Raw genomic sequence first — 56,212 nt, 5'->3', positions numbered from 1 at the left:
GACTACGTGGCCGCCCCCGGCCGGATGGACGCCGGGCGCTCCTTCGTCCCACTGGACCTGGACCCGGAACTGCTCGGCGCGCTCCTGCCCCTGATCCGTCCGGCGGTCGACCGGGACCGTGCGGGCCGGGGCCACCCCGCCGGCGCCCCGCTGACGGCGGGCCGTGCGCTGATCGGTCGCCTCCTGCTGGCGGCCACCCGCACCGGCAACGCGCTCGTCCGCACCGAGCACCACGTCACCGCGCTCGTGACCGAGGACGGCCGGGTCACCGGCGTCGAGGCCCGCACCCCGCACGGCACGGTCCGGATTCGGGCCCGCCGCGGCGTGCTGCTGGCCGCCGGCGGCTTCGAGGGTGACGACGCCCTGCGCACCGAGCACAAAGTGCCCGGCGGTGCCGCCTGGAGCATGGCGCCCCGCGGCACCAACACGGGCGAGCTGCTGCGCGCCGCCCTCGCGGCCGGCGCCGCCACCGGTCTCATGGACGAGGCCTGGTGGTGCCCGGGGACCGAACTCCCGGACGGATCGGCCGCGTTCACCCTCGGCCTGCGCGGCGGCCTGATGGTGGACGGCTCGGGACGGCGGTTCGCCAACGAGTCACTGCCGTACGACCGCATGGGCCGCGCCATCGCCGCCAACGGCGGCCCGGTCCACCTGATCTTCGACTCCCGCGAGGGCGGCGCCCTGCCCGCCATCACGGTCCCTCCCGCCGACCCGGCGGACCACCTGGCGGCCGGTACCTGGGTCCGGGCGCAGTCGCCGGCGGAGCTCGCCGCGCTCATCGGCGTGCCGGCCGGCACCCTGGCGGACACCGTCGGCCGGTTCAACGCCTTCGCGGCGGCCGGGACCGACGAGGACCACCACCGCGGCGAGGACCCGTACGACGTGTTCTTCGCCGACAGGAAGAACGCCCCCGGACCCAACCCGTGCCTGGTCCCGCTCGACCGGCCGCCGTACTACGCGGCCCGGGTGGTCCTGGCCGACCTCGGCACCAAGGGCGGACTGCGCACGGATGCCGACGCCCGCGTCCTGGGCACCGACGGCCGTCCGCTGACCGGCCTGTACGCCGCCGGGAACACCAGCGCCTCGTTCACCGGTGGCGTCTATCCCGGTCCCGGCGTCCCCATCGGCACCGCAATGGTCTTCGCCTCCCTGGCCGTCCGGCACATGGCCGGGCAGTTCGCCGACGCCGGCTGAGCGGGCCGGACCCGGGCATCCCGGCCAGTGGGACGTCCGGGGCGCGCCCACGCAGGAGCGCTTTACCGTCGCGGCACCGCGGCGGCCAGGACAAGAGAGGTACTCGATGACCGACAAGAACGTGTACGGGCCCTGGGCGGTCGTCGCCGGCGGATCCGAGGGGGTCGGCGCCTCGTTCGCGGACCAGCTCGCCGACGCCGGGATCAACCTGGTGCTCATCGCCCGCAAACCGGGCCCCCTCGACGAGACCGCCGAGAAGGTGCGCGCCAAGGGCGTCGAGGTCCGCACACTCGAACTCGACCTGCTCGACCCCGGTGCCCTGGCCGCGGTCCGTGAGGTCACCGACGGTCTTGAGGTCGGTCTGCTGATCTTCAACGCGGGAGCCAACAGCTACGGCCACGAGTTCGTCACCGGCGACCTGGCCCGCGTCCAGGGCGTCCTCGACCTCAACATCACCGCGCAACTGGCTCTCACCCACCACTTCGGCGCGCTGATGAAGGAGCGCGGCCGGGGCGGCATCATGCTGGTCGGCTCGCTCTCCGGATACCTCGGCCAGGCGCAGATCAGCGTCTACTCCGCGGCCAAGGCCTTCAGCCGGGTCTTCGCCGAGGGACTCTGGCTGGAACTGCGGCCGTACGGTGTGCATGTCCTGGAACTCGTCCTCGGAGTGACCCGGACCCCCGCGATGCAGCGCGCCGGGCTGCGCATGGACCTGCCCGGTCTGCGGGTCGCGGAACCGGACGACGTCGCCCGGGAAGGGCTGGAACACCTCGCCGACGGCCCCGTTCTGGTCGCCGGCGGCAATGCGGCGGCCGCGGAGAAGCGCAGCGGGTTCCCGCGGGCCGATCTCGCACTCGCGGCACACGAGGCGTCCAAGAAGATGCTCCCGCCGTCCTCCTGACAACCCATCAGCACCTGACCGCGCTGGCCGTCCGTCCCCTCCCGGAGAGCAGATGAGCGAAACCGAGCACCCTCTCACCCTTCCCGGCGCACTCGACCTCGCCGCGCGGCGGCACCCCGGCAGGGAAGCGGTTGTGGACGGTGACGTACGGCTGACCTGGAGTCAGTTGCACGCGGCGGTGAGGGCGGCCGTCAAGTCACTCCTCGCGCTCGGCATCCGGCCCGGCGACCGGATCGCCGTCTGGGCGCCCAACAGCCACCACTGGATCGTCGCCGCACTCGCCACCACATCGGCCGGCGCGGTACTGGTCCCCGTCAACACCCGCTACAAGGGCGCCGAGGCACGTCTGCTCCTGCAACGCAGCGGCGCACGCCTGCTGTTCGTCGAGAACGGATTCCTCGGCAAGGACTACGTGTCCATGCTGACCACCGGGGACGAGGGTGCTCCGGAGCCCCCGCCGGCCGCGCTGGAACACGTGGTGACCCTCGATGCCACCACCGCGCCCGGCACCCTGCCCTGGGAGGAGTTCCTCGGGCGCGGCGCACACGTCCCGGACGCCGAGGCCACGGACCGTACCGCCGCCGTGCACCCGGACGCCCCCTCCGACCTGCTCTTCACCTCGGGTACGACGGGCCGCCCCAAGGGCGCTCTGACCACGCACCGGCAGAACCTCGCCACCTACTGGGCCTGGAGCGGCCGGACCGGAGTCACCGGGGCCGACCGCTATCTCGTCATCAACCCGATGTTCCACTGCTTCGGCTACAAGGCGGGCGTACTCGCGTGCCTGCTGCGCGGCGCCACGATGGTGCTGCAGCCGGTGTTCGACGTGGACCGTGCGCTGCGCGCCGTGGAGGCCGAGCGGATCACCGTACTGCCCGGCCCGCCCACGATCTACACGGAACTGCTGGACGTGCCCGGCCGGGACCGCTTCGACCTGTCGTCGCTGCGGCTGGCGGTGACCGGTGCCGCCGTCGTCCCGGTCGCGCTTGTGCGGCGGATGCGCGCCGAACTCTTCCCCGAGGTGCTCACCGCGTACGGACTGACCGAGACCTGCGGCACGGTCACCGTCTGCTCGGCGGACGACGACGCCGAGACCGTGGCCCTGACCGCCGGCCGTCCGATCGACGGCACCGAGGTGCTCGTCGCCGACGGCGACCGGTGCCCGCTGCCGTCCGGGCAGGACGGCCGGATCCTGGTACGCGGCTACCACGTGATGCACGGCTACCTCGACGATCCCGAAGCCACCGCCGCAGCCGTCGACGCCGAAGGCTGGCTGGACACCGGCGACATCGGCCACCTCGACCCCCGCGGCAATCTGGTGATCACCGGACGGTCCAAGGAGATGTTCGTGGTCGGCGGGTTCAACGTCTATCCGGCCGAGGTCGAGCAGGTGCTCACCGGCCACGACGACGTCGCAGAGGCCGCCGTGGTCGGTGTCCCGGACGCACGGCTCGGCGAGGTCGGCCGCGCGTACGTGACGGTGCGGCCGGGCACCGGGACGGGGCCGGACGAGCTGGTCGGCCACTGCCGCGAGCGGCTCGCCAACTTCAAGGTCCCCCGCGAGGTCGTCATCCTCGGGGCCCTTCCGCGCAATGCCACCGGAAAGGTGGACAAGACCGTCCTGCGGACGGTCTGACCGACACGCCTCACCGGGCGACAAGGGTATGGAGGACGGACTATGGGCAACGAGGTTCTGGAATCGGTACGCGCCCTGCTGCCGGCCATCGAGAAGCGGGCCGTCACGACGGACGAGGCACGGCGCATCCCGGCCGCCACGATCCGTGAGCTGTCCGGGGCCGGGGTGTTCCGGATGCTCCAGCCGTCCCGGTTCGGCGGTCTGGAGAGCGATCCGGTCGACTTCTACCAGGTGGTGCGGGAGATCTCCGCGGTGTGCTGCTCCACGGGCTGGGTGGCATCCGTCCTGGGCGTCCACCCGTGGCAGCTCGGTCTGTTCCCCGAACAGGCGCAGCAGGACGTGTGGGGCGAGGACCCGGACACCCGCATCTCCTCGTCGTACGCACCCGTGGGCCGGCTCACCCCCGTCGAAGGCGGATACGAACTGGCCGGCCGGTGGAGCTTCTCCTCGGGCTGCGAGCACGCCTCGTGGGCGCTGCTCGGCGCCCTCGTCGTCGGGGCCCAGGGGCGGCCGGTGGACTTCCTCACCGTGCTGGTGCCCCGGGCCGACTACCGCATCGAGGACATGTGGGACGTGGTGGGGCTCCGCGGCACCGCGAGCAACGACGTCGTCGTGGAGACGGCGTTCGTACCCGCGCACCGGGTACTCCGCAACTACGAGCAGGCGCAGTTGAAGGTGCCGGGACAGCAGGTCAACCCGGGACCGCTGTACCGGCTCCCGTTCGGCGCGATCTTCACCAGCGCCGTCACCGCACCGGTGCTCGGGGCCGTGTCCGGCGGATACGCCTCGTACGTGTCGCGGATGAAGGAGCGGGTGCGGCTCAGTCTGGGCGGCGGGAACTTCGCCGAGGACCCGTTCGCCCAGGTCGCCATCGCGCGCGCCGCGTCCGACATCGACGCGTCCGTGCTCCAGATGGACCGGAACATGAGCGAGCTGCTCGAACTCGCCTCCGCCGGACAGGAGATACCGATGGAGCTGAGGCTGCGCACCCGGCGCGACCAGGTCCGGGGCACCGAACGGGCCGTCGCCGCGATCGACCTGCTCTTCAAGACCGCCGGCGGCAACGCGCTGCGGCGCGGCAATCCTGTCGAACGGGCCTGGCGCGACGCCCACGCGGGCAGTGTCCACGTCGCCAACGACGTGGAACGCGCCCTCGCGATGTACGGGCGCGGAGCGTTCGGCCTGACGGTCGAGGACAACCTGGTCTGAACCGACCTGACCTGACCTGACCTGGTCTGCCGGGCCCTCCACAGGTTCACGGGCCTCGGGTCCTGTCGGGAGCGAGGGCCCGTGCGCGCTCGCCATCACTTGCCTCGCCCCGGGGATCCTGCTGCCCGTTCCGGTCTGCCGGTGGCGCAAGCACACGCGCAGGGGCGGGGCAGTCGGTGAAGTGCAGGTTGAGTGACCAAGGGGCAGGCACCGGCTGCTGAAGTACGCCGTGCTGAGCTTCGGTCGTGCACATGCTTTCAGGGAGGGAGGCCTGGCAGACTGAGGACGTGATGAGCGATGCGTTCTCCGGGCTGATTCAGGTTGCGGGTGTGGTTGATGCCGAGGACGTGCGAACCCTGACCGAGGCCGGGGTGGACTGGGTGGGGATCCCGTTGCGTCTGGGGTACCACCAGCCTGATGTGTCCGAGAGCGAGGCAGCGGTGCTCGCCCAGGCCGTGCGTCCTGCCCGTCCGGTGGTCATCACGTACTGCTGCGAGCCCCAAGAGGTCATCGAGCTGTGTGCCAAGGTCGGTGTCCGGACTGTGCAGTTGCATGGTGATGTGAGTCCAGGTCAGGTGCGGGAACTGCGCCGGCTGAAGCCCGACTTCACAGTGGTGTGCAGCCTCATTGTCCGTGAGGGTGGTGCGGATGCGCTGCTCGCGCGGGCCCATGCGCTGGCACCGTTCGTCGACGGGTTCCTCACCGACACGTTCGACCCCGCCACCGGGGCTTCGGGGGCGACGGGAAGGGTGCACAACTGGTCGGTGAGCGCCGCCATTGCCCGCCAGGTACCGCGTCCTCTGATCCTGGCCGGCGGGCTGCGGGCGGACACGGTGGCGGAGGCGATCCGTGTGGTACGTCCGGCCGGAGTGGATGTGCACACCGGAATCGAGGACCTCGGCGGCCGCAACGACCCCGATCTCACCGCCCGGTTCGTGGCAGCCGCGCGGCATGCCTTCCAGATGGTGGACGACAGCCCTTAGCCGTGGTGGTCCTCGGGGACGTACGCCGCCGGCCCGCGGTCGCCCCGCTGGTGCCGGAAAGCGGTCAGGCGCCCCCTGAGGTGGATCCGGCCCGGCTCGCGGCGGTGGGCGAGGCCGTCGGGAGATCACAGCGATCACGGACCCCGGCGGCTTCCGGCGGCTCCGGGGCGGGGGCCACCTGAGGCCGGGGCGGCCTCCGATGGCCAGAGGCCACCGGCGCCCCGGTGCTCATTCCGTCCCGCCGGCCGCCTTCGCGGCCAGATAGCGCGCGGGGAACTCCCCGCCCCCGTGCACCGCCAGGTCCGCTCCGTTGACGTACCCGGACAGGCCGCCCGCGAGGAACAGACAGGCGCGGGCTACGTCGTCGGGGACCGCCATCCGCCCCATCGGGATGACCCCCGCCACCGCCGCGCCGCCGTCCGTGCCGTAGACCGACGCGGCGCTCTCGGTGCGGATCAGCCCCGTGGTGATGTGGTTGACCCGGACCGCCGGCGCCCATTCCAGCGCCAGCGCCTTCGTGAGGGCCAGCAGCCCGGCCTTGGCGGCCGTGTAGGCCGCGGTGCCCGGCTGCGGGTCCTGGCCGGAGACGCTGCCGATGTTGATGACCGAACCCCCGCCGTCCTGGGCCCGCATGACGCGGTGGGCGGCCTGCGCCACATAGAACGGTGCGAGCAGATTGAGCGCGACGATCTTCTCCACGAAGCGCGGCGAGACGGTCGCCGCGTCGGCGTCCGGGGATCCGCCCGCGTTGTTGACGAGCACGTCGAGCCGGCCGAAGCGTTCCACCGCGGCGTCCACCAGCGAGGACGCCTCGGCCGGATCGCGTACGTCGGCCGGGACGAACACCGCCTCCCGGCCCCCGGCCGCGGGCAGGGTGTCCGGGGTGGTGCGGCCGCAGACCACCACGTCCGCCCCGGCACCGAGAAACGCCCCGGCGATGGCGGCACCGATTCCCTTGGTGCCGCCGGTGACCAGCACCACGTGCCTCGTGAAGTCCAACGGCAGGCCGATGTCCATGTGTTGCTCCCCTTCCTCTGTCTGCTGGGATCTGCTCAGTGGCCGGTCAGGCCGAGCCCGGCGGCGAGCCGTGCCCGGTGGCGGGCGGGCGGTCCGAACAGCTCGCCCGACCCGTGTGCCCGTTTGAAGTAGCGGTGCGCGTCGTGCTCCCAGGTGATCCCGATCCCGCCGTGCAGCTGGATCATCTCGCCGGCCACCGCCGAGAAGGCCTCGGAGCAGACGGACTTGGCGACGGCGGCTGCCCGCGGCAGGGCGCCCGGGTCCTCGTCGGCGGCGAACGCGGCACCGAGCGCCGCCGAACGCGCCGACTCCACCAGCACGTAGGCATCGGCCAACCGGTGCTTGACCGCCTGGAAGGAGCCGATGGGCCGTCCGAACTGGACCCGGTTCCTGGCGTATTCGACGGTGAGCTCCAAACAGCGCTCGGCCGCGCCCACCTGCTCCGCGGCCAGGGACGTGCAGGCCAGATCCCGCACGTGGTCCAGATACCGCCCGCCGTCGCCGTCGGCGCCCAGCAGTCGGCCTTCGGCCTCGTCCAGCACCCATCGGGCCTGGGCCCGGGTCCCGTCCATGGTCACCAAGGGCTCCCGCCGGACCCCGGCGGCACCGGGCGCCACCTCGAAGAGCGATACGCCGTGCGCGGTGCGGGCGGCGACGAGCAGGACGTCCACACCGGGCCAGTCCAGCACGTGCTCCTTGGTCCCGGTGATCAGCCAGGCGCCACCGGAGGGCCGTACCGCCTCGGCGCGTATCGCCTCGTGGTCCCAGGACCCCTGCTCGGCCCAGGCCAGGGCGCCCACCGAGGTTCCCCCGGCGAGCCCCGGCAGCAGCCGTCCGCACGCCTCCTTGTCGGCGGAGGCCAGCAGCGCTCCCACCGTGAGCACCGCGGAGCCCAGACACGGCAGTGGGCTCAGGGCCCGGCCCAGCTCCTCCATCACCACATGGACGTCGCGGGCGCCACCGCCCGCCCCGTCGTACTCCTGCGGCACGGTCAGACCGGCCGCACCGATCTGTGCGGTCAACGGCGTCCAGGCCGACTCGTCCTGATGCTGCGTCAACAGCGCTCGCACAGCGGTGCGCAGCTCTTCCTGTTCCTGCGTCGGTTTCATCGGTCCGCTCCCAGGACGCGGGCCCGGCAGGCGGCCGGGGTGCCCCACGCGTCACGCAGGGGGCGGGCCTTGCGGATCCACAGGGACAGGTCGAGTTCGTCGGTGTAGCCCACGGCACCGTGCAGTTGGAGGGCCGTGCGTGCCGCCGCGTACGCGGCCTCGCCCGCCGTGACCTTGGCCGCGGCGACATCGCGCCCCGCCCCGTCGTCGCCCGCGGCGAGCGCGAGCGCGGCGCCGTGCACCAGCGGCCCGGCGAACTCCAGGGCCACCAGGGTGTCGGCCAGCCGGTGCTTGACCGCCTGGAAGGAGCCGATGGCCACCCCGAACTGGGTGCGCTGGGTGACGTATTCGACGGTACGGGACAGCAGGGTCCGGCCGACGCCGAGTGCCTGGGCGGCCGTGGCGAGCGCGGCCACATCGGCGGCGTACCCGGCGGCGGCGGCCACCGCGGGGCCCTGGGCGAGGACCGTTCCCTCCGACGGCCGTGAGAGCCGCCGCGCGGGGTCCGCCGAGGGCTGAACGGCCCCGGTTCCGGTGGCGAGGCGCAGGGTGTCGCCGTCCACCACGAACACCGCGTCGGCCATGTCGGCGTCCAGGGCGTACGGGCCGAGCGAGGTCAGACAGAGGGAGACGGCCGACTTACCGGAGGCGAGGCCGGGCAGCCGGTCCGAGGCGATGCGGTCGTCGCCGAGCCGGTCCAGCAGGGCTGCCGCGGCCACCGTCTCGACCAGGGGGCCGGGCACGGCGTGGCGCCCCAGCGCCTCGAAGGCGAGGGAGAGTTCGAGCGGCAGAGGCCCGAATCCCTCGTGCCGCTCCGCAACCGCGAGCGCGAACACTCCGGCCTCGGCCAGCCGCGCCCAGAGGGCACGTCCCGGGCCGTGGTCGCCGACCGCCCAGGACCGTACGACGGCCGGAGTGTCGCAGGAGGTGAGCAGAGCGTCGAGGGAGCGGGCGAAGTCCCGCTGCTCGGCGTCCAGGAGGAAACGCATCAGCGGCGTCCCTTCGGCAGGCCGAGCAGCCGCTCGGCGATGATGTCGCGCTGGATCTCGTTGGTGCCCGCGTAGACGGGGCCGGCCAGTGAGAAGGTGTAGCCCTCCGCCCAGCCGCCCGAAGGCGATTCGTCCGCGTGGTCGGCGAGTTCGCCGTGCGGACCGAGCAGGTCGAGCGCCGTCTCGTGCAGGGCGATGTCCAGCTCGGACCAGTAGATCTTGTTGAGGCTGGAGGCGGCCCCGGCGGGCCCGCCGTCGCCGTGCAGGACCTGGGAGACGCCCGCGTAGGAGAACAGGCGGTAGGCGCGGGCCCCGATGACCGCGTCGGCGACCCTGTCGCGCAGCGCCGTGTCCGCCGGGTCGCCGTGCTCCCGCCACAGGGCGGTCAGTCGGTCCGCGGCCGCCGTGAACCGGCCGGGGCTGCGCAGGGTGAGCCCGCGCTCGTTGCCGGTGGTGCTCATCGCGACCCGCCAGCCCTGGCCGGGCTCGCCGATGACGTCCTCGTCGGGTACGAACACCTCGTCCAGGAAGAGTTCGGCGAACGCGGGCTTCCCGTCGAGCCGCCCGATGGGCCGTACGGTCACGCCCTCGGCGTCCAGCGGGAACATCAGGTAGGTGAGCCCCCGGTGCGGCCGGTCCGCGTCGGGGTCGCTGCGGAACAGGCCGAAGGCCCGGTCGGCGAAGGCAGCCCGGGAGGACCAGGTCTTCTGACCGCTGATCAGCCAGCCGCCCTCGGTCCGTACGGCCGTCGACTTGAGGGAGGCCAGGTCGGAGCCGGACTCCGGCTCGGACCAGGCCTGCGCCCAGATGACCTCGCCGCGCGCCATGGCGGGCAGGATCCTGGCCCGCTGCCCGGCGGTGCCGTTCTCGAAGAGGGTCGGCGCCAGCAGGCTGATGCCGTTCTGGCTGACCCGGCCGGGAGCGCCGGCGGCGTAGTACTCCTCCTCGAAGACCATCCAGTGCAGCAGGGAACTGCCGCGGCCGCCGAACTCCTCGGGCCAGGAGACCACCGACCAGCGGTCCGCGGCCAGGGTCGCCTCCCACTCCCGGTGCGCGGCGAAACCCTCCGCGGTTTCCAGGGACGGCAGGGGAGCGGCCGGGACATGGGTGGCCAGCCAGTCGCGCACCTCGGTGCGGAACGCCTCGTCGGCCGCGTCGAAATCGAGGTCCATCAGGCGCCCGCCTTCTTCATCGCCCGGATGTCCATGCCGCCGAGCGCGTCCGGTGCGGTCTCGGCGTTGTGCGCGTGCGCCAGGTGGTGCAGGCCGAACACCGAGTCCATTCCGGTGTGCATTCCCTGGAGGTCCTCGGCCTGGTTGACCGCGCGCTTGGTCAGGGCCAGGCCCATGCGCGGCATCTCCGCGATGCGCAGCGCCAACTCCTCCGTACGAGCGGCAAGTTCGTCCCGGAAGACGACCCGGTTCACCATGCCGACCTCGTACGCGCGCTGCGCGCTCATCCGGTCACCGGTGAAGAGGAACTCCTTGGCGATCCGTGGCGGCATCACCCAGGGGTGGGCGAAGTACTCGACGCCGGGGATGCCCATCCGGACCACGGGATCGGCGAAGAACGCGTCCTCCGAGGCCACGATCAGGTCGCACACCCAGGCGAGCATCAGACCGCCGGCCACACACGCCCCCTGCACGGAGGCGATGACCGGTTTGGGGAGCTCCCGCCAGCGGCGGCACATTCCCAGATACACCTCGGACTCGCGGGCGAAGCGGCTCTCCGCGCCCGCCTTGTCCGAGTGGTCCCACCAGAGTCCCGCCCGGCGCTCGAACGGCAGGTGCGCGTCCCGCTCCGGGGTTCCGATGTCATGGCCGGCGGAGAAGTGCTTGCCCGCCCCGGCCAGGACGACGGTCTTCACCTCGCTGTCGTCGGCCGCGCGGTAGAACGCCCGGTCCAGGGCGTAGGTCATCGCGGAGTTCTGCGCGTTGCGGTAGTCGGGCCGGTTCATGGTGACCGTCGCGACAGGGCCCCGCTTCTCGTAGCGCACCGGTTCGTCGTGGGCAGCGGACATCGGCCCCTCCTTCCCTAACAAGTGTTTGGTAGATTAACGTACCCCCATGAGCAGCGTCGAGGAGTTCCGCACCGAGATCCGCGGCTGGCTGGCCGCCAACCTCACCGGGGCCTTCGCGGGCCTTCGTGGCCGCGGAGGACCCGGTCGTGAGCACGAGGCATTCGCCGAACGGCTCGCCTGGGAACGGCACATGGCCGCCGAGGGCTGGACCTGCGTGGGCTGGCCCGTGGAGCACGGAGGGCGGGGCGCGACCATCGAGCAGCAGGTCGCCTTCCACGAGGAGTACGCCCTGGCCGACGCTCCCGCGCGGGTCAACCACATCGGGGAGCAGCTGCTCGGGCCGACCCTGGTGGCCTTCGGCACACCCGAGCAGCAGGCCCGCTTCCTGCCGCCGATCGTCGCCGTCGAGGAGCTGTGGTGCCAGGGCTACAGCGAGCCGGACGCCGGGTCCGACCTGGCGAACGTACGGACCAGGGCCGAGCGGGACGGCGGGGAATGGGTCGTCACCGGGCAGAAGACCTGGACGTCACTGGCCCACGACGCCCAGTGGTGCTTCGTCGTCGCCCGCACCGAAGCGGGCTCCACCCGCCATGCGGGCCTGTCCTACCTCCTGGTCCCGCTCGACCAGCCGGGCGTGGAGATCCGGCCCATCCAGCAGCTGACCGGCACCTCCGAGTTCAACGAGGTCTTCTTCGACGGCGCCCGCACCCCCGCCTCGCACATCGTCGGCGAACCCGGAGACGGCTGGCGGGTCGCCATGGCCACCCTCGGATTCGAACGCGGCGTCTCCACCCTCGGCCAGCAGGTCGGCTTCCGGCGCGAACTCGAAACGCTCATCGACCTGGCCCGCCGCAACGGCGCCGCGGACGACCCGCTGATCCGCGACCGGATCGCCCGCGCCTGGACGGGCCTGGAGACCATCCGGTTCAACGCCCTGCGCATGCTCGACGGCGTGGCGGCGGGCGCCCCCGGTCCCGAGGCGTCCATCGGGAAGATCTTCTGGGCCACCTGGCACCGGGAACTGGGCGAGCTCGCCATGAGCGTCCTGGGCGCCGGCGGCATGACCGCCCCCGGGGAGCCGTACGAACTCGACGACTGGCAGCGGCTGTTCCTCTTCTCCCGCTCCGACACCATCTACGCCGGATCGAACGAGATCCAGCGCAACATCATCGCCGAGCGCGTCCTCGGCCTGCCCAAGGAGATCCGCCCGTGACCCCGCAGCCGCCCTATGTACCGGGCCACTCCCTCCTGACCGGACGTACTGCGGTGATCACCGCCGCCGCGGGCGCCGGCATCGGCGGAGCGACGGCCCGCAAGTTCCTGGAGGAGGGCGCCCGGATCGTCATCGGCGACGCCCATGAACGCCGGCTGAAGGAGAGCGCCGCCGCCCTCGCCGAGGAGTTCGGCGCGGACCACGTCGCCGCCCTGCCCTGCGACGTCACCGACCAGCAGCAGGTCGACGCCCTGTTCGCCCTCGCGGCCGATCGCCACGACGGTCTCGACATCGTCGTCAACAACGCCGGTCTCGGCGGCACCGCCGACCTCGTCGACATGACGGACGACCAGTGGGCCAAGGTCCTCGACGTCACCCTCAACGGCACCTTCCGCTGCACCCGCACCGCCCTGCGCCACTTCAAGGAGAGCGATGCCGGCGGCATCGTCGTCAACAACGCCTCCGTCATCGGCTGGCGGGCCCAGCGCGGCCAGGCCCACTACGCGGCCGCGAAGGCCGGAGTGATGGCCCTCACCCGGTGCGCCGCCCTGGAGGCGGCCGACTTCGGCGTTCGCGTCAATGCCGTCGCACCGAGCCTGGCGATGCACCCGCACCTGGTGAAGGTCACCACCCCGGAACTCCTCGCCGAACTCACCGAACGCGAAGCCTTCGGCCGGTACGCCGAGCCCTGGGAGATCGCCAACGTCATCGTCTTCCTGGCCAGCGGTTACTCCTCGTACATGACGGGGGAGACCGTCTCCGTCAGCAGCCAGAGGGCGTGAAGGCGATCACCGGGACCGCCAACGCCGAACGGCGCGCCGAACTCCTGGCGACCGCCGCCGAGGTGTTCGCCGCCCAGGGCTACAACGCCACCACCGTCCGCCGGATCGCGGACGAGGCGGGGATGCTCGCGGGCAGCCTCTACTACCACTTCGACTCCAAGGAGTCGATGCTCGACGAGATCCTCTCGGCCTTCCTGGACGAACTGTGGACCGGTTACGACACGGTGCTCGCCGCCGGACTGGGGCCGCGCGAGGCCATCGGGGCGCTCGTCACCCAGTCCTTCCGGCAGATCGACCGGCACGGCCCGGCGGTGGCGATCTACCAGCGGGAGTCCAGGCACCTGTCCGCCCAGCCGCGCTTCGCCTATCTCGCCGACTCCCAGCTGAAGTTCGAGAACGCCTGGCTGCGCACGCTGGAACGCGGAGTGGCCGAAGACGCCTTCCGCAGTGACCTGGACGTCCGGCTGGTCTACCGGTTCGTCCGCGACACCGTCTGGGTGGCCGCCTCCTGGTACCGCCCCGGTGGCACCCACAGTCCGGAGGAGATCGCCCGCCAATACCTGTCGATGGTCCTCGCGGGCATCACCACCAAGACCTGATACACCCTCATCTCTCTTACGAAGGAGCAGTCATGGCCGAGGCCTACATCGTCGAAGCGGTACGCACCCCGGTCGGCCGGCGCAAGGGCGGCCTGTCCGCCGTCCACCCCGCCGACCTCGGCGCCCATGTCATCAAGGCGCTGGTCGAGCGCAGCGGGATCGACCCGGCCGCGGTGGAGGACGTCGTCTTCGGCTGCCTGGACACCGTCGGTCCCCAGGCCGGGGACATCGCCCGCACCGCCTGGCTCGCGGCGGGTCTCCCCGAGGAGGTGCCCGGCACCACCGTCGACCGGCAGTGCGGCTCCTCCCAGCAGGCCGTCCACTTCGCCGCCCAGGGTGTCATGTCCGGCACCCAGGACCTGGTCGTCGCGGGCGGCACCCAGAACATGTCGATGATCCCCATCGCCTACGCCAGCCGCCAGGCCGCCGAGCCCCTCGGTCTGACCGACGGCCCGTACGCCGGCTCCGAGGGCTGGCGCGCCCGCTACGGGGACGCGCCCGTCAACCAGTTCCACGGCGCCGAACTCATCGCGGAGAAGTGGGGCATCTCCCGTGAGGACATGGAGCACTTCGCGCTCCGCTCGCACCAGCGGGCCGCCCGCGCCATCGACGAGGGCCGGTTCGCCCGGGAGACCGTGGCGTACGGCGACGTGACGGTGGACGAGGGACCGCGCCGGGACACCTCGCTGGAGAAGATGGCCGGCCTCAAGCCGGTCGTCGAGGGCGGCCGGCTGACGGCGGGCGTCTCCTCGCAGGTCTCCGACGGCGCCTCGGCGCTGCTCATCGCCTCCGAGCGGGCCGTCGCCGAGCACGGCCTCACCCCGCGCGCCCGCATCCACCACCTCTCGGTGCGCGGCGAGGACCCGATCCGGATGCTGTCGGCGCCCATTCCGGCGACGGCGTACGCGCTGAAGAAGGCCGGGATGACGATCGGCGACATGGACCTCGTGGAGATCAACGAGGCGTTCGCACCGGTCGTCCTCGCCTGGCTGAAGGAGACCGGTGCCGACCCCGACAAGGTCAACGTCAACGGCGGCGCCATCGCGCTCGGCCACCCGCTGGGTGCCACCGGTGCCAAGCTGATGACGACCCTGCTGCACGAACTGGAGCGCACCGGCGGCCGATACGGCCTGCAGACCATGTGCGAGGGCGGCGGCCAGGCCAACGTGACCATCATCGAACGGCTCTGACGAGTCCGGCGGCCGTCCGGGCCGGCTCCCGCTCCGTGGGGACGGGGCGTGAGCGGTGACGCGTACCCGCTGGCCTGCCCAGAAGTGCCGTGGGGGAGGGGATCCGGGCCCCGAAGTACCGGTGGTGCTGCGAGACTTGGGTACGGGCAGGCCCGCCGTGGGTGACCGGCATGTGCGGGCCGCCCCGGCACACAGGCCGTCAGTTCCTCCCTGGCCCCCGGAAAGGACACGATGCACGCGAACGAGACAGCCAAGACCCCCGAGGCCGGCAAACGCTCCTCGGGCACGTCGAGAACCCCGGCGCCGCGTACAGGGATACCCGCCGGGCTGTCCGTGCTGCAGAGCACGGTGGGCAACGCCGCCGTCCTCCAGAGACTGCGACAGGCGGGCCACTCCTGGGCGCAGGAGCACCACCGGCACGACGCCGGCTGCGGTCACCAGCAGGCCGAACAGCCTGCCGTGCAGCGGTCGGCCGTCCACGGCGTCCTGCGCACGCCCGGGCGTCCTCTCGACGACGCCACCCGCACCGAGATGGAAGCACGGCTCGGGGCCGACTTCTCCGCCGTGCGCATGCACACCGACAGCGCGGCCAGGGCCTCGGCCGCCGAGGTAGGCGCGCGCGCCTACACCTCGGGCAGCCATGTCGTCATCGGCGAGGGCGGCGCCGACAAGCAGACCCTGGCCCACGAGCTCACGCACGTGATCCAGCAGAGCAAGGGCGCGGTCGCGGGTTCCGACAACGGCGCGGGGCTGAGGGTCTCCGATCCCTCCGACCGCTACGAACGCGAAGCCGTGACCAACGCCCGGCGGGTGATGAGCGGACCCAGCCCTCTCCAGCGCTCGGCATCCGTCCGCCCGGACAGAACGGCCCGGCGTCCGGATGCGGTCACCACCGCTGTGCAGCGCGTCCACTACGAGGAGGGAGAAGAGGTCAGGGCCCATCCGGGCTTCAGCGTGACCTTGCAGGCGACGCTCAACGGGACGCGTATCGGAACGTTCAGCAGCGAGACCACCAAGTATTCACCCATGGACCACGCGGAAGACCAACTGCTCGACGAACTCGACGCGACCATTGACGGTCTCTACGGAAACGCCCAGGTCGCGACAGCGTTGGCGGTCGGCGGGCAGGCACACACGCTCACGATCGATCTCACGGCGAGTCCATGCTCGAGCACCCATGCGACCACGACCAAGACGGACGCGGTCGGCTGCGCCGAGAGGCTCAGCGAACTCGCCAGAAACGGCTACGGGGGCCACACGTTCGCCATCACGGTGATCGCCGACCACCTGTACGGCAGGAGCAATGCGTCCCAGGAGGCTTCCGCCCGGGCCATCGGAGACATGAGGGCGGCGGGCATCACCGTGCGGTGTCCGGGTTCCTGAGCCAGGATGCGCCGACGTGATCCCGGCGTGATCCCTTCGCGGTCGCCCCGGCGCCCGACAAGGTGCTCCGGCGTGTCCGGACGGGTCGTCTTTGCTGATCTGTCCGGGCTTCCACGTGCCCAGCGGCCCGGGCCTTCGCTTACGGGGTGGTCAGGGCCGCGACGAGGGGCGCCCCCTTGTCGCGGCCGCGAACTCCGCGGCCCCGGACATCACCCTAGACATCTGACGTCCGACCTTGGGTAGGATGCGGCGCCATGGACATCGAACCGCCCGCCGCTCTCGTGGGTGCCTACGCGGCCCTGCCCTCCGCGCGAGCCGACCGGGAGCGCTTCTACGAGGGGCTCGCCGACAGGGGTATCGCCGACGGGCTGGAGATCCCGTACCGCGATGACCTCGGTGACGACACCGACTGGCTGGCCGCACAGGTGCGCGGGCGTTTCACGCGTTCCGTGGTCACGCTGATTCCCGGCACGATGGCGCGCGTGTGCGCCTCGGGCACCTTCGGGCTCGCCTCCGCGGACCCCGACGGGCGGCAGGCGGCGCTCGGGTTCCTCCGGGAGGCCCGCACCGCCGCCGAGGAGTTGAACCAGCTCACCGGCGAGCAGTCGGTCTCCGTCCTCCACATCCACACCGCGCCCTCGACGACCGCGGTCGCGGAGATGTTCGCCCGGTCCCTCGACGAGATCACGGCGAGCGGACCCGCCGCGGGCGCCTGGTCCACCCGGCTCGTCCTGGAGCACTGCGACGCCTACGCGCCCGGCGTCGCGGGGGAGAAGCGGTTCCTGCCGCTGGAGGCCGAGATCCCTCTCGCACGCGAAAGCGGGATCGGTATCGCCGTCAACTGGGGCCGTTCGGCGATCGAGGCGCAGGACCCCGGCCGGCCGCTCGCCCAGATCACCCGGCTCGCCTCCGAAGGCCTGTTGGAGGGTGTCATGTTCTCCGGCGCCGGCCCGGCCGCGAACGCGTACGGCGGGCCGTGGGCGGACGCCCATCTGCCTCTCGCCGAGGACGAGCCCACGTCCCTCATGGACGCGGACGAGGTACGCCGCTGCCTCCGCGCCGCGGAGGGCGCGCTCTCGTACGCGGGGGCGAAGATCCAGGTTCCCGGCGATGCCACGGTCGACGAGAGGCTCACGATGGTGGGCCGCGTCATGCGGCTCCTGCCCGCGCGCGCCGGGCGTTTCTGACAGGGCGGCGGGCCCGCCGGGCCGGGCCGGGACCTCGCGTCCCGGCCCGGCCCGACAGCTGTGTGCGTGGCCGCCGCACGGCCGTTCGTCAGTGCTGGTGGCTTCCGTGCCCGGACGCCTTGACCGTCCAGGTCAGCTTCTCGGTGGCCTCGGCACGGACCTCGGGGTCGCGGACCGAAGCGGTCCGGTCCACGGAGGTGACCGTGACCGTGTGCGTCCTGCCGTCCGCCGGGACGCCCAGTGCTGCGGGGACGACGGAGGAGTAGCCCTGCGCCCGCTTCACGGGGCGGCCGTCCACGTACCAGCGCAGCTCCGGCGCGGCGAGGCCGGTGAGCTCCGCCCGGGAGACCTTGATGCGGCTGGTCCGCAGGATCGCGGAGTCCGTGGCGACCGCGCTGCTCAGCGCGTTGGCCTCGCGGTAGAAGCCGGCGATCATGGCCTCGCGTCCTGGGAGGTTGAACTCACTGATGTTCAGGGCCCGCATGATCGAGTTGCCGGTCGGGCGGTAGATCCCGAAGGGGTAGTAGCTGCTGCCCTCGTACGTGCCGACGGTGCCGCCCGTGGGGTCGCTCTCGCCGAGCCAGCGGTACCACTTGGTCCGGTTGGCGGCCATCTGCTCCGCCGTGAAGGTGCTGGAGTTGATGTCGGGGAGCTCGCCGCCCGTCCAGGTGCCGTAACTGTCGTACGTGTACTCGTCCGCCAGGAGTCCCACCGAGTGGGCGATCTCGTGGGCGGCGATCATGCTCGACTGCACGTTGTCGGAGGAGAGCGTGGAGACGCCGTCGAACGGGTAGCCCTCCGCCTCCAGGCCGGAGTAGCCGGCGCCGCCGTACTTGGTGGAGTTGGAGATGACGATGACCAGGTCGGCCTCGGGGGCCTTCGCGGCGTAGGAGGCGACCTTGTCGATGTCGGCGCAGATCAGCCGCTCGGTCTCCGAGCACCAGAAGTAGCTGCCGAGCGCGGTGTCCTTCGCGACGTCGGCGGTGGGGTCACCCGTGATGCCGGATTCGGCGGACACCGCGTCGACGGTCCACACGTTCATCAGGCCCTGGTAGCTGGAGTAGGGCTCGATATCCGTGATGGCCGCCCACTTCGTGGCCGCTGCGGAGTGGAAGGCCTCCTGCTGGTCGGCGGTGTAGCCGTCGCCTACGATCACCACGTCGAGCCGGTCGGCCGAGGAGCCGGTCACCGACAGCTTCCCCACCTCCCCGTCGGTCGTCTCCGCGGCGGGGGCCAGGCTCCGGGCAGCCGGACGGCCGCTGACCGTATCCGTGTTGACCGGGACCTCGGTCCGGCGGCCCTCGCCACCGGGCTCGGGGAAGTACTCGACGGAGACACGTGGCTTCTGGGCGGGCTCCGGGTCCAGGGCGGCCGCGGGGGTGGCGAGGGCGGCCCCGATGATCGCCGTGAACGCGACGCCCACGGATATGGCGGTGGATCTGTTCGTGCGCATGCCGATCCTCACTCCGGTGCCCGGTTCGTCGGCGGCCGACGCCCTCCAACACCCGGGCTGAATTAAGTCGTTGGTTCAGTCGGTTTGAGTCGCGGTTTAACTTAGGCTTCGGCGGGGAGGCGCACAACGGGTGCGAGGGCGGGAATGATGTTGCTTTTGGATAACTGGGCTCTTCGCCAACGGGAGAATCCGGGCACGGGCACAGGAAGAAGGACGGTCATGGCGCACACCAGCACGGCGAAGGCGGACGGCGGCGAGGCGTCCGGGCGGCCCGTCCCGGCACAGGAGGAGGCGCCGGACGCACCGGCCGCGATCGGCCGCCGCGTCAAGCGGCTCCGCAAGGAACGCGGACTGACCCAGCGACAGCTCGCCGAGCCCGCGTACACCGCCGCGTACGTCTCCACCCTGGAAGCCGGCAAGGTGCGGCCCTCCGAAGCGGGCCTGCGCCACCTCGCCGAGCGGCTCGGCGTGGCCCACGAGGAACTCGCCACGGGCAAACCCACCCACATCGCGACGGCTCTGCGGATGGGGCTGGCCGACGCCCAGCGGACACTGGCCGTCGAGGACGCCGCCGACGCACGGGCCGCCTACGAGCAGATCCTCGGCCGCGCCGAGGAGTACGGACTCACCCAGGAACGGGCGGCGGCGCTCGTCGGCCTCGGGGAATGCGCGTTGGAGACCGGCGAACTGACCGAGGCCCTCGCCCGGTTCGAGGCGGCCGAGCACGCACTGGCCGACGATCCGCTCCCCGCCCGGGCGAGGGCGGTCCGGGGCAGGTCGGTCGCCCACTACCTGGCCGGTGAGCTGCGCTACGCGTGCTACCTGCTGGAGAGCGCCATCGACGGACTGAACACGTCCGGGCTGCACGACCCCGGCGCGTTGCTCCAGCTCTACACCGCCTCGATCGCCCCGTACATGGACATGGGCGCCCACGCCCGTGCCGCGCAGGCGGCCGAACTCGCCCTCGCCCTGGTACCGCAGGTGTCCGACCCCGGCCTGGTCGCCACCATGCACCGGACGGTGGCGCGCACGCTGCTGGCCGAGGGCAGGGTCGACGCCGCACAGGCGTCGCTGGCACGGGCCACCGAGCTCTACGAGCAGCTCCAGATCCGTACCGAACTGGCCCACTGCCACTGGATGCGGGGCTACGTCTGTGCCCAGCACGACGACCTCGTCCAGGCGGAGAGGGAGCTGCGCATCGCGCACTCGATGCTGGTGTCCAAGCGGGCCGCCCTGTACGTCTCACAGGTGGAGGTCGAACTCGCCGACGTCCTGCGCAGGGGCGGGAAGTCGGCGGAGGCCGCGGAGCTCCTGGAGAGCCTGCTGGCCGGACTCAAGCCCGGCCGCGGTGCGTTGCATGCCGGCGGCGCCCACCGGCTGCTCGGGCTGATCGCCGAGGAGGCCGGTGACGCCGAGGCGGCGGAACTGCACTACGCGACCGCGCTCTCCCTGCTCGAACAGACGGGAGCCGCCGGGGACCTCGCCGACATCTGCCGGCTGCTGGGCGACCTGCTGCGCAGCGAGGGCCGGACGGAAGCGGCGCTGAACGCCTACCGGACCGGCCTCGGACACCGCGCCGAACCGGGTACCACCACCCTCGGCCCCGCCCCCGCCCGGCCACCGTTCGGCCGCTGGGCCTGACGGTGCGGGCGGGCCGTACCCGACGGTCCCCGCCACGACGACATTTGTACAAGACCGACGGCGGACCGCCCCGGCACCATCCCGGCATGAGTGAATTCGACGCCGTTCTCCCGCACGGCATGCACGTGGTCCACGACGGCCCGGGACAGGGACCGCCGCTGTTGCTCATCCATGGATCGGGGGCATCGGGCTCCACCTGGAGCCCGATGATCCAGGCGCTCGCAGCCCGCCACCATGTCATCCGGATCGACCTCCCCGGCTGCGGCCAGTCCCCGCCCGCGGCGTCGTACGACGTGCCCGTGCAGGCGGGACGGGTGGCGGCGCTGCTCGACGAACTCGGCCTCCGTCAGGTCGCCGTGGCCGGGCACTCCAGTGGCGGCTACGTCGCCACCGCGCTCGCGGAAGCGCGCCCGGACCTGGTGAGCTCCCTCGCGCTGATCAGCACCGGACCGGGTCTCGACGCGCTCCTTCCGCAGCCGGCCGTCCTCCGCCTCCTGCTGGGCCCGCCGTTCGGCGCGCTCCTCTGGTCGCTCCGCTCGGACGCGGCGATCCGCAGCGGGATCAGGGCGACGACCGTTCGGCCGGTGGACATCCCGGACGACCTCGTCGCCGGTGTACGGGGCACCACGTACCGCACGTTCCGGGCGGTGTCCCGGTGCAACATCGCCTACATCGACGAGCGGAACGTGCCCGAGCGGCTCGCCGTTCTCAAGGTTCCGCTGCTGGTGGTCTTCGGCGATGCGGACCCGCGCTGGGAGCCGTCGTCGGCGCACCGGTACGAGGCGGTGCCGAACAGCAGGGTCGAGCTGCTGTCCGGCATCGGGCACATCCCGCTGCTCGAAGCGCCGGAGGCGACCAGCGATCTGCTCCTGCGCTTCACTGAGCGGTCCTAGGCGGGCAGGCGCATCAACCCGGTCCCGGCAGCGCCTTCAGCGTCGCCCGCGCCTCGTCCATGATCCGCTCGACCAGTTCCGAACAGGACGGCAGATCCTCGATCAGGCCCGCCACCTGCCCCGAGGCCATCACCCCGATGTCCGTGCGCCCCTCGACCAGTGAGGCCTTCAGGAGCATCGGGGTGTTGGCGGCCAGCAGCACCTGGCTCCAGGTCAGTTCCTTGCCGTGTTTCATGGCCATGCCGTCGCGAACCAGTTGGGGCCAGCTCGCACCGGACTCCTTACGGAAGGCAGAGGCGTGCCGTAGCGCCCGCAGCAGTGAGGTGGTGCGGCCCGAACGCTCCAGGGAGTCGACCATCGCGGTGCGGAGCATGCGGTGCGGCAGGCCGTCCACCTGTGTGGTGACCGTGACGTCCTTGACGGTGGCGGCCAGGTACTTCGCCTTCACCGTGTCCGGGACGGTGCTGTCGGAGGTGAGCAGGAAGCGGGTGCCCATGCCGATCCCGGCCGCGCCGTAGGCCAGTGCGGCGACCAGGCCACGGCCGTCGTGGAAGCCGCCTGCCGCGATCACGGGGATGCCGACGGCGTCCACCACCTGGGGCAGCAGCACGGTGGTGGCCACCTCGCCCGTGTGGCCGCCGCCCTCGCCGCCTTGCACCATCACCGCGTCGGCTCCCCACGCGGCGACCTTCTCCGCGTGCCGGCGGGCACCGATGGACGGAATGACGACGACGCCGGCGTCCTTGAGCCGGGCGATCAGGTCCTTGGAGGGGGCGAGCGCGAAGGACGCCACCTTGACCCCCTCGTCGATGATGATCCGGACCCGCTCGCCCGCGTCGCCCGCATCCGCCCGCAGATTGACGCCGAACGGCGCGTCCGTACGGGACTTGACCTCGCGGACCGCCGCGCGGAGCTGCTCGACGGTCATCGTCGCGGAGGCCAGGATGCCGAGCGCCCCCGCGTTCGCGGAGGCCGACACCAGACGGGGGCCGGCCACCCATCCCATTCCGGTCTGCACGATCGGGTACCGCACCCCGGTCAGCTCGGTGAGCGCGGTGGGAAACGGCACGGGCCCGCTCACGCCGGGACCTCGCGATCGCGCAGCCCCTTGGGGTCGATGACCTCGCGGATCAGCCGGAGTTCGGCCGCCGTGGGCTCCCGCGTGAACGGGACGTCGTCGGGGACCGTGAGGGCGAACCCGGTGGCCCCGGTGACCTGTTCGAGGCTCACACCGGGGTGCAGGGAGCGCAGGCGCATCGTCCGGTCGGGGGTCTCGAAGTCGAAGACGCCCAGGTTGCTGACGACTTCGGGGATGCGGTGGAAGCGCGTCGCGGAGGGGCCCGCCGCGGCCGCACGGTCGTAGCCGACTCCGCTGACCATGTCGACACGCTCCACGAACACCCGCGCCGAGTGCTTGGGCACCCAGTAACTCGTCGGGTTGTTCAGGGTGTTGACAGGGGCGCCGCGCACCCCGAGCAGCTGGCGCGCGGGCCTGGCCCAGTCGCCGATGCAGGAGATGTTCTGGTTGCCGTGCCGGTCGATCTGGCTGGCGCCCATCATCACGTGCCGGCGGCCCGTGGCGGTCAGCGTCAGGTGCTGGCGGAACGGCAGCCACCCCTCGATGCTCCCCGCCTTGGCACCCACCGCGGGCGTGTCGGCGATCAGCAGTGCCTCCCCGTCCGTCAGCAGGAGTTCGGGGGAGAAGGTCAGCCGCGCCAGGCGTGCTCCGATGGCCGGGACGGTGCCCATGGGGCTGGCGAGGATCTCGCCCGCGTCCCGCCACGCCTCGGCGCAGGCCACCACGCAGTACTCGGCGCGGCTCGGCGCCTGGATGCCGGTGGTCTCGGTGCCGCTCATGCTTCCTCCTGGTGGAACGCGGTGACGGCGGCCTGGTAGGCGGCTTCGTCCCCGGACAGGAACCGTTCGACGAAGGCGGGCCAGGCCTCGGGGTCGCGGGCGGCCTTGACGTAGGCGCGCTGGAAAGCCTCGTCCCGGTCGTGGTCGGGCACACAGGAAGTGAAGTGCGCGCCGTTCGGCGTCTCGACGACCCCGTCCACGAACATCCGCTTGATCAGCAGCGTCTGCGGCCCGTGCTCCTTCAGCAGGTCCGCAGTCTCGACGATCTGCTCGCAGGAGACGAAGCCCTGGTCGGCCGCCTCGCAGAACAGGTCGTCGAAGTACGGGTCGGGGCCCAGGTACTGCCCGTTGCCCTGTACGTCGGACCGGTTGAGGTGGACCAGGGCCGCATCCAGCCGGAGCGCCGGGGCCGCGACCAGCTTCTCGCCGTCCTCGTACGGTGAGGTGACCGTACGCAGTGAGGGGTTGACCTCCATCAGGTCCGAGCCCATCCCGGCACGCACCGGCATGAACGGCAGCCGCTGTGCGCCCGCCGTCAAGCTCCACATCATCATCGCCTCGTCCATCTCGACCATCTCGAAGGCGCCGCGCTGCCGGGCCGCCGTGAAGTGCGGCTCCAGCGGTATCGAGTCGAGCGTCCCGAAGGCCGCGACCAGTTTGCGGATCTTCCCCGCCGCCGCGAGCAGACCCACGTCGGGGCCGCCGTACGACACCACGGTCAGGTCGGTGACGTCCGAGCGCAGCAGCGCCCGCACCAGGGCCATCGGCTTGCGGCGTGATCCCCAGCCGCCGATGCCGATCGTCATCCCGCTCTCCAGCCGGCCGACGACGTCGTCGGCCGTCATCGTCTTGTCCTGTGTCACGTCTGCTGCTCCTTGTCCGTGCCGAAGGTGTCGCGCACACGGTCGGCGACGCCACTGAGATTGGCCTCGAAGGTGAAGCCCTGCTCGAAGCGGTAGCTGCGGCGTACGTCGACGGGGTCGATGCCGTTGATGGCGGCCTTGGCCAGCCGGATCAGATAGCCGTCCTTCGCGGCGATCTCCCCGGCCAGTTCCAGGGCGGCCGCGGTCAGCCGCTCGCGCGGTACGACGTCGAACACCGAGCCGTGCCGGTGCAGTTCCTCCGCGGTCACGGTGCGCGAGGTGTAGTAGAGGGTCCGCATCAGGTGCTGCGGGACCAGTCGGGCCAGGTGCGTGGCGGCGCCGAGCGCGCCGCGGTCCAGCTCGGGCAGACCGAAGGACGCGTCATCGGCGGCCACGATCACGTCCGCGTTGCCCACCAGGCCGATGCCGCCGCCCAGGCAGAAGCCCTGTACGGCGGCGACCACAGGGACCTCGCACTCGTAGACGGCCGCGAACGCCTCGAAGCAGCCCCGGTTGGCGCCGATCAGCGCCTCGGGTCCGGTCGCGCGCTGCATCTCCTTGATGTCCACGCCCGCGTTGAAACCGCGTCCCTCGGCGGCGAGCACGACGCAGCGGATGTCCTGGTCGGCCCCGGCGGCGCGTACCGCCGCGGCCAGGTCGTACCAGCCCTGTACGGGCAGGGCGTTGACCGGAGGGAAGTCCACGGTGACGAGGGCGACGCCATCGCGTGGGACGGAGGTGGAGACACCCATGAGCAGATCAGCTACCTTTCCACCAAACGTTTGTTAGGCCCAAAAGGTAGCAGCGATACGAAGGCCGCGGGAGGGTGTCATGCCACTGAGTGGTACCGGCGCCCCTTTCCCCCGCCCCGGACGTCGCCCGTTGCCCGGCGCCCATCGAAAGGACACCCGTCATGACCTCACCGACCGCCCTGTGTGCCGGACGCGTCGCCGTCGTCACCGGCGCCGGCCGTGGACTCGGCCGTGCTCATGCCCTGGCCCTCGCCGCCGAGGGGGCGAAAGTCGTCGTCAACGACCTGGGGGTGGGCCTCGACGGCTCCGGACCGGGCACCGGCCCCGCCCAGCAGGTCGTGAAGGAGATCCGCGCGGCCGGAGGCGAGGCGGTCGCCCACAACGGTGACATCGCCACCTCCGAGGGTGCCGCCTCCCTCGTCGCCGCCGCGCTCGACTCCTTCGGCCGCCTCGACACGCTCGTCAACAACGCCGGGTTCCTCCGCGACCGGATGCTGGTCAACCTGGACGAGGACGACTGGGACGCCGTGATGCGCGTCCACCTCAAGGGGCATTTCCTGCCGCTCAAGCACGCGGCGGCGCACTGGCGCGCCGAGGCCAAGGCAGGCCGGACGCCGGCCGCCCGGGTCGTCAACACCAGTTCGGGGGCCGGGCTGCTGGGCAGTGTCGGCCAGGGCAACTACGCGGCCGCGAAGGCGGGCATCGTGGGGCTGACCCTGGTCGCCGCCGCCGAGATGGGCCGCTACGGAATCCAGGTCAACGCGATCGCCCCGGCCGCCCGGACCCGGATGACCGAGGCGACGTTCGCCGAGACGATGGCCGCCCCCGGCGAAGGGGCCTTCGACGCGATGGCCCCGGAGAACGTCTCGCCGCTCGTCGTCTGGCTGGGCTCCGCCGCGTCCGCCGGCGTCAGCGGCCGGGTCTTCGAGACCGAGGCCGGGCGGATCACCGTGATGGAGGGCTGGCGGCCCGGCCCCACCGCGGACAAGGGCGCCCGCTGGACCCCGGCCGAGGCCGGAGAGGCGGTGACCGGCCTGTTGGCCGCGGCCGAGGCCCCGCAGCCGGTCTACGGCGCCTCCTGACCTCGCGCGGCACGGGGTGGCGGCCGTCCGGCCACCACCCCGTGCGGGCCCGGGAGCTCAGGCAGTCGCCGGCTCGCCCCGCGCCCCGGCGACCAGCAGCGCGGGGGACTCCGTGCGGCCGTCCAGGATGCGATTGGTCCGGGTCACGACCTGCCACCCCTGCGGCGTGCGGCGCAGCCGCCAGTGGTTGGCGGTCGCCCGGCGCACCACGTACCGGCCCGACTCGTGCACCACCATCAGCGAATGGCACACCGCCACGGCCTCGTCGCCGTCCACCGTGATGTGCGGCGGGCCCACGACATGGGCGCAGCCCTGCCGGATCCAGCCCTGGTGCGCGGGGGAGCGGACCATCTCACGGATCCGTTCCCGGCCCGCGAGGAAGATCTCGTCGATGTCGTACACCCCGTCCGGCGCCCACAGCGCCGCGACGCCGTCCGCGTCGCCCCCGTCCACGAGCGGCCCGTACGAGGCCATCGTGCGGGCGATGTCGCGCTCGTCCTCCAGCGCCCCGAGCCGTGCCTCGAGCGCGGCGATCCGGTCCTCGCTCATGTGCGCGCCCCTACGCCCGCCGTGAGGCCCGCGATCGCGGCGAGGGCCTCCAGCTGCTCGATGTAGTGGCCCGCCCCCGTGGCGCTCAGTGACACGCTGACCAGGGTGGCTCCGGCCGCGGACACCTTCCGCAACGCCTCGGACGCGCCGTCCGGATCACCCGACGGATCGAGCGGGCGGCCCGCGCTCAGCACCACCTCGAAACCGCCGGGCAGCGAGGCCGCCCCGACCATCTCGCCCAGCCGGTCGAGCGGCAGCCCGAACGGTACCCAGCCGTCCCCGTACGCCACCGCCCGGCGCAGCGAACGCGGGGTGCGGCCACCGATCCACAACGGCACCCGGTCCTGCACCGCGTGCGGCTCCACCACGAGCCCCTCGTAGTCGAAGTGCTCGCCGTGGTAAGCGGGTTCGCGCCGGGACAGGGACGTCCGCAGCGCCGCGAGGGCCTCGTCGGCGATCGCGCCCCGGCCCTCGAAGGAGGCCCCGAGCAGCCGGAACTCCTCCTCCAGACTGCCCACACCGAGCCCCAGGACGACCCGCCCCCCGGAGACCCGGTCCAGCGTGCCGTAGCGCTTCGCGATCTCCAGCGGATGGTGGTAGCCGAGCACCAGGACCTGCGTGGCGAACCGGATCCGTTCGGTCCGGGCCGCGAGGTATCCGAAGACGGACAGCGGATCCCAGTACGTGCCGCCGCGCTGTCCGGCGATGTCCACGGGCACCGCCACATGCTCCGAACAGGTCAGATGATCGAAGCCGAGCCGGTCCGCCGCCTCGGCCACCGCCCCCAGGTCCTCGATGCCGGCGGTGCGTTCCCAGGGGGAATGGACGCCGGGGACGGCCGTGACGACGGGACTGTTGATGCCGAGCCGCATGGGGGCACCTCTCTCGGGCTGAACGGGATGGAACGGGAGCGTCCATCCAAGTCCCCCGCCCCGGCCCGCGCAGGCCCCGTCCCGGTGGGCGGGAGATCCACCCGGCCACCGGCTTCCGGCCGGGTCCCACTCAACGGAACGACGTCCACCGGGCCGGTACGGCACACGAGAACATCGGCGGCAGGCGGAAGGACGTCAGTACCGTGCCCCGAACGAACTGCGAGAGAACCCCCGCGCATCCCACCTCGGCCAGCCAGCGCCAGCGCTATGCCCGCATCCTGCGGGCCGCGGCGCAGCTCGGAGCCGTACACGGCCTCGAAGGCGTGCAGATGCACGACGTGGCCCGGCGGTCCGGCGTCGCGATCGCGACCCTGTACCGCTACTTCCCGTCCAAGACGCACCTGTTCGCCGCTGTCCTCCACGACCGGGTGGGCCGCCTCGACGCCGGGGCTCCGCCACCGAGGCCGGGCACCGGCCCGGTGGATGCGGTGAGCGAGCTGCTCACCGGGGCGAGCCGGCAGCTCTTCGAACAGCCGCTGCTGGCGCTGGCGATGCTCCAGTCCAACAACGTCTCCCACGTAGGCGAGGACAGCCCGGTCCGCCGCACGGACGAGATCCTCGTGGACCTGGTCCTGCGCACGGCCGGGGTGAGCGATCCCGGCGAGCAGGACCGGCGCGTGGTCCGCATCCTGGAGCAGGCCTGGTACGGACTGCTCACCACCGTCCTGTACGAGCGTTCCTCGGCCGAGGCGGCGCAGGACGGCATCCGGCTGGCCTGCCGCCTGCTCCTCGGCCCGGTCCTCGCCGAACGGCGCCCCTGACACCGCACCCCGCGTCCGGTCAGCGGGACGCCGGGTGCTCATGGTGGGCCGGAGCTCCTACGGTGCCCGGGAGGGCGGCTTCCGCGGGTGCCGGGGCGGCCGGCCCTCGTGTGCCAGCAGCAGCGACCCACCCGAGGAGTAGTCATGCCGCGCAATGTCGTCGTCACCGGATCCGGTTCCGGGATCGGTGCCGCTCTCACCACCCTGTTCCGGGCCCAGGGGGACCGGGTGATCGGCGTGGACCTCCGGGGCGGCGAGATCGACGCCGACCTGTCCACACCCGCAGGCCGCGCCGAAGCCGCGGTCGCGGCCGCCGAGGCGGCCGACGGGGTGGTGGACGCGGTCGTCACCTGCGCCGGCACCTCCGTGCCGGGGACCGCGATGGTCACCGTCAACTACTTCGGCACCACCGAGTTCCTGACAGCGCTGCGACCGGCCCTCGCCGCGGCCGAACGGCCCCGGGCCGTGGCCATCGGCTCGATCTCCGGCACCCAGCCCCACGACCCGGAGGTCGTCGCCGCCTGCCTCGCCGGCGACGAGACCACAGCCCTGGAGCATGCGGAGCGGGCCGTGGCCGACGGCCGTGCGCGGCAGCTGTATCCCTCGTCCAAGGCGGCGCTCGCGCAGTGGGCGCGGCGCACCGCCGTCGCCGAGGGCTGGGCCGACGCGGGGATCCCCGTCAACGTGGTCGCGCCCGGTGTCGTCCTGACCCCGATGAGCGCGGGGCTCTTCGACGACCCGGAGATGAAGAAGGTCATGGACGCGGCGGTGCCCATGCCGCTCAACGGCTATCTGCAGCCGGAGGACGTCGCGCGGGCCGTGCTCTTCCTGGCCTCCGGGGGAAACAGCCACATCACCGGGCAGGTGGTGTACGTCGACGGAGGGGCAGAGGCGACCCTGCGCGGGCCCGCCGACTTCTGAGCCGCACGCACAGTGCCCCGGCCGCTTCAGGCGGCCGGGGCACTGTCGTCCCTCCGCGCGGCGTCAGACGCGCACCTGGTTCCGGATCACCTTGCCGGTGGCATTGCGCGGCAGTTCCTCGTGCGTCAGCCGCCACTGCTTGGGGACCTTGAAATAGGCCAGTGCGTTCGCCGCGTACTCCTGCAGCGTCTCCTCGGTGACCGTCGAGCCCGCCGCGAGCACCACGACCGCGGCGACCTCCTGGCCGAGGTCCGGATGCGGCACCCCCATCACCAGGCACTCACGGACGTCGGGGTGCTCGACGAGAACCGTCTCGATCTCCGCCGGGTAGACGTTCTCGCCACCGCGGATGATCAGGTCCGAACGGCGGCTGCTGAGGAACAGCCGGCCCTCGCGCAGTTCTCCCAGGTCCCCGGTGCGCAGCCAGCGGTCCGGGCCGATGGCGCCGGCGGTGGCCTCGGGATCGCGCCAGTAGCCCAGCATGTTGAACTGGCTGCGGACCCAGACCTCGCCCTCCTCGCCCTCGCCCAGCACCTCGCCGGCGGGGTCGCGTATCTCCAGCTGTACACCGGTGACCGGCCGGCCGAGCGTCCCGGGTGCCGCCGCCAGCTCCTGCGCGCTCGCCGCGGCGACGCCGGTGCAGGTCTCCGTCAGGCCGTAGCTGTCCACCAGCGAGTCCTTCGCGAACGGCAGGCCCTGGCGCAGCCGCTCCTTGAACGCGGTCGACGACGGTGCGGAGGCCAGCGAGAACGACGTCAGCGAGGACGTGTCGTACCGGTCGGCCCCGCCGTGTTCGAGCATCCGGTGGGCCATGGTCGGCACCGCACCCCAGTTGGTGACCCGTTCCCGCTCGACCATGGACAGGACGGCGTCCACGTTGAACGAGCCCTGGTGCAGGGCGATCCGGCTGCCGGTGGCGAGCCGTGGCACGGCCAGATTGTGCAGGCTCGCGATGTGGAACAGCGGCAGCGTCAGCAGATAGACGCGGTCCTGCGACGCCACGGGATCGCCGAACTCCTCGAACAGGGCGTCGTTCAAGCGGTGGTACTCGACGACGGCCAGCAGGTTGCGATGCGTGTGCACGGCCCCCTTCGGGCGGCCCGAGGTGCCCGAGGTGTAGAGGATGACTGCGGGGTCGTCCTCCGCGACGTCGGCGGAGGGCAGCGGTGCGTCGGGGTGCGACGCGGCGAGGCGGCCGATGTCGTTCTCCACGGACAGCACCGGCACCGCGCAGTCGGCCAGCTTCGCCGACTGTCTGGCGTCGGCCACCACCAGCGCCGGTTGCGCGTTGTCGATGCCGTGTGCCATCTCCCGCGCCGACCACCAGGCGTTGAACCCGACCGCCACCGCGCCGACCGACACGGTGGCCCAGAACGTCAGGATCCACTCGGGGGAGTTGGCGGCGGCGATCGCCACCCGGTCGCCCCTGCCGATGCCGTACTCCTCCCGCAGGACCTTGGCCAGCGACGCGACCTGGGCGGCGTGCTCGGCGAAGGTGATCCGCCGGTCCGCGGTGACGATGTACTCACGGTCGGCATGGGCGACGGACGCGTGCAACACCTCGTGCAGAGCCCGCTGCCGGTGGGTGAACACCGGCAGGCGGGACCCCAGCACTTCGGCGTCGGACAGCTCGAAACGGCCGCCCGGGCCGGTGAGCCGGCCGATGATCTCCGCCGCTCCGGCGGGAGGGGCCGGGCGGTGATCCGTATCGCTGGACATCAGGTCACTCCTGGTGCGTCTCGAACTCCACTGGGATCGCGGTCGAGGCCAATGTCAGCAGTGCCGGGCCCTCTTCCTCATGGCTGATTCCGGTCACTGGGACACCGTCGCACGCCGACGACCCGGCGACAACGACGGCGACGGGCGGTCATCGCGGGCATCGCAGGGTTCCCGGTGAGTGGGATGGGTCACGTCGGCCGGATTTCGACGGCCGTAGCGTCCCCCCACCTGCTCCGGCCCCGGGCCTTCCCGCCCCGGTGCCACCTGCCTTCAGGCACCCGTCTTTCCCACCTTCCGGCACCGGTCCGACCGGCCCGGGCTCATGGAGGAAGCAATGAAGCGAGCACCACGGCCGCGAGTCCGCCTCGCCGCCACCCTGGCCGTCGCGGCGATGCTCACCTCGGCGTGCGTATCGTCCGAGGCCGGGAAGACCGACGGCGCGAAGACGCAGAAGACCGAACGCGGCCGCTACACCTTCGGCATCGTCGGCGACCAGCCGGAAGGCGGCACCCCGGTCGACGGCGGCACTCTGCGCATCGCCGACTACGCCGAGGCCCGCAGCCTCAGCCCCGCCGTCACCTATGCCACCGGAGCCTCCGGAGGCTCGGCGCTCGCCGCCGTCTACGACGTACTGATGCGGTACGACACCGCGGCGAAGAAGTACGAACCCCAGCTCGCCGAGTCACTGCGCAGCAGCGGCGACCTGAAGACCTGGACGCTGAAGCTCCGCAAGGGCGTGAAGTTCTCCGACGGCACCCCGCTCGACGCCGACGCCGTGACCGCCTCCCTCGCCTGGTACCAGAAGAACAAGGGCGCCGACACCGCGCTGCTCGCCCCGAACGTGGCGAAGACCGAGGCCACCGACGACACCACCGTCGTCTTCACCCTCCGCAGCCCCTGGGCCACGTTCCCCGCGATGCTCGCCCAGGCACCCGGCATGATCGTGGCCCCCGCCGCGTACGCGGGGAAGACGTTCAAGCCCATCGGGGCCGGCCCCTTCGTCCTGGACAAGTACGCCCCCCAGGAGGAGATGGTCCTCAAGGCCAACAAGGGCTACTTCAAGGGCAAGCCCCACCTCGACGCGATCCGTTTCACCTGGCCGCAGTCCGACCGCACCAAGCTGGAGTCGCTCGAGGACGGCACCGTCGACCTGACGTACATGCGCAGCCCTGACGTCGTCGACGAAGCCGTCAAGGCAGGCCACCCCGGGGAGCTGACCCTCACCGGACTCGGCAACATGGTGGTGATCAACGTGCGCGAGGGCCGCCCCGGCGCCGACCTGCGCGTCCGCAAGGCCATGACCCTGGCCCTCGACCCGGAGCTCGACACCGAACGCGCCTACAACGGCAAGGGCCTGCCCGGCAAGGAGATCTTTCCGCCGGAATCGCGCCTGCACTCCACGGTGAAGCCCCTCGCCGTCGACCTCGAACAGTCGAAGAAGCTGCTCGCCGAGGCCAAGAAGGACGGCTACGACGGCGCCGTCACCTACATGGACGGCACCGATCCCGTCTCCCGTGCCAAGGCGGTCGTCACCAAGGCCGCACTGGAACGGGTCGGCTTCACCGTGAAACTGGACCTGGTCTCGTCGATCGCCGACCGGACGTCGAAGACCTACGTGGAGCACGACTTCGACATCAGCCGCGGTGCGGCAAGCATCTCCGAGAGCGATCCGTACCACCGCCTGCAGAGCGTCCTGAACTCCACGAGCTACGGCAACCCCGGCGGGTACGCGAACCCGAAGATGGACGCCCTGCTGGTCCGCCTCCAGGCGGCGGACAGCGACGCGGAGAGCCAGAAGATCCTCGACGAGGTCCAGACCCTGTTCAACGAGGACGTCCCCCTGGTGAACCTGGGCGCGAGCGCCGCCTTCACCGCCTGGGGCAAGAACGTGCACGGTGTCGTGCCCACCGATGAGTACATGACCCTCTTCGGTGAGGCGTGGATCAGCAAGTGACGTCCCGAGGGCCGGCCGGCCCCCGCGATCCCCGGAGCGCTCCCGCTCACCGGGACACCGTCCTGGGCCGGCCGGCCCGCCCGCCCGTAGCCTCACCGCACCGTGGTGCGCATCCCGTAGTCCCGTGTGCCGCCACCGGGCAGATCTGGAGGAACCCATGAGTTTCGCTGCGCTGCGCCGCCCGGCCCTCAAAGTCCTGGAACTGGTGGGTGTGCTCCTCATCGCGAGCATGGGGGTCTTCTCCCTGGTGGTCCTGCTGCCCGGCGACCCCGCCGTCGACATCCTCGGCGGCGGCAGGTCGCCCGCCGAGTACGCCGAGCTCCGCGCGGAACTGGGCCTCGACCAGTCGCTGGTCACCCGCTACCTCGACTGGCTGGGCGGTGTCCTGACCGGGGACCTGGGCCGGTCCGTTGTGCCGCCGCAGAGCGACGTCACCGACCGCGTCCTGTCCGCGCTGCCCGTCAGCTTCGAGATCGCCGCGCTCGGACTGCTCATCGCCCTGCTGATCGCGGTACCGCTGGCCATGTGGTCGGCGTACCGGGAGAACTCGGCAGCCGACCGGATCATCGGCGCCGGCACCTTCGGGGTGCTCTCCGTGCCCAGCTTCCTCGCCGGGCTGCTGCTGATCATGCTCCTGGTCAACTCGGCGGGCTGGTTCCCGCGTTCCGAATGGATCCGGCTCGGCGACGGCGACCTGCTGGGCAACCTGCACCACGCCTTCCTGCCGGCGCTGACCGTGGCGCTGGCCGAACTCGCCATGTTCACACGGGTGTTGCGTGGCGACCTCATCGTGACCCTGCGGGAGGACTACATCCTCGCCGCCCGCGCCAAGGGCATGCACCCGCTGCGCATCCTGTTCACCGACGCCCTGCGCCCCTCCTCCTTCTCCCTGGTCACCCTGCTCGGCCTCAGCCTCGGGCGGCTCATCGGCAGCACCGTCGTCGTCGAGTACCTCTTCGGGCTGCCCGGCATGGGAACCGTCGTCGTCAACGCCGCGGGCCAGGGCGACTACCCGATGGTCCAGGGCGCCGTGCTCACCATCGCCGTCATCTACGTGGTGATCAACGCCGGCATCGACTTCTCCTACGGCTACCTCGACCCGAGGACGCGACGTGTCCATATCTGACATCGCCCCGCGCACGCGGGCCGCCTGCTCACCGCCCCTGCTCACCGCCCTGACCCTCACCGTCGTCGGCCTCGTCCTGCTGGGGTTCGGCGCGACGACACCCCGGCTCGTGACGCCAGTCAAGGTGGTCCTCGCCCTGCTGGGCCTCGGCCTGGCGTTCGCCGGAGCGTCCCGGCTCGGCAAGATCTGGTCCGGCCCCGGCTTCGACATGGTGTTCTGGTTCGGCGCGGGCTGGCTCATCGTGCTCGGCCTCGCGATCCTGTTCGCCCCGTGGCTGCCCGTCGGAGAGGACCGCGACGTCGCGAGCACCGTCCTCGAACCGGCCTTCGCCACCCCGACGTTCACCGGGGCCAACCCCCTCGGCACGAACGGCTTCGGTCTCGATCTGCTCGCCCGCTCCCTGTACGGGGCGCGGTCCTCGCTGATCATCTCGCTGTCGGCCGTCGCCGTCGGCACCGTCCTCGGCGGCGCGATCGGCATGGTGGCCGGCTACTTCCGGAGGAGCGTCGACCGGGCGGTGGGCATCGCCACCAACTCGCTGCTCGCCGTGCCCCCGCTGATCCTGCTCATCGCCCTGGCCACCGTGCTGGAGCCGCATCTGCGCAATGTGGCCCTCTCACTGGCCCTGCTCACCATCCCCGGCATGGTGCGGCTCGCCCGCGCCACCACGATGGCCTACGCCAACCGGGAGTTCGTCGTCGCGGCCCGCGCCATGGGCGCCACCCGCTCCCGGATCATGCTGCGGGAACTGCTGCCCAACGTCCTGCTGCCGCTGCTGTCCCTGGCGGTGGTGATGATCTCGGTCCTCATCGTCGCCGAGGCCTCGCTCAGCTTCCTCGGGCTCGGTATCCAGCCGCCCGAACCCACCTGGGGAAACATGATCGCGGAGGGGGAGGGGCGGGTCTTCGAGGAACACCCGCACATCGTGCTCGTACCGGGTGCCTTCCTCTTCCTCACCGTCTTCGCCTTCAACATCGTCGGCGAGAAGGCTCGCGGGCGCTGGGACTCCCGGAGCGTGAAACTGTGACCACCCCACCGCTGTCCGACCACGCGGCACCCGCCGGACCCGACGCGTCCGAGCTGCTGACCGCCACCGGCGTACGCACCGCCTTCCACACACCGCGCGGCCCCGTGCAGGCCGTCGACGGGGTCAGCCTGTCGCTGTCCGAGGGCGAGACCCTCGGCATCGTCGGCGAGTCCGGCTCCGGCAAGTCCGTTCTGGGCCGCACCCTCATGGGACTGATCACCGACGGCCCCGGCACCACCGTCTCCGGAAAGGTCATGCTCGGCGGCAAGGACGTCCACGCGCTCAGCCCGTCGGGCCGCAGAGCCCTGTGGGGCACCGAGGTCGCCATGGTCTTCCAGGACCCGATGACCTCACTGAACCCGGTGAAGAAGGTCGGCACGCACCTGTCCGAGAGCGTCCGCGCCCACCTCGGCCTGAGCCGCGCCGAGGCCCGGGACCGCGCCGTCGACCTGCTCCGTCAGGTGGGCATCCCCGAACCCGCCCGACGCGCCCGCCAGTACCCGCACGAGCTCTCCGGCGGCATGCGCCAGCGCGTCGTCATCGCCATGGCCCTGGCCTGCGGCCCTCGCCTGCTCATCGCCGACGAACCCACCACCGCGCTCGACGTCACCGTGCAGAAGCAGATCCTGGACCTCCTCCAGTCGCTCGCCCGCGACCTGAGGATGGCGACCGTCCTGATCAGCCACGACCTCGCCACCGTCGCCGGCCGGACGGACCGGGTCGCGGTCATGTACGCCGGCCGCCTCGTCGAGTACGCGCCCACAGCGGCCGTGTTCGAACGCCCCCGGCACCCGTACAGCAGCGCCCTGATCGCTTCCGTCCCCCGTCTCGACCTGCCCCCGCACACCCTGCTGCCCACCATCGAGGGCCGCCCTCCCAACCTGCTGCACCCGCCCCCCGGCTGCCGGTTCGCCCCGCGCTGCGGCATGGCCACCGACCACTGCACCACCGAGCCGCCGCCGCTCACCGGATACGACGGTGACCGAGACGCAGGCGGCCTCGTCGCCTGTCACCACCCCCTGGGCGCCGTCGAGGAGGCTGCCGTATGACGACCACCAGCACCACCGTCCCCGCACTCGTCGCGGAGAACCTCGTCGTGGAGTACCCGGCCGGCCGGGGCCGCAGGGTGCACGCCGTCTCCGGTGTCGGCCTTGAGGTCGCGGCGGGCGAAACCCTGGGCATCCTCGGCGAGTCCGGCTGCGGGAAGTCCACCGTCGGCCGCGCCCTGATCCAGCTGCCGCCCCCGGACTCCGGGACCGTACGCCTCGGCGAGGTGACCCTCACCGGCCTTGCCCCCGCGGAACTGCGCCGGGCCCGCGCCCGGATGCAGATCATCATGCAGGACCCGGTATCCGCGCTGAACCCGCGCCGCAAGGTCAAGGACCTGGTGTGGGAAGGGCTGTCGATCTGGGGGAGCGGCGACGACCCCCGCGACAAGGACAGCCGGATCGACGCGGCCCTGCGCGACGTCGGCCTCGACCCAGCGACCGTCCGCGACCGCAGGCCGCACGAACTCTCCGGCGGCCAGTGCCAGCGGGTCTGCATCGCCCGCGCCCTGCTCCTGGACCCCGAGGTGCTGATCTGCGACGAACCCGTCTCCAGCCTCGACGTGTCCGTGCAGGCGCAGATCCTCAACCTGCTGGAGACGGCGACACAACGGCGCGGACTGAGCATGGTCTTCATCGCCCATGACGTGTCCGTGGTGAAGAACATCAGCGACCGCGTGATGGTCATGTACCTCGGCAAGATCTGCGAGGTGCTGCCGTCCGACGGCATGCAGCACGAGGCCGTCCACCCGTACACACGGCTGCTGCTCGCCTCGCTCCCCGAAGCGCAGCGGGGCCCGGGCGCCGTCGAGGAGCCGGCCGTGGCCGACGGCGCGGCCGGCGAACTCCCGTCGCCCCTGGACCCGCCGTCGGGCTGCCGCTTCCGCACCCGCTGCCCGCTGGCCACCGGCCTGTGCGCCGGGACGGAGCCCCCGCTCAGGGACATCCGGCCCGGCCACCGGGTCGCCTGCCACCACGTCGAACCGAAAAGGAACCACGCGTGACCACCACCGACACCCCCGATGTCCTGGCCCCCGCCGAACTGGGCCCGCTCAAGCTCCGCAACCGCGTCATCAAGGCGGCGACCTACGAGGGACTCAGCCACAAGTCCCTGGTGACCCAGGATCTCGTCGACTTCCACGTCGCCTACGCGCGGGGCGGCGTCGGCATGACGACCGTCGCCTACTGCGCCGTCTCGAAGGAGGGGCGGACCGACCGGCACCAGATCCACTGGACCGACGAGGCGATGCCGGGACTCCGCGTCCTCACCGACGCCGTGCACGCCGAGGGTGCCGCGGTGTCCGCGCAGATCGGCCACGGCGGGCCCGTCGCCAACCCCAAGGGCAACGGCGCCCCGGCCCTCTCCCCGTCCAGGCACTTCCACGCCACCACGATCAGCTGGGCGCAGGAGGCGTCCGTCGACGACCTCCGGCGCATCACCGAGGCGCACGCCGAGGCCGCCCGCCGCGCCGTCGACGCGGGGTTCGACGCCGTGGAGGTCCACCTGGGCCACAACTACCTGGCCAGTTCCTTCCTCAGCCCGAAGGTCAACCACCGCACCGACCGGTACGGCGGCAGCCTGGAGAACCGGGCCCGGTTCGCCCGGGAGATCATGCGGGCCGTCCACGACGCGGTCGGCGGCAGGATCGCCGTCATCGCCAAGATGAACATGGACGACGGCGTCCCCGGCGGCTTCTGGCTCGACGAGGCCATCCCCGTCACCCAGTGGCTCGAACAGGACGGCACCGTCGACGCCCTGGAGATGACCGCGGGCAGCTCGCTGCTCAACCCGATGTACCTGTTCAAGGGCGACGCCCCGCTAGACGACTTCTCCGCGATCATGCCGCAGCCGATCAAGCTGGGGGTGAAGCTGGTCGGCAAGCGGTTCCTGCGCAGCTACCCGTACCGGGACGCCTACCTCCTGGAGGACGCCCGGCAGATCCGCGCCGCCGTGAAGCTGCCGATGATCCTGCTCGGCGGCATCACCGACAAGCCGGCCATGGACCTCGCCATGCGCGAGGGGTTCGAGTACGTGGCCATGGCCAGGTCCCTGCTGCGCGAGCCCGACCTCGTGAACCGGATCAGCAAGGACGCCACCACCCCGTCCCTGTGCATCCACTGCAACAAGTGCATGCCCACGAATTTCACCGGCACCCGCTGCGTGCTCGTCGACCGGGGCACCACCCGCCGCGAGACCTGGGGCAAGCCCGCCGGGTACGTGGGATGAGGGGCCGGGACGCCGTCGCCACGGCCGAGGCGGTCAGGAACGGCGACACCGACGCCCGTACCGTCACCGAGCAGGCGATCGCCCGCATCGAGGAGCACAACCCCCGCCTCAACGCCGTGATCCACACCCGTTTCGAGTCCGCGCTGGCGGAGGTGGCGGCCGGTCTGCCGGACGGCCCGCTGCGCGGCGTCCCCGTGCTCGTCAAGGACCTCGGCACCGAGGTGGAAGGGCTGCCGACGACGGGCGGCAGCCGCCTCTTCGCCGACGCGACCGCCCGGCGCGACAGCGAACTGGTGGCCCGCTACCGTCGCGCCGGAGCCGTCGTCCTCGGCACCACCAACACCCCCGAACTGGGCCTCAACGCCTCCACGGAACCGGTTCTCTTCGGCCCCACCCGCAACCCCTGGAACACCGACCGCTCACCGGGCGGCTCCAGCGGCGGCTCGGCGGCCGCGGTCGCGGCCGGGATGGTCCCGGTCGCGCACGCCAGCGACGGGGGCGGCTCGATCCGCATCCCGGCCGCCGCCTGTGGCCTGTTCGGCCTCAAGCCGAGCCGGGGGCGCGTCTCGCCCGCTCCCCGCCCCACCACCCTGTCGGGTCTGGTCTCGGGCCACCACGCCGTCACCACGACCGTCCGGGACAGCGCCCTGCTCCTCGACGTCGTCTCCGGCCCCATGCCCGGGGACGCGTACGCCGCACCGGTCCCGGCCGCACCCTTCGCCGAACTGGCCCGCCGCGCCCCCGGACGACTGCGGATCGGCCTGATCACCGCACTCCCGGACGGCCCGGACGTCCACCCGGACTGTGAAGGAGCGACTCGCGCCGCGGCCCTGCTGTGCGAACGCCTCGGCCACGACGTCGTCGAGACCACCGCCCGCTACCGCCCCGCCGACGTGGGCCGCACGTCCGCGGTCCTGATGGGCGCCGACCTGGTCGCCCAGATCGACGCCCGCCTCGCCGAGCTCTCCAGGCCCCTGGCCGACGACGACATCGAGCCCTTCACCCGGATCGTGTACGACACCTACCGCGCCCTGCCCGCCGCCGACGTCAGCCGGGCGCTGCGCCGGGCGCAGGAGATCGGCTGGGAGGTCGGTGCGGCGTTCGACCGGTTCGACGTCCTGCTCAGCCCGACCCTGGCGCAGCCCACTCCGCTGCTCGGCACCCTCGACACCACCGCCCCGGAGTCGGTCTACCGGCACGCGTCGGTCTACTCCGCCTTCACCAGCGTCCACAACGTGACCGGGATGCCGGCCATGTCCGTCCCCTTCGGCCACGACGGCGAGGGCCTGCCGCTGGGCGTCCAGTTCGCCGCTCCGCTCGGCGGGGAGGGCGTGCTGCTCGCGCTCGGTGCCCAGTTGGAGCGGGAGGCCCCCTGGGGGACGCCGCCTGCCCCTTGAAGCGGACCCTGGGGATCCACTCCTAGACATCAGACATAAGATGTCTGATGTCTAGGAGTCCCTGAGTGAGTGGAGCCGCGGATGAACCCCGTACCGGTACCCGGAGCAAAGAAGGCGCGCGACCCCGGACAGCGGGCCGACGACCACCGCGTGGCCGTCATCGGCGCGGGGGTCATCGCCCGCGATCACGTCACGGCGATCGCGGGCGTCCCGGGACTGCGGCTCGCGCACGTCGTCGACCGCCACCCCGAACGGGCCGCCGCGCTGGCCGGGCTCGCCGAGGGCGCCACCTGGTCCACCGACCCGGCGACCGCCTGGTCCGACGCCGTCGACGTCACCGCCGTATGCACCTCACCGGAGTCCCACGCCGATCTCACCGTCGCCGCCCTCGGAGCCGGCCGGGCCGTCCTGCTGGAGAAGCCCGCAGCGCTGAGCGTCCCCGACACCGACCGGATCCTCGCCGCGGCGAAGACCGCGGGCCGGCCGCTGCTCGTGGCCCAGACCGCCCGGTTCCAGCCCGTCCACCTGGAGATCGCCCGGTCCGTCACCTCGGGCGCGATCGGCACGCCCCGGCTGGCCCACCTCACCTGGTACACCGGGCACGTCTGGCCGGGCGGCTGGCGGGGCTGGCAACTGGACGCCTCCCGCTCCGGAGGCCACGTGGCCCACAACGGCGTGCACGCCCTCGACCTGCTGACCTGGCTCATGGACGACGAACCGGTCCGGGTCTTCGCCCGGCCCTGCCGCACCTGGGCGCCCGGGATGCCGACCCCCGACAGCTTCCAGATCCTCGTCCGCTTCGCCCGCGGCGCCCTCGCCACCATCGAGCTGTGCTACGCCCTCGTGGAACGCGGCACGTTCGTGCGCCGCCTGATGCTCGCCGGCACCACCGGCACCCTGCACCACAGCAGTGAGGACGAGCCCCGGACGCGGTCCGCGTCGCCCGTCGCCCCCGCCTCGATCGAGGGCGCGATGACCGCGCAGACCCGGCACCTGCGCGATGTGCTGGACGGCGTCGCGGCCCCGCTGACCGCACCGCACCAGGTGCGCGCCGCCCTCGCCGCCGCCCTGGCCGCGCAGCTCAGCGCGGACGAATCCCGCCCCGTCGACGTCAAGGAGGTCTGCTGACATGAGGATCCTCATCGCATCCGGGGTCCGGCACGCCCGTGACTACGTGCCCCTGCTCCGCTCCCTGCCCGGCATCGAGGTCATCGGCTGCGCCGACACCGCCGACAGCCCCTTCCGCGAGGACGGCGCCGCCCTGGCCGCGGCGACCGGCATCCCGCTGCTCGACCTCGAACAGGGCCTCGCCTCCTGCGACATCGCCCTCGTGTGCAGCGAGCCCACGCGCCATGCCGACCTCGCCGTGACCGCACTCGAAGCGGGCTGTCACGTCATCGTCGACAAGCCGGCCGCGACCACCACCCGGGACGCACAGCGGCTGTGGGAGGCCGCCGACCGCTCGCCCGGGCTGCTCACCGCCGTGCACCGCCTCCACTCCCCGCAGATCGCCCGGGCCCGGCGCACGGTCGACTCCGGCGCGATCGGCCTCCCGCTGGCCGTCGACGCCGAGTGGCTCGCGGCCGGCGGCCTCGAAGGCGCCACCGTCGAACGCCCCGAACTCGTCTGCGACCCCGCCCTGTCCGGCGGCGGCGAACTGATGAACTTCGGCTGGTACCCGGCCCTGGCGATCCGCCACCTCACCGGCCTGGAGGTGGAGGAGGTCGTCGCCTTCAGCAGCGCCGCACCCCATGTGCCGCTCTTCGACGGCCCGCACGGCGCGTACGGCGTCGAGGACGCCGCGGTCCTCTCGCTCCGCCTGGGCAACGGAGTCGTGGCGACGGTGACCGTCGCCCGCACACCGGCCGGCGTGGGCCCGGCCCCGGTCTCCTCCAGCCTGCGGGTGCTCGGCTCGCACGGCCACGTACTCGCCGACGAGGACGCGCCGGCGGTCACGGTGCGCACGGCGGGCGGCGACAGCTCCGCCCACCAGGTCGCCGGACCCGCGGCGACGACGGCACTGCGCCTGCTGTTCACCGAGTTCTGCGACGACATCCGTTACGGACGCACCCCGTTGGTGACGGCGGCCGACATCCACGCGGCGGTCGCGGTGGTCGAGGCCGCACTGTCCTCCGGCCGTGCGAACGGGGCCCCTGTCGCCCCCGCCGTCCGGGAGCGGGCCGCCACGGGGTGAGGGGCACCCGCCGCCCGGGGGTGGATCCGGGCGGCGCCCTCCGCCACCGGTCATGGATCTCCGGGCGGCGGTGCCGTATAGCCTGGCGAAATGCTGACAGAAGTCACCGCGACCCGCTACGTCACGCCCCTGCGTGAGGGCGGCTCGCTCCCCGGAATCGTCGAGGCCGACGACTTCGGCACGTACGTCATGAAGTTCACCGGAGCCGGACAGGGCCGCAAGACGCTGGTCGCCGAGGTGATCTGCGGGCAGCTCGGGCGGCGGCTCGGGCTGCGTGTCCCCGATCTCGTGCAGATCCAGCTGGACCCGGTGATCGGCCTCGCCGAGCCCGACCAGGAGGTGCAGGAACTGCTCAAGGCGAGCGGCGGGCTGAACCTCGGGATGGACTTCCTTCCCGGCTCCCTCGGATTCGACTCGCTCGCCTATCAGGTGGACCCGCGCGAGGCCGGACGCGTCGTCTGGTTCGACGCGCTGATCAACAACGTCGACCGCTCCTGGCGCAATCCGAACATGCTGATCTGGCACGGCGACCTGTGGCTCATCGACCACGGCGCCACCATGATCTGGCACCACAACTGGCCGGGCGCCCAGGCGTCCGCCGCCAAGCCGTACAACGCGTCCGACCACGCGCTGGCGCCGTTCGGCCCCGACGTCGCGGCCGCCGCCGCCGAACTGGCCCCGCTGGTCACGGAGGACCTCCTCACCGAGGTAGCGGCCGACGTCCCCGACGAGTGGCTGGTGGACGAGCCGGGCTTCGAGTCGACGGATCAGCTGCGCCGCGCCTATGTGGAGGCGCTGCTGCCGCGTGCCGCCACCATCCATGAACGGATCATCCTGGACGCACCGACCGTGTCCAAGCCCTCACAGGCTCCGGGCTGGCTCAGCGAACGCCTCGCCCCGCGGCACGACGACGAGAACAGTGACAAGGGCGGCCGGCCGTGAGCAAGCGCGATGTCTTCGAGTACGCCCTCCTGCGCGTGGTGCCACGGGTCCAGCGCGGCGAGTTCTTCAACGCCGGGGTCGTGGTCTACTGCCGCGCCAAGGGTTTCGTCGCCGCCCGCACGGCCCTCGACGAGGGCAAGCTCATGGCCCTGGACCCCGGCGCCGACGTGACCGGGGTGCGGGCCGCACTGCACGCCGTGGAAGGCGTCTGCCGCGGCGGTACGGACGCGGGCCAGGCGGCCGGTGACGACGCCGGTCGCCGCTTCCGCTGGCTCATCGCGCCGCGCTCGACCGTCATCCAGCCGAGCCCGGTGCACAGCGGTCTCACCACCGACCCCGCCGCCGAGGTCGAACGGCTCCTCGACCTGCTGGTGCGCTGATCGCTGCCGCTTCGGCGCCGCCCCCGCCCGCCGCTGGGGCGGCGCCGTCCGGTGTGACATGCGCCGCTGCGTCCGTGGGCCGTTGACACCGGGTGCCAGGGCTTCTAGCGTCTCGTCTGCTGAAGGTACTAAGCGGTTGCTCAGTTATCGGGGATGTTCTCGCGGGCCTGTCCCGCGGAATCGCTCCCGACGTCCGCTGAGCCGCGATCCAAGGGCGAGGAGAGCCAAGCATGTCCACCACCGAGCAGCGCGTAGCCATCGTGACGGGAGCCGCACGGGGCATCGGTGCCGCCACCGCGGTACGCCTGGCGGCCGAGGGCCGCGCCGTCGCCGTACTCGACCTCGACGAGGCGGCCTGCAAGGACACCGTCGAGAAGATCACCGCCGCCGGGGGCAAGGCCCTCGTCGTCGGCTGTGACGTGTCGGACAGCGCTCAGGTGGAAGCCGCCGTCGCGCGGGTCGCCGCGGAGCTCGGTGCCCCGACGATCCTCGTCAACAACGCGGGCGTGCTCCGCGACAACCTGCTCTTCAAGATGAGCGAGTCCGACTGGGACATCGTGATGAACGTGCACCTCAAGGGCGCGTTCCTGATGGCCAAGGCCGTCCAGAAGCACATGGTGGACGCCAAGTTCGGCCGGATCGTCTCGCTGTCCTCCTCCTCGGCCCTCGGCAACCGCGGCCAGGCCAACTACGCCGCAGTCAAGGCGGGCCTGCAGGGCTTCACGAAGACGCTCGCCAAGGAGCTCGGCAAGTTCGGCATCACCGCCAACGCCGTCGCGCCGGGTTTCATCGTCACCGAGATGACCGCGCAGACCGCTGAGCGCGTCGGCATGGGCTTCGAGGAGTTCCAGGCCGCCGCAGCCACCCAGATCCCGGTCCAGCGCGTCGGCTTCCCGGAGGACATCGCCAACGCCATCGCCTTCTTCTCGGGCGACGACGCGGGCTTCGTCTCGGGCCAGGTCATGTACGTCGCCGGCGGACCGCTCAACTGACCCGAAGGGTTACGGACATCATGACTGTGCAGGACAGTGGCAAGGTCGCGCTGATCACCGGTGCGAGCCGGGGCATCGGCTACGGCATCGCCGAGGCGCTCGTCGCCCGCGGCGACCGGGTGTGCATCACCGGGCGCGGCGAGGACGCGCTGAAGGAGGCCGTCGAGGCGCTCGGTTCCGACCGGGTCATCGCCGTCGCGGGCAAGGCGCACGACGAGGCGCATCAGGCGGCCGCCGTCGAGCGCACGATGGAGGCGTTCGGCCGGGTCGACTTCCTGGTCAACAACGCCGGTACGAACCCGGTCTTCGGGCCGATCGCCGAGCTCGACCTCAACGTGGCCCGCAAGGTCTTCGAGACGAACGTGATCTCGGCGCTCGGCTTCGCCCAGCAGACCTGGAAGGCCTGGCAGAAGGAGAACGGCGGGGCGATCGTCAACATCGCCTCCGTCGCGGGTGTCTCCGCCTCGCCGTTCATCGGCGCGTACGGCATGAGCAAGGCGGCCATGGTCAATCTGACCCTGCAGCTGGCACACGAGTTCGCGCCGGTCGTGCGGGTCAACTCGATCGCTCCGGCGGTCGTGAAGACGAAGTTCGCGCAGGCCCTGTACGAGGGCCGTGAGGCGGAGGCGGCCGCCGCCTACCCGCTCGGCCGGCTCGGCGTCCCCGCGGACATCGGCGGTGCCGCGGCCTTCCTCACGTCGAGCCAGTCCGACTGGATCACCGGCCAGACCCTCGTGGTCGACGGCGGGATTTTCCTGAATGCCGGCGTGGGCTGAGAACGGCCTGGGCCGTTTTGGCCCTGATTGACTCAAGTGCCCCGTCGGGCCAGCGGATTGACCCGGCGGGGCGCTGCGGTATGGTCTGCCGACCCATGGCTGATCGAGGAGCGTGCACGTGTTCTACCGGGCCAGTCTGCAGGCTGCTGCAGCCCTTGCTTCCCTGTCTTTGCTGGCCGGCTGCGGTCTGCTCCCCGGCGGCGATTCGGACGTGGAACAGAAGCTGTCGGTCGGGACCACCAGTTCGCCGTCGACCCTTGATCCCGCCGCGGCCTGGGACGGCTCCTGGGAGCTGATGCGCAACGTGTTCCAGACCCTGGTGAGCTTTCCCACCGGCAGCACGAGCCCCGAGCCCGACGCCGCGGACAACTGCCGGTTCACCGACAACACCAGCACCGCCTACCGCTGCGAGCTCCGCAAGGGTCTGAAGTTCTCCAACGGTGACAAGCTCGACGCCGAGGCCGTGAAGTACTCCATCGACCGGATCAGGTCCATCGCGGTCAAGGGCGGCCCGGTGGGCATGCTCGGCTCGCTCGACCGGGTGGAGACCAAGGGCGACGACGTCGTCGTCTTCCACCTGAGCAAGCCGGACGCCACCTTCCCGTTCGTGCTGGCCACGCCGGCCATGTCCCTCGTGGCGCCCAGCGCGTACTCGAAGCACAAGATCCGCGACGACGGCAAGGTCACCGGGTCCGGTCCCTACCTCCTCGACGACTACGAGCCGGGGGACCGTTCCGAGCTGGTGCGGAACCCCGACTACAAGGGCTTCGCCGACCGCAAGAACGACGCGGTGACCATCCGGTACTTCAAGGAGTCCGGCGCCATGGTCGCGGCGCTCAAGAAGGACGAGATCGACGCCACGTACCGCGGTCTGGGTGCCGAGGAGGTCGTGAACCTCGAGGACAACAAGGACGCCGACAGCGACCTGCAGATCGTCGAGTCGGTCGGCGCCGACATCCGCTTCCTGGTCTTCAACCCGGAGGACCCGGCGGCCGGGAACCCGGCCGTCCGGCGCGCGATAGCCCAGCTCGTGGACCGTGACGCGCTGGTGGCCAAGGTCTACCGGGGAACTGCCGAGCCGCTCTACTCCATGGTCCCCAAGGGCATCGCGGCGCACACCACGAGCTTCTTCGACACGTTCGGCGACCCGGACAGGAAGAAGGCCGAGAGGATCCTCACCAAGGCCGGCATCACCGAGCCGGTCGCGATGACGTTCTGGTTCACGACCGACCGCTACGGATCGTCGACGGCCCCCGAGTTCGCGGAACTCAAGCGCCAGCTGGAAGCCTCCGGGCTGTTCAGGATCACCCTGAAGAGCAAGCCCTGGAAGACCTTCCAGGAGGGCTTCACGAAGGGCCAGTACCCCGTCTTCGGGCGCGGCTGGTTCCCGGACTTCCCGGATCCCGACAACTTCATCGCCCCGTTCGTCGGCAAGGACAGCGTCACCGGCATGCCCTACGTGAAGGACGAGATCACGAACCAGCTGCTGCCCCAGTCCCGCAAGGAGAGCGACCGCGGCGCGGTCAGCAAGCAGTTCGAGCGGGCCCAGGAGATCCTCGTCGACGACGTCCGGCTGCTGCCGCTGTGGCAGGGCAAGCTCTATGTCGCCGCGGGCGAGGACATCGGCGGCGGCGAGCGCGCGCTGGACCCGCAGACGGTCATGCAGATGTGGGAGCTGTACCGCAAGGCCAGTTGGTAGCCGGTCCGCCGGCCACGGACCCCGGGGGCTCCCCGGGGTCCGTTGTCAGTGGCCCCCGGTAGGTTCTGGGATCAAGAACCGAATTGCTTACCGGAGGTTGTTGACGTGACCGACACCTACCCGCTGCCCGAGTCCTGGCGCGGCGTACTCGGCGATGAGCTCGAGAGCCCCTACTTCAGGGAGCTCATGGAATTCGTCGAGAAGGAGCGGGCCGACGGGCCGGTCTATCCGCCCCGGGAGCAGGTGTTCGCGGCCCTGGAGGCGACCCCGTACGACAAGGTGAAGGTCCTGGTCCTCGGCCAGGACCCGTACCACGGCGAGGGTCAGGGGCACGGTCTGTGCTTCTCCGTGCGGCCGGGCGTGAAGACGCCGCCCTCCCTGCGCAACATCTACAAGGAGATGAAGGAGGAGCTCGGCCTGCCGGTCCCGGACAACGGGTATCTGATGCCGTGGGCCGAGCAGGGTGTGCTCCTCCTCAACGCGGTACTGACGGTGCGTGCCGGTGAGGCCAACTCCCACAAGGGCAAGGGCTGGGAGAAGGTCACCGACGCCGTGATCCGCGCCGTCGCCGCACGGCCCGACCCGGCGGTCTTCGTGCTCTGGGGCAATTACGCCCAGAAGAAGCTTCCGCTGATCGACGAGGAGCGTCACGTGGTGGTGAAGGGTGCGCACCCCTCGCCGCTCTCGGCGAAGAAGTTCTTCGGCTCGCGTCCGTTCACGCAGATCAACGAGGCGGTCGCGGCGCAGGGCCACCCGCCCATCGACTGGCGCATCCCCGACCTGGGCTGAGGGCGCGCCGGAGCCTGAGTGCGAATGTCCGCCGCGGCGACTAGCGTCGAACCGGCTGTAACCGGAGGGAACCGGCAGAGACCGGCAGGTTTCCTCCGGAGGCGGCAGCCGGAGTGTGCCGGGACCGATCGGCCGGGCGTGGGCGGACAGGTGCGAGGGAGACCGCGGTGACGGAGCAGCAGGAGGCGTCGCAGGACGTCGTCATGACCAGAATCGGCCAGGCGGTCATGTTGCTCCACGGTGGTGACCGGGAGGAGGCCCGCAACCGCTTCGGCGCCCTCTGGGCGGAGATCGGCGAGGGCGGTGACGCCTGGCACCGGTGCGCTCTCGCGCACTACATGGCCGACACCCAGGACGACCCCGGCGACGAGCTGGCCTGGGACCTGCGGGCCTTCACCGCCGCCCAGACGCTGACCGGCGACGGCATGGCCGGGCACCGGGACGCGCTCGCCGTGCGTGCCTTCCGTCCCTCGCTGCACCTCAACCTCGCGGCGGACTACCTGAAACTCGAACGGCCCGCCGCCGCCCGGATCCATCTGGACCGGGCCCGGCAGGCCTCGGGAGTCCTCGCGGACGACGGTATGGACGACGGGTACGGAGGAGGCGTCCGGGCCGCCATCGGACGGCTGGAGCGGCGACTGCGGGAGTTCTGACCGCCCGCCCCGGACACGTGCCCCGTGGCCGGGGCGGGCGCGGTCTGCGGTGGCCCGGGCGGGCCGCCGCCGGTGCCGGTCCGCCGTGTCAGCGGCCGTAGGTGTCGTCGCAGATCCGCGACTGCGGGCTGCCCGCGGGCCAGTGCCCGTAACCCCGCCCGAGCGCGCACACGTCCGCCCCGGTGACGGGCGCCGGCAGGGCGGGAGCGGGGGCGGACGGAGCGGCCCGGCGTGGCTGCGGACGGGCCTGGGCGGGGCGGCGCTGCTGCGGGGGCCGCGGGTCGTCGCGGCGCGCTGCCGGAGGCGCCGGAGCGGCCCGGCGGGAAGCCTTGGCCGAGGGCTTCGGATCAGGCAGCGCCTCCAGCGTGTCGCGTACCGGGGGCCGGATGATCTGCGGCGCCAGGTGCTGCGCCGGCCGGCTGCTCTCCGGGCGCGCCGGTGCGCTCGGCTCCGGTTGTACGGACACACACCCGGACAGGGCCGTGACAGCCACGCCGACCAGGAGTTTCACGGTGGTTCTGGTTCGATGCACCTGATCAACTCTGCGGTGCGGACGGCCCGTCGCGTGCACCGCGACGCCCGGATTGGCCCGCACGAGTGACCCGGTCAGCATGACGCCCCCGCGTGTCGCCGGTGTCCGGGACCCGCCTCATTCCGCTCTGCCCAGCATCCCGCGCAGCAGTTCGCCGAAGCCGGTGCGCAGTTCCGCCTCGGTCGGCACGGAGCGGTGGTAGGAGCCCGCCGCGCACGAGAACATCAGCCCCTCGCACCAGGCCACCAGGGACAGGGCGTGCCGTTCCGGTTCGGGCGAGCCGGCCGCCGCCATCAGCGCCTCCAGAGGTTCGCGGAACTGCCGGCCCGTCGCGTCGTAGAACGCGCGCAGTTCGGGGCGGCGGGTGGCCTCCAGGGCGAGTTCGTAGCGGCAGACGAGCAGGTCGCCGTGGCGGGTCAGATAGCGGTGGAGGGCCGCCGCGAGACCTGTGATCAGGGCCTCGGGGCCGGGGGGAGCGGCCGGTCCGGACGGATCGGGCGGTGTGGCCCCGGCGCCTTCCGCGCGCCCTCCCGGCATCGGGAGTTCTCCCGGCGCGAGCACCCGGGCCTCGCGTTCGGCCAGCCGTCGCACCGTCGCCTCCAGCAGGGACTGCCGCGTACGGGCGTAGTTGGACGTCGATCCCTGCGGGAGGCCCGCGCGCTCGTCCACCGCACGGTGGGTCAGACCCCGCATGCCGCGTTCGGCGAGGAGCGCGAGTGCGGCGTCGGTGATGAGCGCGGCCCGGGAGGAACCGGCGGCGGTGCGTGTGGCCATGGGATCAACCTACCGCTCTCACTACACCTGTAGTAGCTTGGTCAAGTCACTACAGGTGTAGTTCCAGAGAGCTGAGGAGGAGCCATGGACGCTCCCCGAGCGGTCGTCATCGGCAGCGGAATCGGTGGCCTCACGGCAGCGGTGGCGCTGCACCGTTCCGGCTGGCAGGTCACGGTCCTGGAGAAGGCCGGTTCGCTCCGGCCCGTCGGGGCCGGCATCGGTCTCGCCCCCAACGCCCAGCGTGCCCTGGACGTCATCGGGCTCGGCGACGAGATCAGGTCCCTGGCGGCCTGGCAGGGCGAGGGATGCATGCGCAGCCCGGACGGCCGCCGGCTCTCCCGTACGGACAGCGCGGCCGCCGCCGAACGCTTCGGCGGACCGTTCGTCCTGGTCCACCGGGCCACCCTGATCGACCGCATCGCCGGCCGGCTGCCCGCATCCGCCATCCGTACCGACTGCCCCGCGTACCTCGTGGACCCGGGTGTCGCAGGGGGCAGGCGCGCCATGATCCGTACGGCGGACGGAACGATCGAGGCGGATCTCGTCGTCGGCGCCGACGGCATCCACTCCGCCGTACGCGGCGCCCTGTTCCCGGACCACCCCGGCCCTTCCTACGCCGGATTCACCACCTGGCGCGTCGTCGTCCCCGCACCGCCCGGGCCCTTCGCCCCGCACGAGACCTGGGGCCGCGGCGCCCTGTGGGGCACCCAGCCGCTCAAGGACGGCCGCATCTACGCGTACGCCGCGGCCGCCGCCCCGGCGGGGGAGCGCGCCGACGACGAACGGGCGGAACTGCTGCGCCGCTTCGGGGACTGGCACACCCCGGTCCCGGAGATCATCGCCGCCGCCCGGCCGGAGAGCGTGCTGCGCAACGACGTCTACCAGATGGACCGCCCCCTGCCCGCCTTCCACCGCGGGCGCACCGTCCTCGTGGGGGACTCCGCCCACGCGATGGCACCCACCCTGGGCCAGGGCGGCAACCAGGCCATCGAGGACGGGATCGTGCTCGCCCACCACGTGGCGCCGGGCAGGGACCTCGGCGCGGGTCTGGCCGGGTACACCGCCGACCGGCTGCCGCGGACCACCGCCATCGTGCGCAAGGCCGCACAGGTCACCCGGCTGATGCGGCTGAGCTCCGCCCCGGCCGTCGCCGTACGGGACTTCGTGATGTCCACCCTCTCCCGGCTCGGACCGGGGCTCGTCCTGCGCACCTTCGACGGCATCGCCGACTGGCGGCCACCGCAGCACACGTATGCTGCCGGGACGAAGGACGCGCAGGCCCGGCCGCGGTCGGCCTCCACGGAGGAGGACCGCGACGTGCGGCGCTGAACAGCGAGAAGGAGACCCTGTGAAGGTCGGCTGCATCGGGCTCGGCGACATCGCGCAGAAGGCGTATCTGCCGGTACTCACGACCGTGCCGGGGGTCGAACTGCATCTGCAGACCCGCACCCCCGCCACCCTCGCCACGGTCGCCGCCGCCCACCGCGTCCCGGCCGCCCAGTGCCACGCCGACCTCGACTCGCTGCTCGCCCAGGGCCTGGACGCGGCGTTCGTGCACGCCCCGACCGCCGCGCACCCGGAGATCGCGGGCCGACTGCTCGAAGCGGGCGTCGCCACCTACGTCGACAAGCCGCTGGCCTACGAACTCGCCGAGTCCGAGCGCCTGGTGGAGCTCGCCGAGGCACGCGGTGTCAGCCTCGCGGTCGGCTTCAACCGACGGGTGGCGCCCGGCTACGCGCAATGCGTCGAGCACCCGCGCGACCTGATCCTCATGCAGAAGAACCGGGTCGGGCTGCCGGAGGAGCCGAGGACCATGGTCCTCGACGACTTCATCCACGTGGTCGACACCCTGCGGTTCCTCGCCCCAGGGCCGGTCGAGCACACCGTCGTCCGGGCCAGGATCCGTGACGGCCTCATGCACCACGTCGTGCTCCAGCTCTCGGGAGACGGCTTCACCGCCATCGGGGCGATGAACCGGCTCAGCGGCTCGACCGAGGAACGGCTGGAGGTCTCGGGCCAGGACTCCAAGCGCGAAGTGGTCAACCTCGCCGAGGTCATCGACCACAAGGGCCAGCCGAGCCTGCGGCGGCGCGGAGACTGGGTGCCGGTGGCCCGCCAGCGCGGCATCGAGCAGAGCGTGTGGTCGTTCCTGGACGCCGTCCGGGCCGGAAAGCTGCTGAGCGCCCGGGACGCGCTGGCGACGCACGAGCTGTGCGAGCGGGTGCTGCGGGACCTCGACTGCGCATAGCGTCTGCGGCGCGGGCGTCCGGGGCCGCCCCGGAACGGCTCCGGATGCGTGCCCAACGGCACCGATGCAGGCTGGGTGGATGGACCGTCGGCCCGTGGAGGTGACCTCGTGAAGTCCCACCGCGAGCCGGAGGGCTGGGGTGCGCTCCAGCCGCCGCCGGGCTACTACTCGGCGGACGGGCGCCCGCCCGATGCCACGCAGCGTGCGCTGATCCTCGACTGGGCGGTCAACCAGCGGATCGCGAGCGGCTGGCGTGTGGAGTCCCGCTCGGAGACCCAGGTCGTCATGGTCCGGGGCCGGCCACCCAACCATGTGCTGCACGCCGTGCTCACGGCCCTCACCTGCTTCCTCTGGGGCGCGGTGTGGCTGGTCCTCGGCGTGACCACCAAGGTCGAACGGGTCGCGCTCACCGTCGACGCCATGGGCGACATCGTCACGGTGCACGGACCGGGCCGCGCCACCGTCTGAGGCCCGGGCTCACTGAGGCGCCGTTTCGGCCGGGGCCTCCGCGGGCGTGAGGACGGAGCCCACCGGCCCCGCGCTCCCTGCCGGGACGACCGGGGCGACGGCCCCGACAGGCTCCGCCGGCCCTCGCCCGCGCACCGCCCGTAGACCTTCGAAGGCACAGAAGGCGGCCAGCACTCCCAGTGCGCCGTAGAGCGGCCAGTCGCCCAGCCGGACGTACAGCGTCGTGCCCCGGGCCAGCGGCACGCCGTACACCGCCGCTCCGCTCGTGTCCGTACCGAGCGGAGCTCCGACGCGCTGCCCCTGAGGGCCGTAGACCGCGCTCACCCCCGTGAGCGTGGCGTGCACCATCGGGCGGCCGTTCTCGGCGGCCCGCAGCGCCCCCAGCGAGGCGTGCTGGCCGGGCGCCCAGCCGTGCTGGAAGGACGACGTGGACGACTGGGCGATCAGGAGCCGGGCGCCGTCCCGGGTCAGCCGCCGGCTCATGTCGGGGAACGCGGACTCGAAGCAGACCAGCGGACCGATGCGCAGACCGTGCGCGCCCGGCGGCGTCATCGTCACGGGGCCCGTGCCGCGCAGCCGGTCCTCGCCCGCCGCCTTGCCCATCGACGTGGCCCACCCGAGCGCCGAGCGGGCGGGGACGTACTCCCCGAAGGGAACCAGGCGCATCTTGTCGTAACGGTCCCCGGTCAGCCCCTGCGGACCCACCAGCACAGCCCTCTTGAAGATCCCGGTCCGCCCCGAGGCATCGGTCTGCCGGGCATCCACGTTCACCAGCACATCCGCGCCCACCAGGCGCGACAGCGCGGCGATCCTGGCGGTGACGTCGGGCCGCCGGACCGGATCGACGCCGACGCTGCTCTCACCCCACACCACCAGGTCGAGGTCCCGGCCCGCCAGCGAGCGCGTCAGTTCCTCGCTGCGCGCGAACCGCCGCTGCACGCTGCCGGGACCCTCGACGACACCGGGCTGCACGACGGCGATCCGTGCCGTCCCGGACGATTCGGGCTGTGGCGCCCAGACCCACACCGAGCCCATGGCCACGGCGCCCGCCACGAACGTGGCGACGGCCATCGCGCGGGCGGCGGGAGCCGTGAGCAGCAGTGCGAGAGCCGTGTTCACCGCGACCACCATCAGGCTCACCAGCCACACCCCGCCCACCGAGGCCAGCCGGAGCGCCGGCGCCACCTGCCACTGGCTGGCGCCGAGGAGCCCCCAGGGGCCGCCCAGCCCCTCCCAGGACCGGACCGCCTCGATCATCAGCCAGCCGCACGGCACCACGATCACGGCCGTCACGACGCGCGCACCGGACACCGGCCCGCGCAGGAGCCGGGAGACCAGCAGCCCCCACGGAGCCCACAGCAGACCCAGCAGGGCCGCCAGCACCACGATGAACACATGCAGGCTCGGCATCAGCCAGTGGTGGACGGCCAGCATGTAGCCCGTCCCGCCGAGCCAGCCGTCGAGCGCCGCTCTGCGCCCCGTGCCGGCCGACCGGATCAGCAGCAGCAACGGGACCAGCGCGGCGTACGCGAACCACCACAGTCCCGGTGCGGGGAAGGCGAGCGCGGGCAGCGCACCGGCCAGGAGCGCGGCGCCACCGCGCCACAAGGGCGAGGCGAGTATCCGTTCGCCCCCTGCGCGCCCTACGACCCCGCTCGGCATACCGCGCCTCCTCGGCCTGCCGGGTGGCAGGCGGTATCCGGAATCCGATTCCTCCGTCGTGCCCCCAGTGTGGGGCAGCGGAGGCGGGCCGGGGCGGTTCACCGGGCGGTTCGCCCGGTGGATCATCCGGCGGCGAGGGAGCCCGACAGGTCCCGCCACTTCTCGTGGACCGTCACGCCCTGGATCCGCCAGCCACCGTCGGTCCGCAGCAGCTCGAAGGCGTAGCGCCCGCCGGAGACGAAGTTCGGGGCGGTCGGACGGTCCGCCGAGCCGGTGTCCCCGCCCCGTTCCGCCTCCGGTCCGCTCACGAGCCGCATCGGGTTCATGTAGTCGGCCTGCAGCCGGGCACGGTCGCCCGGATAGCCGCCGAGGTCCTGAAGGTCCAGGCGCCGGTTGACGATCAGGTGCTGCCGTACGGGAAAGAGCAGCAAGGTTTCCGAGAGCCAGTCCGCGACCTCGGCGGCGGGGCCCTCGATGCCGCCCGCGGTGCGGTAGTCGGCGCGGCCGTCCGCGGTGAACAGGGCCCGGTAGTCCGTCCACGCACCGTCGTCCACCGCCACGGCGTAGCCGGTGATCACTGCATCGATGGAGATCCGGTCCATCACGGTCGAGAGATCCACACGCTGCGTCATCGGGTCAGTGTGGGCCCCTGGACGCCAGGGGCCAAGTGGCGTGCACCCGCGGCGGCCTGCGAAGGGCGGAATCCGGCCGGGAACGGCCCACGGAAGAGCTCGGTGGCGGCGCGCGAAGGAGGTCAGCAGGGCACCACTGCCACCGGCCCCAGGGCGTGCGTGAGCGTGGTCTGGGCGACCGGGGAGAGCCCGAGCCCGAGGGACTCGCCGCCCTTGCGCCGGCCGATCACCGTCAGGGCCGCGGTCGCCGACGCGGTGACCAGGGTGCGCGACGCGGAGCCGTGGACGGGCTCCTTCACGACCTCCACCTGCGGATACTTCTCGCGCCGGCCCGCTGTCAGCTCGGCGAGCGACCGCTCCGCCGAGTCGGCCGCCGCCTCCCGGTCGAACACGGGGCCACCGGAGAGCATCGACGAGAACATCGTCCAGCCGTGCACGATCCGCAGCCGCGCACCGGGCCGGGCCGCCGCCGTCTCGAAGGCGAACTCCAGCACCGCCTCGCTGCTCTCGTCCGCGGCCACCCCCGCCACGACGTCACGGAAGACCTCAGGGCTGTTCCCGTCCGGCTCCTCGTCCGGCCGCCCGCCGTTGATGACGACCACGGGGCACATGGCCATCGAGGCGGTCGCCAGGCTGTTGGAGCCCAGCATCAGGGAACGGAACCCGCCCAGTCCGCGGGAGCCGACCACCACCAGCGACGCGTCGCGGCTGAGCGAGACCAGTGCGGCCGAGGGGAAGTCGAGCGGTGCGAGCGTGGTGGGGCGCAACCCGGGAGCGACCCGTTCCACACGTTGCACGGACCGGGCGAGGAGTTCCTCCGCCTCGCGCTGCTGCGCTTCCTGGCCGGTACGCCGGGTCAGGAGGCGGACGTGCACGACCACCAGCGGGAGCCCCCGCCCGGACGCCTCGCGGGCCGCCCAGTCCAGCGCGTCGTCGCTGTGCGTGGACCCGTCGACCGCGGCGATCACGGGAAGCTCGGTTCCGGTCATGGATGCCTCCTGAGTGCGGTGGTGCCTGCCCCGGCCCGCGCACGCCGCACGGCGCCCGCAGGCCCCCGGCCCGTTCCTCCGGACCCGGTCGGCCTGCCTCGTACGCTACGGCCGGTCGGCGCCCGTCGCAGGGGGAGGCGCGACGGGGGCCTGGGTACGCCGGTCCGGCACGGCCGGCGACGGGCGCCGGTTGTCCTCGTCGGCCGGTGCGCCTGCGCCTATGCTCGCGGGATGGAGCAGAGCGAAGTCGTGAAACGTGTGATCGGCATCCTCACCGAAGCGGGCGAGATGCGCCGCCTCTTGGAGGAGGACCCGGAACGTGACGACCCCAGCACCGATTCGACCGTGGTGACCGCCCTTCTCAACGAGACGATGCCACGGATCGCGATCCCCGAGGACGCCACGATCGAGGACGTGGTGGTCCTGGTCGGCCGGGAGGTCGGCGGGGCGGTGGAGCAACTCGTCGGGGCGTTCACGCTGGCGTTCGCGATGCTGGCGCAGGTGCACGACTCGGGCCAGACGGACGTGTCGTCCGCCGATGTGCTCCAGGACCTGGCCCTGAGGGCCGAGCAGTTCGGCTCCGAGGGCCCGGGAGGCCCGGGGGACACGGAGGTTTAGCACGGCGGGAGAGCCGGGAGACGCGGGAGAGCGGGAGATCCGGACGCCGTACTCGGCATACTCGGCGTCATGCGTATCGACTTCGATCCCGGCGCCACCGACACCGGCACGTTCTACCGGCTGCTCACCGCCGTGGTCGTTCCCCGGCCCATCGCGTGGGTCTCCACGGTCACCCCGGACGGCAAGACGGCCAATCTGGCGCCCCACTCCTTCTTCACGATCGCGTGCGTCAGCCCGCCCGTCGTGCAGTTC

Annotated in this window: 55 protein-coding genes (2 of these 55 only partly in view); 37 read left to right on the top strand and 18 right to left on the bottom strand. The window is 72.1% G+C overall.

All coding sequences use genetic code 11. The features are described from left to right. From OG446_RS03995 to OG446_RS03975, 5 genes are all read left to right on the top strand, one after another. Positions 1-1,194, top strand: the 3' portion of a protein-coding gene (locus OG446_RS03995) for an FAD-dependent oxidoreductase (protein WP_328892720.1). 363 nt of this gene lie to the left of the window's left edge; only the last 1,194 of its 1,557 coding nucleotides appear in the window; the start codon falls outside the window, past its left edge; it ends in the stop codon at positions 1,192-1,194. Positions 1,195-1,300: 106 nt separating this feature from the next. Continuing rightward, the gene (locus OG446_RS03990; protein ID WP_328892719.1) at positions 1,301-2,095 is read left to right on the top strand and encodes an SDR family NAD(P)-dependent oxidoreductase; all 795 of its coding nucleotides are present in this window, start codon (positions 1,301-1,303) and stop codon (positions 2,093-2,095) included. A gap of 52 nt (positions 2,096-2,147) precedes the next feature. Further along, positions 2,148-3,731 carry a FadD3 family acyl-CoA ligase gene (locus tag OG446_RS03985; protein WP_328892718.1) on the top strand — a complete coding sequence of 528 codons (1,584 nt, stop codon included), beginning with the start codon at positions 2,148-2,150 and terminating at the stop codon, positions 3,729-3,731. Between the two features lie 42 nt (positions 3,732-3,773). Continuing rightward, complete coding sequence (gene hsaA / locus OG446_RS03980) at positions 3,774-4,940, top strand: 3-hydroxy-9,10-secoandrosta-1,3,5(10)-triene-9,17-dione monooxygenase oxygenase subunit (protein WP_328892717.1); 1,167 nt, start codon at positions 3,774-3,776, stop codon at positions 4,938-4,940. A 290-nt stretch (positions 4,941-5,230) separates the two neighbouring features. Next, positions 5,231-5,923, top strand: coding sequence for a phosphoribosylanthranilate isomerase (locus tag OG446_RS03975; protein WP_328898188.1), 693 nt, complete (start codon positions 5,231-5,233; stop codon positions 5,921-5,923). A gap of 228 nt (positions 5,924-6,151) precedes the next feature. Here the strand turns inward: OG446_RS03975 and OG446_RS03970 are convergent, their stop codons facing one another. From OG446_RS03970 to OG446_RS03950, 5 genes are read right to left on the bottom strand one after another with little or no spacing between them, the layout of a single operon-like run. Further along, positions 6,152-6,940 (bottom strand): SDR family oxidoreductase, encoded by a 789-nt coding sequence (locus tag OG446_RS03970; protein ID WP_328892716.1) that lies wholly within the window; start codon positions 6,938-6,940, stop codon positions 6,152-6,154. A gap of 35 nt (positions 6,941-6,975) precedes the next feature. Next, positions 6,976-8,049 (bottom strand): acyl-CoA dehydrogenase family protein, encoded by a 1,074-nt coding sequence (locus OG446_RS03965; RefSeq protein WP_328892715.1) that lies wholly within the window; start codon positions 8,047-8,049, stop codon positions 6,976-6,978. Beyond that, positions 8,046-9,038, bottom strand: coding sequence for an acyl-CoA dehydrogenase family protein (locus OG446_RS03960; RefSeq protein WP_328892714.1), 993 nt, complete (start codon positions 9,036-9,038; stop codon positions 8,046-8,048). The genes OG446_RS03965 and OG446_RS03960 overlap by 4 nt, the downstream gene beginning before the upstream one ends. Further along, on the bottom strand, positions 9,038-10,210 hold the full coding sequence (locus OG446_RS03955; protein WP_328892713.1) for an acyl-CoA dehydrogenase family protein: 1,173 nt from the start codon (positions 10,208-10,210) through the stop codon (positions 9,038-9,040). The genes OG446_RS03960 and OG446_RS03955 overlap by 1 nt, the downstream gene beginning before the upstream one ends. Then, a complete protein-coding gene (locus tag OG446_RS03950) occupies positions 10,210-11,058 on the bottom strand; it encodes an enoyl-CoA hydratase (RefSeq protein ID WP_328892712.1) in 849 nt (282 codons plus the stop codon). The genes OG446_RS03955 and OG446_RS03950 overlap by 1 nt, the downstream gene beginning before the upstream one ends. A gap of 46 nt (positions 11,059-11,104) precedes the next feature. Here OG446_RS03950 and OG446_RS03945 point away from each other — a divergent pair, with 46 nt between their 5' ends. From OG446_RS03945 to OG446_RS03920, 6 genes are all read left to right on the top strand, one after another. Further along, on the top strand, positions 11,105-12,271 hold the full coding sequence (locus tag OG446_RS03945; RefSeq protein WP_328892711.1) for an acyl-CoA dehydrogenase family protein: 1,167 nt from the start codon (positions 11,105-11,107) through the stop codon (positions 12,269-12,271). After that, positions 12,268-13,053 carry an SDR family oxidoreductase gene (locus OG446_RS03940; protein ID WP_328892710.1) on the top strand — a complete coding sequence of 262 codons (786 nt, stop codon included), beginning with the start codon at positions 12,268-12,270 and terminating at the stop codon, positions 13,051-13,053. Before OG446_RS03945 ends, OG446_RS03940 begins: the two co-directional genes overlap by 4 nt. After that, positions 13,050-13,652: a TetR/AcrR family transcriptional regulator gene (locus OG446_RS03935; protein WP_328892709.1), complete on the top strand. Its 603-nt coding sequence runs from the start codon at positions 13,050-13,052 to the stop codon at positions 13,650-13,652. The genes OG446_RS03940 and OG446_RS03935 overlap by 4 nt, the downstream gene beginning before the upstream one ends. A gap of 32 nt (positions 13,653-13,684) precedes the next feature. Beyond that, the gene (locus tag OG446_RS03930) at positions 13,685-14,842 is read left to right on the top strand and encodes an acetyl-CoA C-acetyltransferase (RefSeq protein WP_328892708.1); all 1,158 of its coding nucleotides are present in this window, start codon (positions 13,685-13,687) and stop codon (positions 14,840-14,842) included. A 231-nt stretch (positions 14,843-15,073) separates the two neighbouring features. Further along, positions 15,074-16,225, top strand: coding sequence for an eCIS core domain-containing protein (locus tag OG446_RS37145; RefSeq protein WP_389261905.1), 1,152 nt, complete (start codon positions 15,074-15,076; stop codon positions 16,223-16,225). 254 nt (positions 16,226-16,479) lie between these two features. After that, entirely contained in the window at positions 16,480-17,412 is a 933-nt protein-coding gene (locus OG446_RS03920; RefSeq protein WP_328892707.1) for a DUF4862 family protein, read from the top strand. An 88-nt stretch (positions 17,413-17,500) separates the two neighbouring features. On the opposite strand, the gene OG446_RS03915 is transcribed toward OG446_RS03920, so the two are convergent. Next, complete coding sequence (locus tag OG446_RS03915; RefSeq protein ID WP_328892706.1) at positions 17,501-18,865, bottom strand: M64 family metallopeptidase; 1,365 nt, start codon at positions 18,863-18,865, stop codon at positions 17,501-17,503. Between the two features lie 219 nt (positions 18,866-19,084). On the opposite strand from OG446_RS03915, the gene OG446_RS03910 reads away from it, so the two are divergent. Together OG446_RS03910 and OG446_RS03905 are read left to right on the top strand one after the other, a co-directional pair. After that, the gene (locus OG446_RS03910) at positions 19,085-20,506 is read left to right on the top strand and encodes a helix-turn-helix domain-containing protein (RefSeq protein WP_328892705.1); all 1,422 of its coding nucleotides are present in this window, start codon (positions 19,085-19,087) and stop codon (positions 20,504-20,506) included. Between the two features lie 86 nt (positions 20,507-20,592). Further along, on the top strand, positions 20,593-21,399 hold the full coding sequence (locus OG446_RS03905) for an alpha/beta fold hydrolase (protein WP_328892704.1): 807 nt from the start codon (positions 20,593-20,595) through the stop codon (positions 21,397-21,399). Positions 21,400-21,412: 13 nt separating this feature from the next. Here OG446_RS03905 and OG446_RS03900 read toward each other — a convergent pair whose 3' ends face one another. From OG446_RS03900 to OG446_RS03885, 4 genes are read right to left on the bottom strand one after another with little or no spacing between them, the layout of a single operon-like run. Further along, positions 21,413-22,468: an NAD(P)H-dependent flavin oxidoreductase gene (locus OG446_RS03900; RefSeq protein WP_328892703.1), complete on the bottom strand. Its 1,056-nt coding sequence runs from the start codon at positions 22,466-22,468 to the stop codon at positions 21,413-21,415. Positions 22,469-22,476: 8 nt separating this feature from the next. Continuing rightward, a complete protein-coding gene (locus OG446_RS03895) occupies positions 22,477-23,256 on the bottom strand; it encodes a CoA-transferase subunit beta (RefSeq protein WP_328892702.1) in 780 nt (259 codons plus the stop codon). Beyond that, positions 23,253-24,101 carry a CoA transferase subunit A gene (locus OG446_RS03890; protein ID WP_328898187.1) on the bottom strand — a complete coding sequence of 283 codons (849 nt, stop codon included), beginning with the start codon at positions 24,099-24,101 and terminating at the stop codon, positions 23,253-23,255. The genes OG446_RS03895 and OG446_RS03890 overlap by 4 nt, the downstream gene beginning before the upstream one ends. A 14-nt stretch (positions 24,102-24,115) precedes the next feature. After that, positions 24,116-24,871, bottom strand: a complete 756-nt coding sequence (locus tag OG446_RS03885) for an enoyl-CoA hydratase family protein (RefSeq protein WP_328892701.1) — start codon at positions 24,869-24,871, stop codon at positions 24,116-24,118. Positions 24,872-25,032: 161 nt separating this feature from the next. Here OG446_RS03885 and OG446_RS03880 point away from each other — a divergent pair, with 161 nt between their 5' ends. Further along, entirely contained in the window at positions 25,033-25,953 is a 921-nt protein-coding gene (locus OG446_RS03880; RefSeq protein WP_328892700.1) for an SDR family oxidoreductase, read from the top strand. A 57-nt stretch (positions 25,954-26,010) separates the two neighbouring features. Here the strand turns inward: OG446_RS03880 and OG446_RS03875 are convergent, their stop codons facing one another. Further along, the gene (locus OG446_RS03875; RefSeq protein WP_328892699.1) at positions 26,011-26,502 is read right to left on the bottom strand and encodes a nuclear transport factor 2 family protein; all 492 of its coding nucleotides are present in this window, start codon (positions 26,500-26,502) and stop codon (positions 26,011-26,013) included. Beyond that, complete coding sequence (locus OG446_RS03870; protein ID WP_328892698.1) at positions 26,499-27,374, bottom strand: LLM class F420-dependent oxidoreductase; 876 nt, start codon at positions 27,372-27,374, stop codon at positions 26,499-26,501. The genes OG446_RS03875 and OG446_RS03870 overlap by 4 nt, the downstream gene beginning before the upstream one ends. A 203-nt stretch (positions 27,375-27,577) precedes the next feature. Here OG446_RS03870 and OG446_RS03865 point away from each other — a divergent pair, with 203 nt between their 5' ends. Both OG446_RS03865 and OG446_RS03860 read left to right on the top strand, forming a co-directional pair. After that, on the top strand, positions 27,578-28,195 hold the full coding sequence (locus tag OG446_RS03865) for a TetR family transcriptional regulator (RefSeq protein ID WP_328892697.1): 618 nt from the start codon (positions 27,578-27,580) through the stop codon (positions 28,193-28,195). A gap of 144 nt (positions 28,196-28,339) precedes the next feature. Continuing rightward, positions 28,340-29,116 (top strand): SDR family oxidoreductase, encoded by a 777-nt coding sequence (locus OG446_RS03860; protein WP_328892696.1) that lies wholly within the window; start codon positions 28,340-28,342, stop codon positions 29,114-29,116. A 63-nt stretch (positions 29,117-29,179) separates the two neighbouring features. Here the strand turns inward: OG446_RS03860 and OG446_RS03855 are convergent, their stop codons facing one another. Continuing rightward, positions 29,180-30,835, bottom strand: a complete 1,656-nt coding sequence (locus OG446_RS03855) for a class I adenylate-forming enzyme family protein (protein ID WP_328892695.1) — start codon at positions 30,833-30,835, stop codon at positions 29,180-29,182. A 334-nt stretch (positions 30,836-31,169) separates the two neighbouring features. Here OG446_RS03855 and OG446_RS03850 point away from each other — a divergent pair, with 334 nt between their 5' ends. The 16 genes from OG446_RS03850 to OG446_RS03775 all read left to right on the top strand — a co-directional run bounded on the left by OG446_RS03850 (position 31,170) and on the right by OG446_RS03775 (position 48,037). Next, the gene (locus OG446_RS03850; protein WP_328892694.1) at positions 31,170-32,789 is read left to right on the top strand and encodes an ABC transporter substrate-binding protein; all 1,620 of its coding nucleotides are present in this window, start codon (positions 31,170-31,172) and stop codon (positions 32,787-32,789) included. Between the two features lie 157 nt (positions 32,790-32,946). Then, entirely contained in the window at positions 32,947-33,915 is a 969-nt protein-coding gene (locus tag OG446_RS03845; RefSeq protein ID WP_328892693.1) for an ABC transporter permease, read from the top strand. Beyond that, positions 33,902-34,942 carry an ABC transporter permease gene (locus tag OG446_RS03840; protein ID WP_328892692.1) on the top strand — a complete coding sequence of 347 codons (1,041 nt, stop codon included), beginning with the start codon at positions 33,902-33,904 and terminating at the stop codon, positions 34,940-34,942. Before OG446_RS03845 ends, OG446_RS03840 begins: the two co-directional genes overlap by 14 nt. Further along, the gene (locus OG446_RS03835; RefSeq protein ID WP_328892691.1) at positions 34,939-35,991 is read left to right on the top strand and encodes an ABC transporter ATP-binding protein; all 1,053 of its coding nucleotides are present in this window, start codon (positions 34,939-34,941) and stop codon (positions 35,989-35,991) included. The genes OG446_RS03840 and OG446_RS03835 overlap by 4 nt, the downstream gene beginning before the upstream one ends. Next, entirely contained in the window at positions 35,988-36,992 is a 1,005-nt protein-coding gene (locus OG446_RS03830; RefSeq protein ID WP_328892690.1) for an ABC transporter ATP-binding protein, read from the top strand. The genes OG446_RS03835 and OG446_RS03830 overlap by 4 nt, the downstream gene beginning before the upstream one ends. Continuing rightward, entirely contained in the window at positions 36,989-38,215 is a 1,227-nt protein-coding gene (locus OG446_RS03825) for an NADH:flavin oxidoreductase (protein ID WP_328892689.1), read from the top strand. Before OG446_RS03830 ends, OG446_RS03825 begins: the two co-directional genes overlap by 4 nt. Continuing rightward, positions 38,212-39,612 carry an amidase gene (locus OG446_RS03820; protein WP_328892688.1) on the top strand — a complete coding sequence of 467 codons (1,401 nt, stop codon included), beginning with the start codon at positions 38,212-38,214 and terminating at the stop codon, positions 39,610-39,612. The genes OG446_RS03825 and OG446_RS03820 overlap by 4 nt, the downstream gene beginning before the upstream one ends. Positions 39,613-39,693: 81 nt before the next feature. Next, positions 39,694-40,740 carry a Gfo/Idh/MocA family protein gene (locus OG446_RS03815; RefSeq protein ID WP_328892687.1) on the top strand — a complete coding sequence of 349 codons (1,047 nt, stop codon included), beginning with the start codon at positions 39,694-39,696 and terminating at the stop codon, positions 40,738-40,740. 1 nt (position 40,741) lies between these two features. Next, entirely contained in the window at positions 40,742-41,806 is a 1,065-nt protein-coding gene (locus OG446_RS03810; RefSeq protein ID WP_328892686.1) for a Gfo/Idh/MocA family protein, read from the top strand. Between the two features lie 90 nt (positions 41,807-41,896). Then, positions 41,897-42,748 carry a HipA family kinase gene (locus OG446_RS03805; RefSeq protein ID WP_328892685.1) on the top strand — a complete coding sequence of 284 codons (852 nt, stop codon included), beginning with the start codon at positions 41,897-41,899 and terminating at the stop codon, positions 42,746-42,748. Further along, positions 42,745-43,128, top strand: coding sequence for a DUF3037 domain-containing protein (locus tag OG446_RS03800; RefSeq protein ID WP_326664653.1), 384 nt, complete (start codon positions 42,745-42,747; stop codon positions 43,126-43,128). The genes OG446_RS03805 and OG446_RS03800 overlap by 4 nt, the downstream gene beginning before the upstream one ends. Positions 43,129-43,358: 230 nt before the next feature. Then, the gene (gene fabG / locus OG446_RS03795) at positions 43,359-44,120 is read left to right on the top strand and encodes a 3-oxoacyl-ACP reductase FabG (RefSeq protein WP_328892684.1); all 762 of its coding nucleotides are present in this window, start codon (positions 43,359-43,361) and stop codon (positions 44,118-44,120) included. A gap of 20 nt (positions 44,121-44,140) precedes the next feature. Then, entirely contained in the window at positions 44,141-44,896 is a 756-nt protein-coding gene (locus OG446_RS03790; RefSeq protein ID WP_328892683.1) for an SDR family oxidoreductase, read from the top strand. A 118-nt stretch (positions 44,897-45,014) separates the two neighbouring features. After that, a complete protein-coding gene (locus OG446_RS03785; RefSeq protein ID WP_328892682.1) occupies positions 45,015-46,595 on the top strand; it encodes an ABC transporter substrate-binding protein in 1,581 nt (526 codons plus the stop codon). A 105-nt stretch (positions 46,596-46,700) separates the two neighbouring features. Next, positions 46,701-47,384 (top strand): uracil-DNA glycosylase, encoded by a 684-nt coding sequence (locus tag OG446_RS03780; protein WP_328892681.1) that lies wholly within the window; start codon positions 46,701-46,703, stop codon positions 47,382-47,384. A gap of 167 nt (positions 47,385-47,551) precedes the next feature. Beyond that, the gene (locus OG446_RS03775) at positions 47,552-48,037 is read left to right on the top strand and encodes a hypothetical protein (protein ID WP_328892680.1); all 486 of its coding nucleotides are present in this window, start codon (positions 47,552-47,554) and stop codon (positions 48,035-48,037) included. Positions 48,038-48,125: 88 nt separating this feature from the next. Here OG446_RS03775 and OG446_RS03770 read toward each other — a convergent pair whose 3' ends face one another. Together OG446_RS03770 and OG446_RS03765 are read right to left on the bottom strand one after the other, a co-directional pair. Beyond that, a complete protein-coding gene (locus tag OG446_RS03770; protein ID WP_328892679.1) occupies positions 48,126-48,569 on the bottom strand; it encodes a hypothetical protein in 444 nt (147 codons plus the stop codon). 117 nt (positions 48,570-48,686) lie between these two features. Further along, positions 48,687-49,343 (bottom strand): TetR/AcrR family transcriptional regulator, encoded by a 657-nt coding sequence (locus OG446_RS03765; RefSeq protein ID WP_328892678.1) that lies wholly within the window; start codon positions 49,341-49,343, stop codon positions 48,687-48,689. A gap of 84 nt (positions 49,344-49,427) precedes the next feature. On the opposite strand from OG446_RS03765, the gene OG446_RS03760 reads away from it, so the two are divergent. From OG446_RS03760 to OG446_RS03750, 3 genes are all read left to right on the top strand, one after another. Continuing rightward, a complete protein-coding gene (locus tag OG446_RS03760; protein ID WP_328892677.1) occupies positions 49,428-50,672 on the top strand; it encodes an FAD-dependent monooxygenase in 1,245 nt (414 codons plus the stop codon). Between the two features lie 19 nt (positions 50,673-50,691). Next, positions 50,692-51,591, top strand: a complete 900-nt coding sequence (locus OG446_RS03755; protein WP_328892676.1) for a Gfo/Idh/MocA family protein — start codon at positions 50,692-50,694, stop codon at positions 51,589-51,591. Positions 51,592-51,699: 108 nt separating this feature from the next. Next, the gene (locus OG446_RS03750) at positions 51,700-52,059 is read left to right on the top strand and encodes a hypothetical protein (RefSeq protein WP_328892675.1); all 360 of its coding nucleotides are present in this window, start codon (positions 51,700-51,702) and stop codon (positions 52,057-52,059) included. A gap of 9 nt (positions 52,060-52,068) precedes the next feature. Here the strand turns inward: OG446_RS03750 and lnt are convergent, their stop codons facing one another. The 3 genes from lnt to OG446_RS03735 all read right to left on the bottom strand — a co-directional run bounded on the left by lnt (position 52,069) and on the right by OG446_RS03735 (position 55,342). Beyond that, positions 52,069-53,721 (bottom strand): apolipoprotein N-acyltransferase, encoded by a 1,653-nt coding sequence (lnt, locus tag OG446_RS03745; protein ID WP_328892674.1) that lies wholly within the window; start codon positions 53,719-53,721, stop codon positions 52,069-52,071. A 122-nt stretch (positions 53,722-53,843) separates the two neighbouring features. Next, positions 53,844-54,353, bottom strand: coding sequence for a nuclear transport factor 2 family protein (locus OG446_RS03740; RefSeq protein ID WP_328892673.1), 510 nt, complete (start codon positions 54,351-54,353; stop codon positions 53,844-53,846). Positions 54,354-54,475: 122 nt separating this feature from the next. Beyond that, entirely contained in the window at positions 54,476-55,342 is an 867-nt protein-coding gene (locus OG446_RS03735; RefSeq protein WP_328892672.1) for a universal stress protein, read from the bottom strand. Positions 55,343-55,573: 231 nt separating this feature from the next. Between OG446_RS03735 and OG446_RS03730 the strand changes: the two genes are divergently transcribed. After that, positions 55,574-55,960, top strand: coding sequence for a hypothetical protein (locus OG446_RS03730; protein ID WP_328892671.1), 387 nt, complete (start codon positions 55,574-55,576; stop codon positions 55,958-55,960). 69 nt (positions 55,961-56,029) lie between these two features. Continuing rightward, positions 56,030-56,212, top strand: partial view of a flavin reductase family protein gene (locus OG446_RS03725; protein ID WP_328892670.1) — the 5' end (the start) only. It continues 438 nt past the right edge of the window; the window shows 183 of its 621 coding nt (coding positions 1-183); its start codon is at positions 56,030-56,032; the stop codon falls past the right edge of the window.

Origin of the sequence: Streptomyces sp. NBC_00236 (genome assembly GCF_036195045.1) — a bacterium.
In the GTDB taxonomy this organism is placed as follows: Bacteria; Actinomycetota; Actinomycetes; order Streptomycetales; family Streptomycetaceae; genus Streptomyces.
Note: the sequence above shows the minus strand (reverse complement) of the source record. Positions and strands in the feature narration are given on the sequence as shown.

Coding starts and splice junctions, on each gene's coding strand:
- OG446_RS03930 (WP_328892708.1), top strand. CDS start 13,685: ATGGCCGAGGCCTACATCGTCGAAGCGGTACGCACCCCGGTCGGCCGG.
- OG446_RS03955 (WP_328892713.1), bottom strand. CDS start 10,210: ATGGACCTCGATTTCGACGCGGCCGACGAGGCGTTCCGCACCGAGGTG.
- hsaA (WP_328892717.1), top strand. CDS start 3,774: ATGGGCAACGAGGTTCTGGAATCGGTACGCGCCCTGCTGCCGGCCATC.
- OG446_RS03830 (WP_328892690.1), top strand. CDS start 35,988: ATGACGACCACCAGCACCACCGTCCCCGCACTCGTCGCGGAGAACCTC.
- OG446_RS03890 (WP_328898187.1), bottom strand. CDS start 24,101: ATGACGGCCGACGACGTCGTCGGCCGGCTGGAGAGCGGGATGACGATC.
- OG446_RS03905 (WP_328892704.1), top strand. CDS start 20,593: ATGAGTGAATTCGACGCCGTTCTCCCGCACGGCATGCACGTGGTCCAC.
- OG446_RS03960 (WP_328892714.1), bottom strand. CDS start 9,038: ATGCGTTTCCTCCTGGACGCCGAGCAGCGGGACTTCGCCCGCTCCCTC.
- OG446_RS03950 (WP_328892712.1), bottom strand. CDS start 11,058: ATGTCCGCTGCCCACGACGAACCGGTGCGCTACGAGAAGCGGGGCCCT.
- OG446_RS03965 (WP_328892715.1), bottom strand. CDS start 8,049: ATGAAACCGACGCAGGAACAGGAAGAGCTGCGCACCGCTGTGCGAGCG.
- OG446_RS03985 (WP_328892718.1), top strand. CDS start 2,148: ATGAGCGAAACCGAGCACCCTCTCACCCTTCCCGGCGCACTCGACCTC.
- OG446_RS03990 (WP_328892719.1), top strand. CDS start 1,301: ATGACCGACAAGAACGTGTACGGGCCCTGGGCGGTCGTCGCCGGCGGA.
- OG446_RS03885 (WP_328892701.1), bottom strand. CDS start 24,871: ATGGGTGTCTCCACCTCCGTCCCACGCGATGGCGTCGCCCTCGTCACC.
- OG446_RS03805 (WP_328892685.1), top strand. CDS start 41,897: ATGCTGACAGAAGTCACCGCGACCCGCTACGTCACGCCCCTGCGTGAG.
- OG446_RS03860 (WP_328892696.1), top strand. CDS start 28,340: ATGCCGCGCAATGTCGTCGTCACCGGATCCGGTTCCGGGATCGGTGCC.
- OG446_RS03845 (WP_328892693.1), top strand. CDS start 32,947: ATGAGTTTCGCTGCGCTGCGCCGCCCGGCCCTCAAAGTCCTGGAACTG.
- OG446_RS03790 (WP_328892683.1), top strand. CDS start 44,141: ATGACTGTGCAGGACAGTGGCAAGGTCGCGCTGATCACCGGTGCGAGC.
- OG446_RS03740 (WP_328892673.1), bottom strand. CDS start 54,353: ATGACGCAGCGTGTGGATCTCTCGACCGTGATGGACCGGATCTCCATC.
- OG446_RS03875 (WP_328892699.1), bottom strand. CDS start 26,502: ATGAGCGAGGACCGGATCGCCGCGCTCGAGGCACGGCTCGGGGCGCTG.
- OG446_RS03765 (WP_328892678.1), bottom strand. CDS start 49,343: ATGGCCACACGCACCGCCGCCGGTTCCTCCCGGGCCGCGCTCATCACC.
- OG446_RS03910 (WP_328892705.1), top strand. CDS start 19,085: ATGGCGCACACCAGCACGGCGAAGGCGGACGGCGGCGAGGCGTCCGGG.
- OG446_RS37145 (WP_389261905.1), top strand. CDS start 15,074: ATGCACGCGAACGAGACAGCCAAGACCCCCGAGGCCGGCAAACGCTCC.
- OG446_RS03920 (WP_328892707.1), top strand. CDS start 16,480: ATGGACATCGAACCGCCCGCCGCTCTCGTGGGTGCCTACGCGGCCCTG.
- OG446_RS03820 (WP_328892688.1), top strand. CDS start 38,212: ATGAGGGGCCGGGACGCCGTCGCCACGGCCGAGGCGGTCAGGAACGGC.
- OG446_RS03735 (WP_328892672.1), bottom strand. CDS start 55,342: ATGACCGGAACCGAGCTTCCCGTGATCGCCGCGGTCGACGGGTCCACG.
- fabG (WP_328892684.1), top strand. CDS start 43,359: ATGTCCACCACCGAGCAGCGCGTAGCCATCGTGACGGGAGCCGCACGG.
- lnt (WP_328892674.1), bottom strand. CDS start 53,721: ATGCCGAGCGGGGTCGTAGGGCGCGCAGGGGGCGAACGGATACTCGCC.
- OG446_RS03895 (WP_328892702.1), bottom strand. CDS start 23,256: ATGAGCGGCACCGAGACCACCGGCATCCAGGCGCCGAGCCGCGCCGAG.
- OG446_RS03970 (WP_328892716.1), bottom strand. CDS start 6,940: ATGGACATCGGCCTGCCGTTGGACTTCACGAGGCACGTGGTGCTGGTC.
- OG446_RS03975 (WP_328898188.1), top strand. CDS start 5,231: ATGAGCGATGCGTTCTCCGGGCTGATTCAGGTTGCGGGTGTGGTTGAT.
- OG446_RS03815 (WP_328892687.1), top strand. CDS start 39,694: ATGAACCCCGTACCGGTACCCGGAGCAAAGAAGGCGCGCGACCCCGGA.
- OG446_RS03760 (WP_328892677.1), top strand. CDS start 49,428: ATGGACGCTCCCCGAGCGGTCGTCATCGGCAGCGGAATCGGTGGCCTC.
- OG446_RS03870 (WP_328892698.1), bottom strand. CDS start 27,374: ATGCGGCTCGGCATCAACAGTCCCGTCGTCACGGCCGTCCCCGGCGTC.
- OG446_RS03810 (WP_328892686.1), top strand. CDS start 40,742: ATGAGGATCCTCATCGCATCCGGGGTCCGGCACGCCCGTGACTACGTG.
- OG446_RS03880 (WP_328892700.1), top strand. CDS start 25,033: ATGACCTCACCGACCGCCCTGTGTGCCGGACGCGTCGCCGTCGTCACC.
- OG446_RS03945 (WP_328892711.1), top strand. CDS start 11,105: ATGAGCAGCGTCGAGGAGTTCCGCACCGAGATCCGCGGCTGGCTGGCC.
- OG446_RS03730 (WP_328892671.1), top strand. CDS start 55,574: ATGGAGCAGAGCGAAGTCGTGAAACGTGTGATCGGCATCCTCACCGAA.
- OG446_RS03850 (WP_328892694.1), top strand. CDS start 31,170: ATGAAGCGAGCACCACGGCCGCGAGTCCGCCTCGCCGCCACCCTGGCC.
- OG446_RS03855 (WP_328892695.1), bottom strand. CDS start 30,835: ATGTCCAGCGATACGGATCACCGCCCGGCCCCTCCCGCCGGAGCGGCG.
- OG446_RS03915 (WP_328892706.1), bottom strand. CDS start 18,865: ATGCGCACGAACAGATCCACCGCCATATCCGTGGGCGTCGCGTTCACG.